General features: G+C 67.3%; 52 protein-coding genes. 21 read left to right on the forward strand and 31 right to left on the reverse strand.

The window, feature by feature from the left end; genetic code table 11:
- Nucleotides 1–138: 138 nt before the first annotated feature.
- Genes ACE3RX_RS19105 through nifJ form a run of 3 tightly spaced genes read right to left on the reverse strand, consistent with a single transcriptional unit; the run spans nucleotide 139 to nucleotide 5,241 of the window.
- Nucleotides 139–603, reverse strand: a complete 465-nt coding sequence (locus ACE3RX_RS19105) for a GDP-mannose mannosyl hydrolase (RefSeq protein ID WP_374486555.1) — start codon at nucleotides 601–603, stop codon at nucleotides 139–141.
- Between the two features lie 36 nt (nucleotides 604–639).
- Nucleotides 640–1,653 carry a dihydroorotate dehydrogenase-like protein gene (locus tag ACE3RX_RS19110; RefSeq protein ID WP_374486556.1) on the reverse strand — a complete coding sequence of 338 codons (1,014 nt, stop codon included), beginning with the start codon at nucleotides 1,651–1,653 and terminating at the stop codon, nucleotides 640–642.
- Between the two features lie 15 nt (nucleotides 1,654–1,668).
- Entirely contained in the window at nucleotides 1,669–5,241 is a 3,573-nt protein-coding gene (gene nifJ, locus ACE3RX_RS19115) for a pyruvate:ferredoxin (flavodoxin) oxidoreductase (RefSeq protein ID WP_374486557.1), read from the reverse strand.
- Between the two features lie 471 nt (nucleotides 5,242–5,712).
- Here nifJ and ACE3RX_RS19120 point away from each other — a divergent pair, with 471 nt between their 5' ends.
- Nucleotides 5,713–6,612 carry a DMT family transporter gene (locus tag ACE3RX_RS19120; RefSeq protein WP_374486558.1) on the forward strand — a complete coding sequence of 300 codons (900 nt, stop codon included), beginning with the start codon at nucleotides 5,713–5,715 and terminating at the stop codon, nucleotides 6,610–6,612.
- A gap of 15 nt (nucleotides 6,613–6,627) precedes the next feature.
- Here ACE3RX_RS19120 and ACE3RX_RS19125 read toward each other — a convergent pair whose 3' ends face one another.
- The 8 genes from ACE3RX_RS19125 to ACE3RX_RS19160 form a co-directional block, all read right to left on the reverse strand.
- Nucleotides 6,628–7,131 carry a GNAT family N-acetyltransferase gene (locus ACE3RX_RS19125; protein ID WP_374486559.1) on the reverse strand — a complete coding sequence of 168 codons (504 nt, stop codon included), beginning with the start codon at nucleotides 7,129–7,131 and terminating at the stop codon, nucleotides 6,628–6,630.
- Nucleotides 7,132–7,279: 148 nt separating this feature from the next.
- A complete protein-coding gene (locus ACE3RX_RS19130) occupies nucleotides 7,280–8,257 on the reverse strand; it encodes a TerC family protein (RefSeq protein ID WP_374486560.1) in 978 nt (325 codons plus the stop codon).
- Between the two features lie 317 nt (nucleotides 8,258–8,574).
- Nucleotides 8,575–9,099: a hypothetical protein gene (locus tag ACE3RX_RS19135; protein WP_374486561.1), complete on the reverse strand. Its 525-nt coding sequence runs from the start codon at nucleotides 9,097–9,099 to the stop codon at nucleotides 8,575–8,577.
- Between the two features lie 72 nt (nucleotides 9,100–9,171).
- Nucleotides 9,172–9,555: a hypothetical protein gene (locus ACE3RX_RS19140; RefSeq protein ID WP_374486562.1), complete on the reverse strand. Its 384-nt coding sequence runs from the start codon at nucleotides 9,553–9,555 to the stop codon at nucleotides 9,172–9,174.
- Nucleotides 9,556–9,564: 9 nt separating this feature from the next.
- Nucleotides 9,565–10,338 carry a competence/damage-inducible protein A gene (locus tag ACE3RX_RS19145; RefSeq protein ID WP_374486563.1) on the reverse strand — a complete coding sequence of 258 codons (774 nt, stop codon included), beginning with the start codon at nucleotides 10,336–10,338 and terminating at the stop codon, nucleotides 9,565–9,567.
- Nucleotides 10,339–11,082 carry an EI24 domain-containing protein gene (locus tag ACE3RX_RS19150; protein WP_374486564.1) on the reverse strand — a complete coding sequence of 248 codons (744 nt, stop codon included), beginning with the start codon at nucleotides 11,080–11,082 and terminating at the stop codon, nucleotides 10,339–10,341. It abuts the gene before it with no gap.
- A gap of 52 nt (nucleotides 11,083–11,134) precedes the next feature.
- Nucleotides 11,135–11,851, reverse strand: a complete 717-nt coding sequence (locus ACE3RX_RS19155; RefSeq protein WP_374486565.1) for an N-acetylmuramoyl-L-alanine amidase — start codon at nucleotides 11,849–11,851, stop codon at nucleotides 11,135–11,137.
- Between the two features lie 11 nt (nucleotides 11,852–11,862).
- Nucleotides 11,863–12,753 (reverse strand): TraB/GumN family protein, encoded by an 891-nt coding sequence (locus ACE3RX_RS19160; RefSeq protein ID WP_374486566.1) that lies wholly within the window; start codon nucleotides 12,751–12,753, stop codon nucleotides 11,863–11,865.
- 59 nt (nucleotides 12,754–12,812) lie between these two features.
- Here ACE3RX_RS19160 and miaA point away from each other — a divergent pair, with 59 nt between their 5' ends.
- Genes miaA through ACE3RX_RS19175 form a run of 3 tightly spaced genes read left to right on the forward strand, consistent with a single transcriptional unit; the run spans nucleotide 12,813 to nucleotide 14,777 of the window.
- Complete coding sequence (gene miaA / locus ACE3RX_RS19165) at nucleotides 12,813–13,766, forward strand: tRNA (adenosine(37)-N6)-dimethylallyltransferase MiaA (protein WP_374486567.1); 954 nt, start codon at nucleotides 12,813–12,815, stop codon at nucleotides 13,764–13,766.
- 53 nt (nucleotides 13,767–13,819) lie between these two features.
- Nucleotides 13,820–14,209: a hypothetical protein gene (locus ACE3RX_RS19170; RefSeq protein WP_374486568.1), complete on the forward strand. Its 390-nt coding sequence runs from the start codon at nucleotides 13,820–13,822 to the stop codon at nucleotides 14,207–14,209.
- Nucleotides 14,210–14,240: 31 nt separating this feature from the next.
- On the forward strand, nucleotides 14,241–14,777 hold the full coding sequence (locus tag ACE3RX_RS19175) for a cupin domain-containing protein (RefSeq protein ID WP_374486569.1): 537 nt from the start codon (nucleotides 14,241–14,243) through the stop codon (nucleotides 14,775–14,777).
- A gap of 142 nt (nucleotides 14,778–14,919) precedes the next feature.
- Here ACE3RX_RS19175 and ACE3RX_RS19180 read toward each other — a convergent pair whose 3' ends face one another.
- Together ACE3RX_RS19180 and ACE3RX_RS19185 are read right to left on the reverse strand one after the other, a co-directional pair.
- The gene (locus tag ACE3RX_RS19180; RefSeq protein WP_374486570.1) at nucleotides 14,920–15,696 is read right to left on the reverse strand and encodes an EF-hand domain-containing protein; all 777 of its coding nucleotides are present in this window, start codon (nucleotides 15,694–15,696) and stop codon (nucleotides 14,920–14,922) included.
- Between the two features lie 369 nt (nucleotides 15,697–16,065).
- A complete protein-coding gene (locus ACE3RX_RS19185) occupies nucleotides 16,066–17,568 on the reverse strand; it encodes an FMN-binding glutamate synthase family protein (RefSeq protein ID WP_374486571.1) in 1,503 nt (500 codons plus the stop codon).
- A 55-nt stretch (nucleotides 17,569–17,623) separates the two neighbouring features.
- Here ACE3RX_RS19185 and nadC point away from each other — a divergent pair, with 55 nt between their 5' ends.
- Both nadC and ACE3RX_RS19195 read left to right on the forward strand, forming a co-directional pair.
- A complete protein-coding gene (gene nadC, locus ACE3RX_RS19190) occupies nucleotides 17,624–18,472 on the forward strand; it encodes a carboxylating nicotinate-nucleotide diphosphorylase (RefSeq protein WP_374486572.1) in 849 nt (282 codons plus the stop codon).
- Nucleotides 18,473–18,631: 159 nt separating this feature from the next.
- The gene (locus tag ACE3RX_RS19195; protein ID WP_374486573.1) at nucleotides 18,632–19,528 is read left to right on the forward strand and encodes a hypothetical protein; all 897 of its coding nucleotides are present in this window, start codon (nucleotides 18,632–18,634) and stop codon (nucleotides 19,526–19,528) included.
- Nucleotides 19,529–19,707: 179 nt separating this feature from the next.
- Here the strand turns inward: ACE3RX_RS19195 and ACE3RX_RS19200 are convergent, their stop codons facing one another.
- The 6 genes from ACE3RX_RS19200 to ACE3RX_RS19225 all read right to left on the reverse strand — a co-directional run bounded on the left by ACE3RX_RS19200 (nucleotide 19,708) and on the right by ACE3RX_RS19225 (nucleotide 29,431).
- Complete coding sequence (locus tag ACE3RX_RS19200; RefSeq protein WP_374486574.1) at nucleotides 19,708–21,432, reverse strand: diguanylate cyclase domain-containing protein; 1,725 nt, start codon at nucleotides 21,430–21,432, stop codon at nucleotides 19,708–19,710.
- Nucleotides 21,429–22,508: an extracellular solute-binding protein gene (locus tag ACE3RX_RS19205; RefSeq protein ID WP_374486575.1), complete on the reverse strand. Its 1,080-nt coding sequence runs from the start codon at nucleotides 22,506–22,508 to the stop codon at nucleotides 21,429–21,431. The genes ACE3RX_RS19200 and ACE3RX_RS19205 overlap by 4 nt, the downstream gene beginning before the upstream one ends.
- A 95-nt stretch (nucleotides 22,509–22,603) precedes the next feature.
- Nucleotides 22,604–25,618 carry a response regulator gene (locus ACE3RX_RS19210; RefSeq protein ID WP_374486576.1) on the reverse strand — a complete coding sequence of 1,005 codons (3,015 nt, stop codon included), beginning with the start codon at nucleotides 25,616–25,618 and terminating at the stop codon, nucleotides 22,604–22,606.
- A complete protein-coding gene (locus ACE3RX_RS19215) occupies nucleotides 25,615–27,807 on the reverse strand; it encodes a DctP family TRAP transporter solute-binding subunit (protein ID WP_374486577.1) in 2,193 nt (730 codons plus the stop codon). The genes ACE3RX_RS19210 and ACE3RX_RS19215 overlap by 4 nt, the downstream gene beginning before the upstream one ends.
- A 159-nt stretch (nucleotides 27,808–27,966) precedes the next feature.
- Nucleotides 27,967–28,170: a SlyX family protein gene (locus tag ACE3RX_RS19220; RefSeq protein ID WP_374486578.1), complete on the reverse strand. Its 204-nt coding sequence runs from the start codon at nucleotides 28,168–28,170 to the stop codon at nucleotides 27,967–27,969.
- Between the two features lie 85 nt (nucleotides 28,171–28,255).
- Nucleotides 28,256–29,431 (reverse strand): methyltransferase, encoded by a 1,176-nt coding sequence (locus ACE3RX_RS19225; RefSeq protein ID WP_374486579.1) that lies wholly within the window; start codon nucleotides 29,429–29,431, stop codon nucleotides 28,256–28,258.
- A 48-nt stretch (nucleotides 29,432–29,479) separates the two neighbouring features.
- Between ACE3RX_RS19225 and ACE3RX_RS19230 the strand changes: the two genes are divergently transcribed.
- The 4 genes from ACE3RX_RS19230 to ACE3RX_RS19245 all read left to right on the forward strand — a co-directional run bounded on the left by ACE3RX_RS19230 (nucleotide 29,480) and on the right by ACE3RX_RS19245 (nucleotide 33,418).
- A complete protein-coding gene (locus ACE3RX_RS19230; RefSeq protein ID WP_374486580.1) occupies nucleotides 29,480–30,034 on the forward strand; it encodes a DUF924 family protein in 555 nt (184 codons plus the stop codon).
- Between the two features lie 51 nt (nucleotides 30,035–30,085).
- Entirely contained in the window at nucleotides 30,086–30,523 is a 438-nt protein-coding gene (locus ACE3RX_RS19235) for a hypothetical protein (RefSeq protein WP_374486581.1), read from the forward strand.
- 124 nt (nucleotides 30,524–30,647) lie between these two features.
- Nucleotides 30,648–32,585 carry a U32 family peptidase gene (locus ACE3RX_RS19240; protein ID WP_374486582.1) on the forward strand — a complete coding sequence of 646 codons (1,938 nt, stop codon included), beginning with the start codon at nucleotides 30,648–30,650 and terminating at the stop codon, nucleotides 32,583–32,585.
- A gap of 149 nt (nucleotides 32,586–32,734) precedes the next feature.
- A complete protein-coding gene (locus tag ACE3RX_RS19245) occupies nucleotides 32,735–33,418 on the forward strand; it encodes a hypothetical protein (protein ID WP_374486583.1) in 684 nt (227 codons plus the stop codon).
- A gap of 34 nt (nucleotides 33,419–33,452) precedes the next feature.
- Here the strand turns inward: ACE3RX_RS19245 and ACE3RX_RS19250 are convergent, their stop codons facing one another.
- The 9 genes from ACE3RX_RS19250 to madL are packed head-to-tail and all read right to left on the reverse strand — an operon-like array spanning nucleotide 33,453 to nucleotide 40,731.
- Nucleotides 33,453–34,364 carry a malonate decarboxylase subunit epsilon gene (locus tag ACE3RX_RS19250; RefSeq protein WP_374486584.1) on the reverse strand — a complete coding sequence of 304 codons (912 nt, stop codon included), beginning with the start codon at nucleotides 34,362–34,364 and terminating at the stop codon, nucleotides 33,453–33,455.
- Nucleotides 34,365–34,372: 8 nt separating this feature from the next.
- Entirely contained in the window at nucleotides 34,373–35,251 is an 879-nt protein-coding gene (gene mdcB / locus ACE3RX_RS19255) for a triphosphoribosyl-dephospho-CoA synthase MdcB (protein ID WP_374486585.1), read from the reverse strand.
- On the reverse strand, nucleotides 35,244–35,912 hold the full coding sequence (mdcG, locus tag ACE3RX_RS19260) for a malonate decarboxylase holo-[acyl-carrier-protein] synthase (RefSeq protein ID WP_374486586.1): 669 nt from the start codon (nucleotides 35,910–35,912) through the stop codon (nucleotides 35,244–35,246). Before mdcG ends, mdcB begins: the two co-directional genes overlap by 8 nt.
- Nucleotides 35,913–35,923: 11 nt before the next feature.
- A complete protein-coding gene (gene mdcE, locus ACE3RX_RS19265) occupies nucleotides 35,924–36,634 on the reverse strand; it encodes a biotin-independent malonate decarboxylase subunit gamma (protein ID WP_374486587.1) in 711 nt (236 codons plus the stop codon).
- The gene (locus ACE3RX_RS19270) at nucleotides 36,631–37,545 is read right to left on the reverse strand and encodes a biotin-independent malonate decarboxylase subunit beta (protein WP_374486588.1); all 915 of its coding nucleotides are present in this window, start codon (nucleotides 37,543–37,545) and stop codon (nucleotides 36,631–36,633) included. The genes mdcE and ACE3RX_RS19270 overlap by 4 nt, the downstream gene beginning before the upstream one ends.
- Nucleotides 37,542–37,856, reverse strand: a complete 315-nt coding sequence (gene mdcC / locus ACE3RX_RS19275; protein WP_374486589.1) for a malonate decarboxylase acyl carrier protein — start codon at nucleotides 37,854–37,856, stop codon at nucleotides 37,542–37,544. The genes ACE3RX_RS19270 and mdcC overlap by 4 nt, the downstream gene beginning before the upstream one ends.
- A 5-nt stretch (nucleotides 37,857–37,861) precedes the next feature.
- Nucleotides 37,862–39,517 (reverse strand): malonate decarboxylase subunit alpha, encoded by a 1,656-nt coding sequence (gene mdcA, locus ACE3RX_RS19280; RefSeq protein WP_374486590.1) that lies wholly within the window; start codon nucleotides 39,515–39,517, stop codon nucleotides 37,862–37,864.
- A gap of 34 nt (nucleotides 39,518–39,551) precedes the next feature.
- A complete protein-coding gene (madM, locus tag ACE3RX_RS19285; protein ID WP_374486591.1) occupies nucleotides 39,552–40,313 on the reverse strand; it encodes a malonate transporter subunit MadM in 762 nt (253 codons plus the stop codon).
- Between the two features lie 16 nt (nucleotides 40,314–40,329).
- Nucleotides 40,330–40,731, reverse strand: coding sequence for a malonate transporter subunit MadL (madL, locus tag ACE3RX_RS19290; RefSeq protein WP_374486592.1), 402 nt, complete (start codon nucleotides 40,729–40,731; stop codon nucleotides 40,330–40,332).
- Nucleotides 40,732–40,919: 188 nt separating this feature from the next.
- Between madL and ACE3RX_RS19295 the strand changes: the two genes are divergently transcribed.
- Entirely contained in the window at nucleotides 40,920–41,624 is a 705-nt protein-coding gene (locus ACE3RX_RS19295) for a GntR family transcriptional regulator (RefSeq protein WP_374486593.1), read from the forward strand.
- Nucleotides 41,625–41,679: 55 nt separating this feature from the next.
- Here the strand turns inward: ACE3RX_RS19295 and ACE3RX_RS19300 are convergent, their stop codons facing one another.
- A complete protein-coding gene (locus tag ACE3RX_RS19300) occupies nucleotides 41,680–42,465 on the reverse strand; it encodes a helix-turn-helix transcriptional regulator (protein ID WP_374486594.1) in 786 nt (261 codons plus the stop codon).
- A gap of 106 nt (nucleotides 42,466–42,571) precedes the next feature.
- Between ACE3RX_RS19300 and ACE3RX_RS19305 the strand changes: the two genes are divergently transcribed.
- The 7 genes from ACE3RX_RS19305 to ACE3RX_RS19335 all read left to right on the forward strand — a co-directional run bounded on the left by ACE3RX_RS19305 (nucleotide 42,572) and on the right by ACE3RX_RS19335 (nucleotide 47,881).
- Nucleotides 42,572–43,597, forward strand: coding sequence for a bile acid:sodium symporter family protein (locus ACE3RX_RS19305; protein ID WP_374486595.1), 1,026 nt, complete (start codon nucleotides 42,572–42,574; stop codon nucleotides 43,595–43,597).
- Between the two features lie 53 nt (nucleotides 43,598–43,650).
- Nucleotides 43,651–43,974 (forward strand): DUF6156 family protein, encoded by a 324-nt coding sequence (locus ACE3RX_RS19310; protein WP_374486596.1) that lies wholly within the window; start codon nucleotides 43,651–43,653, stop codon nucleotides 43,972–43,974.
- 18 nt (nucleotides 43,975–43,992) lie between these two features.
- Nucleotides 43,993–44,247, forward strand: a complete 255-nt coding sequence (locus tag ACE3RX_RS19315) for a hypothetical protein (RefSeq protein WP_374486597.1) — start codon at nucleotides 43,993–43,995, stop codon at nucleotides 44,245–44,247.
- Nucleotides 44,244–44,636, forward strand: coding sequence for a thioredoxin family protein (locus tag ACE3RX_RS19320; protein ID WP_374486598.1), 393 nt, complete (start codon nucleotides 44,244–44,246; stop codon nucleotides 44,634–44,636). The genes ACE3RX_RS19315 and ACE3RX_RS19320 overlap by 4 nt, the downstream gene beginning before the upstream one ends.
- Nucleotides 44,637–44,785: 149 nt before the next feature.
- Nucleotides 44,786–45,196 (forward strand): HIT family protein, encoded by a 411-nt coding sequence (locus tag ACE3RX_RS19325; protein WP_374486599.1) that lies wholly within the window; start codon nucleotides 44,786–44,788, stop codon nucleotides 45,194–45,196.
- A gap of 104 nt (nucleotides 45,197–45,300) precedes the next feature.
- On the forward strand, nucleotides 45,301–46,821 hold the full coding sequence (locus tag ACE3RX_RS19330; RefSeq protein WP_374486600.1) for a cyclic nucleotide-binding domain-containing protein: 1,521 nt from the start codon (nucleotides 45,301–45,303) through the stop codon (nucleotides 46,819–46,821).
- Between the two features lie 34 nt (nucleotides 46,822–46,855).
- Nucleotides 46,856–47,881, forward strand: a complete 1,026-nt coding sequence (locus ACE3RX_RS19335; RefSeq protein WP_374486601.1) for a class I SAM-dependent rRNA methyltransferase — start codon at nucleotides 46,856–46,858, stop codon at nucleotides 47,879–47,881.
- A 50-nt stretch (nucleotides 47,882–47,931) separates the two neighbouring features.
- Here the strand turns inward: ACE3RX_RS19335 and ylqF are convergent, their stop codons facing one another.
- A complete protein-coding gene (ylqF, locus tag ACE3RX_RS19340; RefSeq protein ID WP_374486602.1) occupies nucleotides 47,932–48,855 on the reverse strand; it encodes a ribosome biogenesis GTPase YlqF in 924 nt (307 codons plus the stop codon).
- 83 nt (nucleotides 48,856–48,938) lie between these two features.
- Between ylqF and ACE3RX_RS19345 the strand changes: the two genes are divergently transcribed.
- Genes ACE3RX_RS19345 through ACE3RX_RS19355 form a run of 3 tightly spaced genes read left to right on the forward strand, consistent with a single transcriptional unit; the run spans nucleotide 48,939 to nucleotide 51,029 of the window.
- Complete coding sequence (locus ACE3RX_RS19345; protein ID WP_374486603.1) at nucleotides 48,939–49,502, forward strand: DUF1415 domain-containing protein; 564 nt, start codon at nucleotides 48,939–48,941, stop codon at nucleotides 49,500–49,502.
- A complete protein-coding gene (locus ACE3RX_RS19350; RefSeq protein WP_374486604.1) occupies nucleotides 49,489–50,364 on the forward strand; it encodes an SAM-dependent methyltransferase in 876 nt (291 codons plus the stop codon). The genes ACE3RX_RS19345 and ACE3RX_RS19350 overlap by 14 nt, the downstream gene beginning before the upstream one ends.
- Nucleotides 50,358–51,029 (forward strand): hypothetical protein, encoded by a 672-nt coding sequence (locus ACE3RX_RS19355; protein WP_374486605.1) that lies wholly within the window; start codon nucleotides 50,358–50,360, stop codon nucleotides 51,027–51,029. Before ACE3RX_RS19350 ends, ACE3RX_RS19355 begins: the two co-directional genes overlap by 7 nt.
- Here ACE3RX_RS19355 and ACE3RX_RS19360 read toward each other — a convergent pair.
- Nucleotides 51,014–51,490, reverse strand: a complete 477-nt coding sequence (locus ACE3RX_RS19360; protein ID WP_374486606.1) for a DUF4124 domain-containing protein — start codon at nucleotides 51,488–51,490, stop codon at nucleotides 51,014–51,016. The two genes, ACE3RX_RS19355 and ACE3RX_RS19360, sit on opposite strands and share 16 nt — an antisense overlap.
- Nucleotides 51,491–52,061: the final 571 nt, after the last annotated feature.

The raw sequence follows: 52,061 nt of genomic DNA on the forward strand, positions 1-52,061 counted from the left end.
CCACATTACGGCCTATAAACCTGGGGGGGGCCAATTCTTACCCCCACCCCGCGTTGTACAACCCCCGGGGGGACATTAATTCGCCCCCACAGGAAAAATTTCCCTGAATTAACGCCGCCAGTTCGGCGGAGGAAACGTTTAGCTCAGCAAAGGCAGGTAATCCCGCGTGAAGCGATGCACGTCCGGACTGGCCAGTGCCGTGTCGATCGGCCACCAGCGCAACTCGGCGTGCTGCTCGTCCTTGCCCGAGATCTCGAAGCCGGCGGGTACGTCGATGCGATGGGCGAGCACCACGTAATGGGTGCTCACACCAATGTCGCCGGCAAAACAGTCCGGGTAGAAGTGCTCGAAGGGTCCGAGGAAAGCGGGCTGCAACGCGTGGATGTCGACGATGCCCAGTTCCCGCGCCGCTACCCGGGCCAGCGCGTCGGCGCGCCGCTCGTCCTTGAGGATGCGCCCGCCCGGCACGAACCAGGTGTGCTGCGCCGGCCGGTTGGTGCGCCAACCCAGCAGCACTTCACCGCCGTCACGGACCAGCACCAGGTCGACGGAAACCAGCGGCAAGTCCCGCACCAATTCGACGAAACGCTCTCGATCAGACATACGACCTCGGCATGAAAGCCGCGATCGTAGCGCCCCTCAGCGCCACACGCCACTGCGCGGCGTGAAGCTGTCGAGCACCTTGATGTAGCTGCGCCGGGCGACCGCGTCCGGGTCGCGCAGGTTGGACTGGCACATGCTGCCTTTCAGCTGCGCGATCGAGTGGTATTCCCGCTCAACCATCCAGGCCTCGATATCCTGCAGGATCAGGCGCAAGCGCTCGGGGCCGTGGTTCAGCAGGCAGGAGGCCAGATGCACCACGTCGGCGCCAGCCAGCAGCAGCTTGAGGGCTTCGTCTGCGCTGTGCACGCCGCCGGTGGCCGCCAGCGTCATTTGCGTCTGGGCCCGCAGAATGGCGATCCAGCGGATGCGCAGCAGCGCCTCCTCACGGTTGGACAGGTGCAGTTGATCCACCATGCGCAGGCTGTCCAGATCGATGTCCGGCTGGAAGAAGCGGTTGAACAGCGCCACCCCGCTCGCCCCAACCAACTCCAGCCGCCGCACGAAATGGGGCAGCGACGAGAAGAAGGGCGACAGCTTCATCACCACCGGAATCCTCACCACGCTGCGCAGTTCCGCCAGCAGGGCCACGTAGCGGGCCTCGACGGAATCGCCACTCTCGGCAGGATCGGCCGCCACGTGATAGACGTTGAGTTCCAGTGCATCGGCGCCGGCCTCCTGCAAGGCCAAGCCCAGATCCACCCAGCCGGATGGCGTCACCCCATTGAGACTGGCGACCACCGGAATGGACAGACGCTGCTTGACCAGCCGCAGATGCTCCAGGTAACGCTCCAGAGCGCCCTGGAATTGGCCATGGTCGGGCAGGAAGCCTGACGACTCGCCGTCGTGGAAATCCGCGTGCAGCAGAAAGCGGTCAGTCATCGCGTCCTCGGCGAGGATTTCTTCCTCGTAGAGGGAATGCAGCACCACTGCCGCTGCCCCCGCGTCTTCCAGTCGCAGCAGGGAATCGAGCTGCTTGGACAGCGGCGACGCGGACGGCACCAATGGATTCTTCAGCTTGAGGCCGAGGTATTCGGTAGTCAGATCGATCATCGCAAATCTCCGTCCTCAGGCCCCCGCCTTGGGGGGCTCCGCATGGCCCTGGGCCAGTTCCTGGTAGGCCTTGAAGCGCCGGTCGGCTTCCCTCTGGGCTTCGGCGAGCAGGCGCTCGGCCGCTTCCGGATGGCTGCGGGCCAGCATCGCGAAGCGGGTTTCACTGTCCATGAAGGTCTTGATCGGCTGGCTCGGCGGCGCCGAGTCGAGCTTGAAGGGGTTGGCACCGGCCTCCTCCAGCCGCGGGTCGTAGCGGAACAGCGGCCAGTGGCCGGACTTCACCGCCATGTCCTGCTGGTGCTGGTTGTAGAGCATGTCCACGCCGTGGGCGATGCACGGGCTGTAGGCGACGATCAGCGACGGGCCGGCATAGGACTCGGCCTCGTGGAAGGCCCGCAGGGTATGCACGTCCTTCGCGCCGTAGGCCACCGTCGCCACGTACACGTGCCCGTAGTCCGAGGCCAGCCGGGCCAGGTCCTTCTTGGCGGTCGGCTTGCCACCAGCCGAGAACTTGGCCACCGCACCGACCGGCGTCGCCTTGGAGGTCTGGCCGCCGGTATTGGAATAAACCTCGGTGTCGAGGACCAGCACATTCACGTCGTAACTCAGCGCCAGCACGTGGTCCAAGCCACCGTAGCCGATGTCGTAGGCCCAGCCGTCACCGCCGATGATCCACACCGAGCGGCGGATCAGCCATTCAGCGAGGGAATCCAACTCCTTCGCACGGGGATGGGCGCAGCCTGCCAGCACGCGGCGCAGCTCGGCAACCCGCTCCCGTTGGGCGCGCAGGCCGAGCTCCTGGCGCTGGTCGGCACAAACGAGGGCCTCCGCCAGATCGCCGCCGATGACGGACGCCAGTTCTTTCACCAGGCTCTGCGCGTAGCCCATCAGCTGGTCCGACGCCAGCCGCATGCCGAGGCCGAACTCGGCGTTGTCCTCGAACAGAGAATTGGACCAGGCCGGCCCGCGCCCGGCGCCATTCACCGTGTAGGGCGTGGTTGGCAGGTTGGCGCCGTAGATCGACGAGCAGCCGGTGGCATTGGCCACCAGCATGCGGTCCCCGAACAGCTGGGTGGCGAGGCGGATATAGGGCGTTTCGCCGCAACCCGCACAGGCCCCGGAGAACTCGAACAGCGGATCGAGCAACATCGCGCCGGGGATGGTGGCCTGCTTGAGCTGGCTGCGGTCGAACTCCGGCAGCTTCAGGAAGAAGTCGAAGTTGGCCCGCTCCTGCTCGCGTAGCGGCGCCTGCGGTGCCATGTTCACCGCCAGCCGGCTGACGTTGGACTTGTCGTGGATCGGGCAGGCTTCGACGCAGTCGCCGCAGCCCGTGCAGTCCTCCGGCGCCACCTGGTAGCTGATGTGGGTGCCGGCCGGAAAGTCCTTGCTCTTGGCCGGCACGTGCTTGAACGCCGACGGCGCATCCACGGCGGCCTCGGCCGGAAAGGCCCGAGCACGGATCGCGGCGTGGGGACAGACGAACACGCACTTGCCGCACTGGGTACACAGATCCGGCTCCCATACCGGGATTTCCAGCGCGATGTTGCGCTTCTCGAACTGCGCCGTGCCGCTCGGGAAGGTGCCGTCCGCCGGCATCGCCGACACCGGCAGGCCGTTGCCCTCGCCACGGTAGATCGGCAGCGTGATGTCACGCACGAAGTCGGGCAACGCGTCGGCAGCCACCGGCTGGCTCGTGTCGCCATCGCCCGTCAAACCTGCGAAGGGCACCTCGTGCAGGTTGGCGAGGGTCACGTCGATGGCCTTGTGGTTGAGATCGGCCAGGCGCCGGCTCTTGCGGCCATAAGTCTTGTCCACCGCCTTCTTGATCGCCGCGATGGCGTCCTCCCGCGGCAGGATGCCGGCAATGGCGAAGAAGCAGGTCTGCATGATGGTGTTGATGCGCCGCCCCATGCCGGCCTCCTGGGCCACCCGGTAGGCGTCGATGACCCACAGGCGCAGGCCGCGGGCGAGGATGCCGGCGCGCATCGCCGCCGGCAGACTGGCCCACACCGTATCCGCCGGCTGCGGCGTGTTGAGCAGGAAGACGCCGCCCGGCGCCGCATGGGCGAGCAGGTCGTAGCGCTCCACGAAAACCGTCTGGTGACAGGCTACGAAGCCTGCCATGCCCGCCTCCACCAGGTAGCTGGAGCGGATCGCGGCCGGCCCGAAGCGCAGGTGGGACACGGTCACTGCGCCGGACTTCTTCGAGTCGTAGACGAAATAGCCCTGGGCCTGCAGCCCGGTGGCCTCGCCGACGATCTTGATCGAATTCTTGTTGGCCGACACCGTGCCATCCGCCCCCAGGCCCCAGAACACCGCATGCTGCAGGCGGCGGGACGCATCGGTGCGGAAGTCCCCATCCCACGGCAGCGACAGCTGCGTGACGTCATCCACAATACCGACGGTGAAGCGACGCTTCGGCGCGGTCGCGGCCAGCTCGTCGAACACCGCCTTGGCCATGCCCGGCGTGAACTCCTTGCTGGCCAGACCGTAGCGGCCGCCGATCACCCGCGGCATCGGGCGCAGGCCGTCGGCCGCGGCCTCCGCGCAAGCAGTCATCACATCCTTGAACAAGGGTTCGCCATCGGCGCCGGGTTCCTTGCAACGATCCAGCACCGCGATCGCCCGCACGCTGGCCGGCAGGGCCGCCAGCAACGCCGCAGCAGGAAACGGCCGGTACAGGCGCAGCTTGAGCAAACCGACCTTCTCGCCGCGGGCCAGCAGGTGTTCGACGGTCTCCTCGGCGGTCTCCGCTGCCGAGCCCATCACCACCACCACCCGCTCCGCGTCGGGTGCGCCGACGTAGTCGCACAGGCTGTAGCGCCGGCCAGTCAGCCCGGCAAAACGGTCCATCGCGTCCTGCACGAGGCCGGGGAAGGCGTCGTAGTAGAGATTGGCCCGCTCGCGGGACTGGAAGAACACGTCCGGGTTCTGGGCCGTCCCGCGAATCACCGGATGCTCCGGCGACAGCGCACGGGCCCGGTGGGCGGCCACCAAGCCGTCGTCGATCATCGCCCGCACCGTGTCCGGCTCGACGGCGACGATCTTGGCGACCTCATGGGAGGTACGGAAGCCGTCGAAAAAGTGGATCACCGGGATGCGCCCTGCGAGGGTCGCCGCCTGGGCGATCAGCGCCATGTCCTGGGCCTCCTGCACCGAGTTGCTGGCCAGCAGCGCGCAACCGGTGGCGCGGCAGGCCATCACGTCGGAGTGATCGCCGAAGATCGACAGCGCGTGGGTCGCCACCGCCCGCGCCGCCACGTGCAGCACGAAGGGCGTCAGCTCGCCAGCCATCTTGTAGAGGTTGGGGATGAACAACAGCAGGCCCTGGCTGGCCGTAAAGCTGGTGGCCAGCGCACCGGACGTGAGCGCCCCGTGCAGGGCGCCAGCCGCACCGCCTTCCGACTGCATCTCGATGATCTTTGGCACTACGCCCCACAGGTTGGGCTTGCCCTGGGCCGCCCATTCGTCGGCCCATTCGCCCATGCTGGAGGACGGGGTGATCGGGTAGATGGCGATCACCTCGCTGCCGAGATAGGCCATCCGTGCGGCGGCTTCGTTGCCGTCGAGGTTGAGACAGGTGCTCATGACGACTCCCTGCGGGAAGCGGCGTCCCTGGTCGCCCACAACGGGCACGCTGAAGACGCGACGCAGCAATGGTGGAATGTTAAGACCGCCCGCCCGGGGGGGCCTTTGACGTGGCGCAAAGGAGGGCTCGACAAGGGCTGCGCCGGAGCAACACCCCGCCAGTGCCGCCACTCGAGGCCAGACAGCCGATGCCGCCGTACACGCCGGGGCGGGAATGCCGTGCGGATTTTTGCTTGACTCGGCCGGCAAACGGCCACCATCATAGGCCCATGAACTTCCCGAAGATTTCCCCGGCCTTGTCCATCCGCCGTCGCGCCCTGCGCGCATGGCGCGTTGCCGCTTGTCCGGGGCCGGGATCGGGGTAGTTCGCAGTAGCACTCACCGACATCACCAGGGGCCGCGGATCATCAGACCGCGGCCCTTTTCTTTGCCCCTCCGGGATTCGTCCCACACCGCCACGAAAGGTGCGTCATGCCGGTTTCCCTCGCCTACCTCACCATCATCCTGATCTGGTCCACCACCCCGCTCGCCATTCGCTGGAGCACCGAAGGCGCTGGTTTCGCCTTCTCCGCGCTGGCCCGCATGCTGATCGGGGCGCTGGTGGCCGCAGCGATCCTGGGCGTCGGGCGAATCGGGCTACCGCTGCATGCCCGCGCGCGCCGAGCCTATCTGGTCGGAGGCCTGGGCCTGTTCGGCATCATGGCGCTGACCTACTGGGGCGCACGCTACGTGAGTTCGGGGCTGATCTCCGTGATGTTCGGTCTTTCTCCGCTGATGGCTGGCCTGCTGGCCGCCTGTTGGCTCGGGGAGCGCTCCCTGACACCGACGAGACTGGGCGGTACGCTGCTCGGCGCAGGCGGGCTGGCGCTGATCTTCATGCCTGACGGTACTGCCAACGGTGCGAATGCCACCGCGGGCCTTGTCGCCCTGCTGGTGGCCGTCTTCATCTCGTCGGCGAGTCTGGTTGCGCTGAAGCGGATTGGCGACGACAGCCCCCCGCTGGCCACCACGTTCGGCTCCCTGGTGGTGTCGCTGCCGCTGTTCGGGCTTTTATGGCTGGCCGACGGCGCGGCGCTACCCGCCACGCTGCCCTCGCGCACGGCCGCGGCCATCAGCTATCTGGGCATTTTCGGCTCGGTGATCGGTTTCGCACTGTACTACTACGTGATCAAGCACCTCGAAGCCTCGAAGGTCGCGCTGATCACGCTGATCACGCCGGTGATGGCGTTGGTGCTGGGGCATCTGCTCAATCGCGAGGAGATCGGCGCTCAGGTGATGGCCGGTACGGGGCTGATCCTGCTGGGCCTCATCGTCCATGAGAGCACCACGTGGCGGCCCGTGCTCGGGCGGCTGCGCGGCGCCCGTGGTTGAACGGACCCGCGCGCCTCAGACCGCGTCGAAGGCGGCGTGGTACTGGATAGTGCCGGCCAGCCCGTCCAGGTGGCCGGGCTGCAGTTCGACGATCAGATAAGCCTCGTCCGGCAATTCATACGCAGAGCGGATACCGTGCCGGGACGCCGGCACGAAGCCGAAGCGGGGGTAATAGGCCGGATGGCCCAGCACCACAACAGCGCCGGCCCCTGCCTCACGGGCCTGGCGCAGCCCCTCGACGACCAGCGCCGAACCGACGCCGCTGCGCTGGTATTCGGGCCGCACCGCCATCGGCGCCAGCGCCATCAGGCGCGCGCGCGGATGGCCAGGCAGATGAACCGGCGTAAACAGAATGTGGCCGGCAACGATGCCCTTGTCGTCGGCCACCAGCGACACATAGGGGAAGGTATGCCCGCGCAGGGCATCCACCAGGTCCGCTTCGGCCGGGCTCTCGAAAGCGGCGAGGTTCACCTCGCGGACGGCGGCCACGTCGGCCGGGGTTTCGTTGCGGATCCGCACGCGTCAGGTTCTCCAGGCAGTCGGGAAAGCCCGGCAGGATGCCCGTCCTGCCGGGCGGCGTCCACCCTCTCAAGGAAACGTCGGGCCGCCCCAAGTTTCCTTCTCCCCCACGGGGGGCGGGCCGGGCACAGTCCGGCCCTGGGGGCACTCACCTCTCAGCCTGCAGCGCCTCCCGGCGCTCCTTGCGCAGGGACAGCCACACGGAGGTGCCGATCAGCGTGGCCACCACCCCGAGGGACATGCCCACCGGCACATGCACCACGTCCACCAGCAGCATCTTGCCGCCGATGAAGACCAGTACCGCCGCCAGGCCAAACTTGAGCAGCGAGAAGCGTTGGGCGAAGTCGGCGAGCAGGAAGTACATCGCGCGCAGGCCGAGGATCGCGAAGATGTTGGACGTCAGCACAATGAAGGGGTCAGTGGTGATCGCAAAGATCGCCGGGATCGAATCCACCGCGAAGATCACGTCGGACGCCTCCACCAGTACCAGCGCCAGAAACAGCGGCGTCGCATAGCGGACCAGGCGGCCGCCCTCCTCCCGCAGCACGAAGAAGCGCTGGCCGTGGAACTCGGTGCTGATCTTCATGTGGCCGCGCAGCCAGCGCACCAAGGGGTTCTGGTTGAGGTCAGTCTCATGCTCGGCACTGACGAACATCTTCACGCCGGTCAGCAGCAGGAAGGCACCGAACACGTATAGCAGCCAGCTGAACTGCGCGATCAGCCAGGCACCGGCAAAGATCATCACGGTGCGCAGCACGATCGCGCCGATCACGCCGAACAGCAACACCCGTTTCTGCAGCGCCGGCGGCACCGCGAAAAAGGAGAACAGCATCAGCCACACGAACACATTATCGACGGCCAGCGCCTTCTCGATCAGGTAGCCGGTGACGAACTCCAGCGTCCGCGCGTTGGCCACCTCGCGCCCGGCAGTGCCGTCCAGATACCACCACAGGGCGCCGGCAAACAGCAACGCGACGCTAACCCACACCACCGACCACAGGCCGGCCTCCTTCAGGGACACCTTGTGTTCCTTGCCGCCGCCGACCACCAGCAGGTCGATGGCCAGCATCACCAGCACGACGGCCGCGAAGCCCGCCCACATCCACCAGGTACCAATGCTTTCCATGTGAAATCTCCCAAAACGGAACCAAACAAAAAGGCCTTTCGTCCGGCGATGACGAAAGGCCAATGAGCTTGGTCCGGCCGGGGAGCCGGTTTTGCCGAAAGACACTTTGCCATCGCGGCAAAGGTCTTGCTCACAGTCGCCCTTGATTCTCGAACGACTGCCCGGTAGCCGGGAGATCAGCCGCGGCGCCGTGCATGGCACGGCGGGTTCGCACGGCATTCTCCGTATTGACGGCCCACCGACGTGGAGCTACTCCCCTTTGGGACACTCGAAATATAGAGGCCGCCCCGACAGAACGCAAGGGCCGGCGATCGGGCTCAGCCCTCGTCCGGCAGCATGCCGAGGAACTGGGCCTCGATGGTGTCGATGTGGGCGACACCGACTTCGGCTGCAATCTCGCGGCACAGCTCGAAGGCGTCGAGCAGGTCGGCCCGCGTCGTGCAATTGCGCAGGCGCTCGCGCACCGGCAGGTCGGCCTGGCGCAGGCTCTGCTCCATTGCATTAAGCAGATACAAACGCGCCAACGCCAGGGAGCGGCGGCGTCCGGCTTGGGGGTCGGGCCGGGTAAGAGGCCCCTGCAGGCGTGCAGCTGGCGGCACAGAAGCCCTGCTGGCCGGCGGCAATCCCCCATCCTGCGGCGCGACCAGCCCCAGCTCGCGCAGCTCAGCCAGCGCCTCGCGGATGTTTCCCAGGGCTGCCGCCGAAGCGCACAGCTGGCCGACGCTGTTGCGGCCATCCACCAGGATCAGCACGGTCCTCAGACGATTCGGCACCCGACGGCTGCGGTTGGCGATTTCCACAAGTCCCGCCGCCGTCTTCTCCAGAACCCACTCTTCATTCATCTCGCATTCCCCTGCCTGCAACCACATCGGCACCGAGCATACGGTATGAAGACTTCAGCTACGTGACATAAGTCACAGCGACTCCGGGTGTCGCCGGCTCCGCCCCCGATGCCGGAAGCTCGCCGGCGCGTGGGCGAAGACGACCGAGAAGACCAGGATGATCCAGAACAGGAGCGAGCGCCGCGCCTCGTCGGCCAGGAACCAGCCCAGCAGCGCAAACTTGACGAGCAGGGACAACCCGGCCGGCTCCGCCAGCCAGCGCGGATTGGACCACGCATCGAGGGCCGCCATACCCAGGCCGGACAGCACCAGCAGCACGGAAAAATGCGGATCCGCCGCGCCCCCGCCCAGCAGCCCGCCCCCGACACCGACCACGCCGGCCAGATGCGCCGCGCGCAGCGCCACGCCGAGCCAGCGCCGACCCGGAAAATCCCGGTAGAGGGACGGGGCGCTCACCAGCTCGCCTCAGCCCTCTGCGGGCAGCTCCCAGCTGTAGCCGCGCCGCTCAATTTCGGCAGTGATCAGCGCCATCGCCTCGTCCACGCGGGCAGTCGGCCCCTTCATGCCAAGCTCGATATGACGGCGCCCGCTCTCGCCGCCAACGCTGGGCAGGCTGAACAGGGTCGCATCGGGAAATTCGAGGGTGATGCGCTCCATCAGGTCGATCAGCTTGCCTTCCATCGCGTCCCACACGATCACCGAGCGCTCCACATAGTCGGCCTGGTGTTGAAGGTGCTTGAAGTGCGTGTCGAGCACCCACTCGACCATCGGCCAGGCCATGATCGGAAAGCCCGGCACGAAGAAGTGGTTGCGGATCGAGAAGCCAGGAATGCGGTTGTAGGGATTCGGGATGATCTCGCTGCCTTCCGGATAAACCCCCATCTGCAGACGCTGCGGCGTGGTCTCATCACCAAAACGGGCGCGGATCTCCGCCTCGGCTTCCGGGTGCAGCGCCAGTGGCAGCCCAAGGGCTTCGGCGGCCGCCTGGCGGGTATGGTCGTCCGGCGTGGCGCCGATGCCGCCGAAGCTGAACACGATGTCGCCGCTGGCGAAACTCTCTTTCAGGGTCTGGACCAGGCGCGGACGTTCGTCGCCGACGTAGCGCACCGACGCTAGACGCAGGCCACGGGCCTTGAGGAGTTCCAGCACCTTGGCCAAGTGCTTGTCTTCCCGGCGGCCGGACAGGAGTTCATCGCCGATGATGATGGCGCCGAAGGCCGGCTGGGCTGCTTGAGTCATTCACTGCACCTCGATGATGTTCTCGTTCTGCCGCGACACCCGCAGGGCCGACAGCAGGTAATGGACAAAAGCCAGCCCTGCCAGGGCCGGCGCAAACAGGTTGAGGACTGGCACATGGGCCATGACCGCCCCGACCAGGCCAACACCGAACAGGCTGCTGGCCTCGCGGCGCGGCAGGTCCTGCATCTCGAATTTGTCGGCGTGGGCCATCAGCGCATCGTAGCGAAAGGCCCGCTGGTTGAGCCACGCGGTCAGCAACAGGGAGATCAGCAGACCGACGCCGGGGATCAACCACAGGGGCAAGCTGAAGACCAGCAACACGAGGAACTGCAGCACCGAGGTCAGCGCGTTCCACACGCTGCCGATCTGGCTGCCGCCGGCGCGCCGGGCCAGATCGGCGTAGTCCGTCGCGGCCACCTTCTCGGTCATCAGCGGCAGCGCCACTGCGGCGACCAGCGTTGCGGCGGTCACGTAGATGATGGGCAGCGCGAGTAGCAGCAAGCTCAGCTTGAACATGAACAAGGCCACGAACAGCGCCATTTCCGAACCGGCCAGCCATGAACCGACCAGCGGCAGACCGGTGATCATCTCGGTACCAAGGGCCACCATGCTGCCCCAGCTGAGGATTAGGGTGGTCGTCCACAAAGCGGCGGCAGCGAGGGTCGGCCATAGCAGATGCCACAGCACGCCCGGCCGACCTAAGCTGCGCAGCGCGGAAAAATAAGACAACAGGACGGATTTCATGCTTTCGGGACTATCCTTTCAGTCGTGAGGTCTGGCATCAAAGGGGCAACTTTCATTGATCACCCCGACTGCCGATGGGTTCCGTAACGCCGCAGTCCCGCAGGCCGCGCGTAACGGCAGTCGCCGTCAAGCTCCGCCGCTCGGCGGTGGCCAGCTGACGCTCCTCGTCGCGATTGACGATGACGCCGGCCTCCAGCAACACCGCCGGCACGCTTGCCGTCTTCAGCACCACCAGGTTGTCGTAGTAATACACGCCACGCGCCTCATCCGCCCACGCGAGCCCTGGGCCGGCTGGCGACGCAGCATGGTGGGTCGCGATAGGCAAGCCGGCATCACGCAGGGCCGCGCCGATGGCGCGAGCACAGGCCAGGCTTTCCTCCAGACGGGGATTGAGGCGCGACACGTACAATGAGAAGCCGGCGAAGCCGTCCGCATGGCGCATCACCCGGCCCTTCCATACCCACGGCGCGAGTTGGCTCTCCTGCACAGAATCGTGATGGATCGACAGGAAAAAGCCCGCCCCGGCTGCCTCAGCCTGGCGCGGCCGCTCGCGCAGGTCAGCCATCTCGCCACGCCAGCCGATCATGCGCACGGGCACACCATCCGCCGCCAGCCTGGCTGCCAGTACCGCGGCGAGGGACTGGTTGTACTCGAACTCGGCAATGCCGTAGGCACTGGTCGCACCAGGGCGCTCCAGATAATGACCAACGTCCACGGCGACGGGTACTGCTTGTGCGACGCCCGCCAGCGCGCTTAGCAACAAGGGCATCAGCAGGCGTATCACTCCTCGCTCACCTGGCGAACACGGAAGCCCTTTTCGACGAGCATCGCCAGCAGCCCCTTGGGACCGCCGAAATGCCCCGCGCCCACGGCGATGAAGGGCCGCCGGCCGCTTCGCAGGCGCGCCACGATGGCTTCGACCATTTCCCGGTTACGGCTGTCGAGCAGGTCGGCGAGCATCGGCGTCATGGCCTCGACGCTGGCCTCCTCTCGCAGCATGCGGTCCACCGCCAGGCTGTCGCCGCGCCGCCAGGCCATCAGCAATCTGCGGAAATAGGGCTCCGCTTCGTCCCGTTCGATCAGGCCGACGACTTCGGCCAGGCTCGCCACCTGAGCGGAGTCTCCGCCCGCCCCCATCGCGGAAACCTGCCGATCGACGGTCTCCAGCGCCCACACCGTCTGGCCACGGGCCCGTGCCGTACGCGCCAGCCACAGGTCAACGCCCTGGCTGGTTCCCAGGCCGGCCCGCTGGGCGGCCTGCAGCGTCAGCAGCGTGCCGACCATCCACGGCTGCATGCGCTGTACTGCGTCCGGTGACAAACCGACGCGAGTCACCGCACGGGCGAGCCGGAAGCGCAGGTCGGGCGACAGCATGTCGTCGAGGCGCCGCCCGGCCGGCAGCAGGCTGGCCTGCAACAGGCGCGGGGACAGTGCCGGGTCCTCCGGATCCAGCTCCAGCCCGAGGCTGTCCGCCTCGGCCAGCGCCGTCCTGACCCGTCCCGGCAGCGGGAAGCAGCCCGCGTCGCAAACGTGGATCGTGCCGTACAGCCAGGCCCGCGGCCGGCCTTGTTCGTCGCTGAGTTCCCACAGGTACAACGGCCCCTTCGCCACCGCGCTGCCGGCAAGCACCAGCAAGCCCAGCAACAGCCAGGCCTGCCGCCACCATCTCATCCCCATCCTCACGCCCACATCCCACCCGCTACAATGCGCGTCCATTGAAAAGGCGCATCATGCCCCAAACACAGCCCCTCCCGCCCGCCATCCTGCTGATGGGTCCCACCGCCAGCGGCAAGACCGCCTGCGCGCTGTCCCTCGCCCAACGGCTTCCGGTGGAAATCATCAGCGTCGATTCGGCGCTGGTGTACCGCGACATGGACATCGGCACCGCCAAGCCCAGTCGGGAAGAGCGGGCCGTCTGCCCGCACCACCTGATCGATATCGTCAGCCCGGAAGAAGCCTATTCCGCCGCCCGTTTCTGCGAGGACGCGCGCCGCCTGATGGTCGAGATCACCGCCCGCGGCCGCATCCCGCTGCTGGTCGGCGGCACCATGCTGTACTACAAGGCGCTGCGCGAAGGCCTGTCGGATCTGCCCGAGGCCGATGCGGACCTGCGCCGGGAAATCGAGGATGCCGCCGCCCGCGACGGCTGGCCGGCGCTGCACGCCGAGCTGGCCCGGCTGGATCCGGACGCCGCCGCCCGCCTCGAGCCCAACGACGCCCAGCGCATCCAGCGGGCGCTGGAGATCGTCCGCCTCACCGGCCACCCCCTGGCCGCCAGCTACGCCCGCAGGGAGCAGCAGACCGACAGCCACCGCTACATCCCGCTCGCGCTGACACCCGGAGACCGGAGCGTGCTGCACGCACGCATCGCCCGCCGTTTCGACGCGATGCTGCTGGCCGGCTTCGTCGATGAAGTCGTCGCGCTGCGCAAGCACTACCAGCTCGACCCGAATCTGCCGTCGATGCGCTGCGTCGGCTACCGCCAGGCCCTCGAATATCTCGAAGGCCACATCGACCTGCCAACCATGCGCGACAAGGGCGTCTTCGCCACCCGCCAGCTCGCCAAGCGGCAACTCACCTGGCAGCGCAATTTTCGGGACAACTGGGGCGACCTGGTGGAGATCGACTGCCTCGCCGACGACCTGGAAAAACAGGTATGCACACGGGTCGAACAGGCCTTGTGACCGCCACCCGAATGCACGGATACTAGTGCCATCGAAGCTCCGGGAGTCCTGCCATGCCCTTTTTGCATATCCGTTCCCGAGCCTTCCAGGATGGGCGGGACACCGGGCCGCTGCTCGACGCGATCCGCGTCGAACTGGCCCAAGCCGCCGGCCTGGCCCCGGAACGGGTTTCAGTGAGCTGGACCTTCCTGGCCGAGCAGCACCCGGCCGTTGCCGGCCTGGCAATGGCGCTGATGTCCGGTAACGCCAGGCCCGTGCTGGCCGAACTACGAGTCACCGAAGACTACGTTGGCACGGTCCTTCCGGAAGACCTGTTGAAGGCAGCCGTCGCAGGCATCGCACGCCACGCTGAAATCCCCGAGGAACAGATCTTCGTCGCCTATCGCCCGGCGACCGCGGACAACGACACCGAATTCGATACCCGATCGATAGACCGCTGGTAAGCTGCGCCGTCCTTTCGAGTGGATTCCGCCGATGCGTAGAACCCTGCAGCCCGCCTATGCCCTGATGGCCCTTGCTACAGCCCTGGCCTGCGCGACCGCCCGCGCGGAACGCGGGCCCGACACACCCGATGACAGCCCATCCGACACCTCCCCCAGCGAAGAAATCCTGATGCCGGCAGCCCCGGAACTCGCTGGCCCGACGGCCCAGGCCATCATCCCGGCGCAGGCAACGTGGGTCGAGCCGCCGAATCTGCCGGGCCTGCGCGCCGCCTGGCTGATCGGCACCGAGACGGCCCCCGGCCCCTACGCGCTGCGCCTGCGCCTGGCCCAAGGCGGGCGCATCGGCGTGCATGTGCATCCGGACGACCGGATCACGACGGTGCTGTCCGGCACGCTGTATGTGGGCTTCGGCACCATCTTCGACGAAACGCGGGTCCAGCCCGTCCCGGCCGGCGCCGTCTACCTGGCTCCCGCCGACCAGCCCCACTACGTATGGGCGCGGGACGGCGACGTGGAATATCAGGAAAGCGGCTTCGCCCCGACCGCGACGAACTTCGACGTACGCTGATCATCCGGGCCTCGCGGCTCAGGCCCCCATAGGGGCGAATTCATTCGCCCGCGGACTCTGTTGAGCCGACTGAGGGCGAATGAATTCGCCCCTACGGCCCCCCACTGGAAGCCTCCTCAGGAAGCCGCGACCAAGACTTGCCTCAGGCCGACACGGTGATGCTGCTGGCACTGCCCGTGCCGTCCGAGGTGGCGCTGTTGGCGCCATAAGTTCGCATCAGTTCCATCAGTCGATGCATCAAGACCGCGTCACTGTTATTGGCGGCGGACGTGCCCGAGGTCGTCGACGTGGTGGAATCGGAGGTGCTGGAGGACACGGCGGAGGCCGAACTCTGCGACTGCTCATATGCCATTGCCTCCTGCCGCGTCACCTTGCCGTCGCCGTCGGCATCGGCCTTATCGAAGTTCTTGACCACATCGGAGATCAAGCTGGCGCGCTTGCTGTCCGTCGAGCCGATTTCCTGCAACTGGCTGCTGAGCTGATCCTTGGTGAAGCCGGTATCGTTCTGGCCCTCACCATCACCGTTGCCATGCCCATGCGGCGGCGGAGGCGGCATGCCTCCGGCACCCTGCATGCGGCTACTGAAGGCCTGGCTGTCGAGGGCATCGGCGAGCTGCTGCAGTCCGCTCGAAAACTCGCTTTCCGTCACCTGTCCGTTGCCGTCGCTGTCCAGCGCCGAGAAGAGCTGGCTGGCATCCGAAGAGGCCTCGCTGGCCGAGGACGCATTCGTCGCCGTCGCGGACGATGAGGATGAATAGACCTGGCTGAAGGCCGATTCCAGATCGCTCTTCTGGATATAGCCCTGTCCCTTGGTGTCGAGTTTGGAGAACAGCTTGCTCGCCAGTTCGGCCGGGTCGGGACGCGCCCGCGTGGTGTATGCCGAAACGGTGCTGTAGTTACTGCCTATGCTGCTGACCATGGTGCATTCCTTTCCGTAAGTGAGCAGGAGTCGCGTGCGCCTCCCCGGCCACTGCCCGCGCGAACCGCGGGCCTGGCCCTTATGCTTAGCAACTTAACGGCCGGAAAGCCCTGGGCTTGGCGGCGCAAGGGGTTAAGGCGGGTAAAGTTGGGTTAAGCCAAGGGCCCGAAAATGATCTCGTCAGGCAGCTCGAACGGCAGATTGCCAGCGGTCCCCGGGCCGGCTGCCGGATGGCGGAAAAAAATGCCGGCCGAATCCACCAGCCGACATGCAAAGGGCCGCAGATCCCGCTACCCTTTTTGCCCGTTTTGGGGAAAGCGGCCCTTGGCGGCAAAAGCCTGCCGTCAGGCCGGCAAATTGGTGGGCCGCTTAGTAGTGGCCCCGTCCCTCATCACCCCGTTCTGGGTAGGGGTAGAGCATGTTGAAGGCCTCGCTGCGGCCGTCCGGCTGCACCAGGCGCACGTGCTCGCGGCGGAACTCCCGGGCCTGCCGGAGGCCGCAGGCGTGGGCGATCATGTCGATCTCCCGGTTCATGTTGCGGGCGTAGTTGGCGACGCGCAGGTATTTCTCCTCCACCACCAGCCCGCGCTGCAGCTTGGCATTGTGGGTGGTGATGCCGGTCGGGCAGGTGTTCTGGTGGCAGCGCATGGCCTGCACGCAGCCCAGTGAGAACATGAAGCCCCGCGCGGTGTTCACGAAATCCGCCCCGCAGGCCAGCGCCCAGGCGGCCCGCGCCGAAGTCACCAATTTGCCGGAGGCGATCACGCGGATGCGTTCGCGCAGGTCGAATTCGATCAGCGTGTCCACCACCCGCGGCAGCGCCTCGTCGATGGACAGGGCCATGTGGTCGGCCAGCGCCTGGGGCGCCGCCCCCGAACCGCCCTCGCCGCCATCCACGGTGATGAAGTCCGGCGCGTCCTGCAGCCCGCGCCGCATGATGGCCTCGCACAACTCGTGCATGAAGCGCCGCCCGCCGATGGCCGTTTTGATGCCAGTCGGCTTGCCGGTCACCCGGCGCACACGCACGACCATGTCCAGCAACTCATTGACGTTGGCGACGTCCCGGTGGCGGTTCGGGCTGATCGAGTCCACGCCTACCGGGATGCCGCGGATCGCCGCAATCTCCGGCGTCACCTTGGCGGCGGGCAGCACGCCGCCCTTGCCCGGCTTGGCGCCCTGGGACAGCTTGATCTCGAAGGCCCTCACCGTCTCGTGGGCGGCCAGCTCGCGCAGGCGCGCATCCGACAGGTGGCCATCCGCGTCACGTACTCCGTACTTGGCGGTACCGATCTGCATGATGATGTCCGCGCCACCTTCAAGATGGGCCGGCGCCAGGCCGCCCTCACCGGTGTCGATCCAGCAGCCCGCCTCCGCGGCGCCCCGCGACAGGGCCTGCACCGCCGGTTTTGACAGCGCACCGTAGCTCATGCCGCTGATGTTGACGATGGAGCGTGCAATAAAGGGCTTGGCCGCGTAGCCCTCGCCGATGCTTAGCGGCGCGGTCGGCTCCTGCTCGTCCTCCAGCACCGGGAAGCCGGCGTTCACGAAGATCAGCGCTCCCGGATGGCGCATGTCGTAGGTGGAGCCGAAACCGATGACCCCACCCTCGTCCTTGGCGAGGCGGTACACCCAGCCGCGGGTAGCCCGGTTGAAGGGCATCTCCTCCCGGTCGCCGAGGAAGAAGTACTGGCGGAAATACTCGCCGAGCTGCTCGAAGAAGTAACGCAGATGCCCGATCAGCGGGTAGTTGCGCAGGATTGCGTGTTTCTTCTGAGTGATGTCCTGCACATACCAGTAGGTCGTCCCCCCCACCAGCACCAAGGCGATCAGCACTCCCAGGCTGACTTCCAGTACCCCCATCATCGTGCCCATGACGCGCTCCCCCCAAGTGTTAGAATTCGGGCCGACACATCTTAGGTGAACCCCGATGGAATTTGCAGAACAGCTTCGCGTTGAAGTCCAGCGCTCCGTGGCAGCCTCGCTGGCCGAAGACATCGGCACCGGCGACCTCACCGCCCGCCTCATCCCGACCAACCGCACCGCCCGCGGCCGCGTGATCACCCGCGAAGACGCCGTGCTGTGCGGCACCGCGTGGTTCGACGCCGCCTTCACCGCGCTGGAGCCCGACGCCTCGGTGATCTGGCACGCCCGCGACGGCGAGCGCATCAAGCCCGGCCAGCTGCTATGCGAGGTGGACGCCAGCGCCCGTGCGCTGCTCACCGCCGAACGCACCGCGCTGAACTTCGTTCAGCTGCTGTCCGGCACCGCGACCCTCACGTCCACTTTCGTGCAGGCCGTGGCCGGCACCCAGGCCAAGATCGTCGACACCCGCAAGACCCTGCCCGGCCTGCGCCTGGCGCAGAAATACGCGGTCAAGGTCGGCGGCGGCACCAATCATCGCGTGGGCCTGTACGACGGCATCCTGATCAAGGAAAACCACATCATCGCCGCCGGCAGCATCAAGGCCGTGATCGAGCAGGCCCGTGCCATCGCCCCGTCCAACGTGTTCATCGAGGTCGAAGTCGAGAACCTGGTCCAACTGGAGGAAGCCCTCACCGCCGGCGCCAAGATGATCCTCCTCGACAACATGAGCCTCGACGAGATGCGCGACGCGGTCGGCATCAACAAGGGCCGCGCCGAGCTGGAAGCCTCCGGCGGCGTCAACCTCGAGCGCGTGCGCGCCATCGCCGAAACCGGCGTGGACCGCATCTCCATCGGCAGCCTGACCAAGGACGTGCGCGCCATCGACCTGTCCCTGCGCCACGTCGAAGAGTAAGCGAGTCCCCCCACGGACAATACCTGTGGGGGCGCATTCATTCGCCCGCTGAAGCCGAGCAATGGAACTCGCCGCTCACCGACCGAGGGCGACTGAATTCGCCCCCGCATCATTGGCCCCCTACTTCACGTCGTTCACGCCAGGACCCATCCGCCGACCATGAACATCGAATTCGACGGCCCGATCTCCACCGCCAACGCCAAGACCCTGGGCCAGGTCATCGAAGCGCTGCTGGAGCGCATCCAGGACCGGGACGAGGACCTCGACCTGTCCAGCCTGTCGCGCATCCGTGTGGTCGACGACCTGCCCGCCGCCGAGCAGCACTTCGGCGCAACGCCGGTCTCCGACGAGCACCTGTCGCGCATCGTCGCTGACGAAGGCAAGCTGGCCCTGCTCTTCGATGGCGGCAAGCTGTGGCAGATCCTCTCTGGCGACGGCGCCGAAATTGCGCGACTGATCCACCACCTGCACAAGGAATGCTGGCGCGTACACGACGCCCTGACGACGCTGGCTGCCCCGTCCGAAGCCCCGCTCGCCAAGGCGCTGGCCCCCATCGTCGCGGCAATGTGGCAGGAGTACCGCATCAACCGGCGTAGCGCCTGGTCGGTGCCGGCCGACTCCGACCTGCTGCTGAACCACCTGGCCGCGCTGCTGCAGGCCCTGCCGGACGGCATGCAGGAAGAGATCACCCTGTACTTCGCTGATCAGGATCTGGACGGCCTGTTCGCCAAAAGCCTCGGCCGCATCGCCCATCTGATGCAGGCGGTGGCCCATGTGCAGGGCTACCTGGACGGCCTCGGCCAGCCCCTGTCGGCCATCAGCGCCGACATGCACGAGCTGGTGTCCAAATCCTTCCTGTCGCCGATCTGGACCGCAGCCGCACAGCATCTGGCCGCCGGTCACGCCATCGGCCCAGGCGAACTGGCCGACATCCCGCTGCGCCGCGACGTGCAGGCCGCCTTTGCCAGCTTCGGCCTGCAAATCCGCGAGAGCGACGACGGCAGCGACGTGTGGGTGGACGTGCAACCGCTGACCAAGCCGGAAACCCTGCACTGAACGCCGGGGCGCCGTCGTCCCGGCCCTTGGCTTTTTTTCTCCAGTTGGGGGTGAATTCATTCGCCCGCGGAGGTGAGGCCATGCGTGTCGGGCGAATGAATTCGCCCCTACAGAGTCTCGGCCCGCAGAGCCTGTTCTCACGAGGCTCGCCCGCATTCTCCCCGAACGGCGCCCCCCACTCAGGCCAGGTCAGCGAAGCAAGCCCGCTGGCGGCCGCCGCTCTTGGCCCGGTACATCGCTTTGTCGGCAATGGCGATGAGTTCGGTGGCGCCGGTCGCATCGTGGGGATAGCGGGATACGCCGATACTGCCGCCGGAAAGCAGGGCCTCGCCCATGTGCATGATGGGCTGGGCCAGGGCGTCCAGTGCCTTCCTGGCGATCTGGGCGATGGCATCGTGATCGTCGGCGCCATCCAGCAGGATGATGAACTCGTCGCCCCCCAGGCGCGCGACGGTATCGCTGGCCCGCACCAGTTGCTGCAGGCGCACCGCGGCAGCGCACAGCACCGCATCGCCAGCCGCGTGCCCAAGGCTGTCGTTGATGGTCTTGAAGTTGTCCAGGTCGATGAACAGCAAGGCCAGTTGCCCGCTGTTGCGGCGCGCATGGGCCAGTGCCTGGTCGAGCCGGTCAAGGAACAGCCGCCGGTTCGGCAGCCCGGTCAGGCTGTCATGGCTGGCCAGGCGGTCAAGGGCACGCTGCTTGTCCTCCAGGCTGTCGAACTGGGCGCGGATCTGCTGCTGCATGTCTTCGATAGTGCGCGCCAGCAAGCCAATCTCATCCCGTCGCCGGCTCGGCAGACGCTGCCCGGCCGCCCCTGGCACAAAACCCCGCACCGCCTCCACGATCTGGTTTAGCGGCCGGGTTAGTGCCCGCGCCAGCAGGAAAGCCAGCAGCACAGCCAGCGCGCTGAAACCCAGCACGATACGCAGGGTCGCCGCCCCGAGGCGCTCGCTCTGTTCCACCACCGCGGCGAGGGGCTGGGACAGGCCGAGGATGAAATCATCCTCGCTGTGCAGCGTCGTGAAGTGCTGGCGCATGAAGGCCGCCACAACCGCCTCCTGCCCCGCCGGTCGTGATGTCGTCACCAGCTGTTCGGCTGCTGCTGCCTCGCCCAGTAGCGGCTCGGCAGCAGGGAACTGGTCCTGCACGCGGGCACGCTGCCCGCGGTCAAAGGCGAAGGCCTGGTGCGGATCGGGATGGATCAGGAAATCGCCGTCGCCATTGGCCAGATAGAGTTGCAAGCCGGCGGGCAGATCAGCGGCCAGCTGGGCGAACAGGCCGTTCAAATCCACATTGATCACCACCAGCCCGAGTGCCGGGCCGTCCGGCGTCTCGCGCACGGGGGCAGCCACCTGCAAGGACGGTTTGTCCTGCCCGGCGTGGGCGCCGACCTCATGGTTGATGCCGGCCCGGGAGATGAACACCGCGCCGGGCGGCAGGCGCAGCGTCTCGAAGACATAGGGGTAGTGGCCCTTTTCCTGCAGCTCCCCCTCCTCGATGCGCACGACCTCATCGGCATCCCGATCCACGCGGATACGCTCGATGCCGTGCTCAGCCGCATCGATCAGGCGCATCTGGAAGTACTCCGGATGGGTTTGAAGCATGCGCTGGAAGAGCAGCGCGGTATTTTTCTCGCTGCGCACCTGCATCGCCGGGTCTTCACGCCGCAACAGGCGTACAGCCTGGGGGTGGCCGGCAATCAGGCGCACATCCCGGGCGGTATTCTCGAGCCCAACCGCCAGCTGGCGCACCAACACCCGCGTGGAGGTGAGCAGGCGCTCCTCCGCCGCAGCCACCAGCATGGCGCGGCTTTCGGCATAGCCGTAATAGCCGGTCAGCCCGGCCGCCAGCACGCCGACGATGGCCAGCGCAAGGCCCAGGCGGACGGCGATGCCCATCTTCATGGCGCCAGCACCCGCTGAGCCCGGTCTCCCGAGTGGATGCGCGCCCACAGGCGCTCCCGCCGAGCTGCGTCCTCGACCTCGGCCAGCCAGACGATACGGTCCGCCGGACCGCCCGCATCCGACTCGACCAGGGTATTGGCCAGCCCCTGGCGGCGGACCAGCAGCCCGCTGGCCGTATCGCCGAGCAGGTGGTCTATCCACGCATGCGCCAGCGCGACATCCCGCGCGCCACGGGTGATCGCCCAGCAATCCAGCCAAGCCAGTGCCCCTTCGCGGGGAATCACGTAACCCACGTCGGCGCCGGCGGCCCGCAGCATATGCAGCTGCTGCAATCCGTAGTTGGCAAACATCAACGCGGTGCGGTGGCGCAGGAACAGGCGTACCGACTCCTCCGGACGGGTGTAGAAGCCCAGCACGTTACGGCGCAGCTCGATCAACCGGTCCACTGCCTGCGCCCACTGCCCGCCCTGCAGGCGGAATGGCGAGGCCACACCCAGGCTCTGGGCGGCCAGCGAGAAACTGTGGGTGCCGCCGCCATAGGCCAGCACCCGGCCCTGGTAGCGGGGGTCCCACAAGGCGGAAATGGAGGTCGGCGCCGCAGCGAACTGCCGGCGATCGTAGATCAGCCCCATGGTCGAATAGGTGTAGGGAATCGCATAGGCCTCGGCCCGGCCCTTGCGGACATGGACAAGACCGGGAATCTCGCTCAGCTGGCGGAAACGCGGCAGCTGGCGGCGGGTGCCGGCGATCCGCGCCGGATCGACCGGCTGGACCAAGCCCGCGGCGATGTAGCGCTGCAACTCGGCAGTATTGACGGCCATGACGTCGAAGTCACGCCCGCCGTTGGCGCTGACTTTCTGCCACAGGCTTTCGTCGGAATCCACGATGCTCAGTTCGACCCGCGCGCCGCTCACGCGCTCGAAGCTCCGGACCACCTCCTCATCCGCATAGCCGGGCCAGGCGAGCACCCGCAGCACGCCGGACGCGTGGGCGCTCCCCGCCAAAAGGCCGAACAGGATACCGGCCGCCAGCACGAGCACTGGCACCAGGCGAAAGGAGAAACCACCCAAGCTCATGCCAGGATGATACGCGTGGTGCCCCCCGGCCCCGTGGCACTCCGTCACTTCAATCCAGTGCGAGAACGCCCAGTTGCGGCATCTGCAGGCTCAGCTCACAACAACGGCCGCAACTTTTCCAGCACCCGTGACAGTTCCTGCTCCAGGCCTGCCAGCGCCTCCTGCGCCACCGCCACCGCATCCTCGCCACGCGCCTTCAGCGGCGCCTCGACCGCGAAGGCCGCCTGCTGGATGCGCCCGAGACCGAGACTGGCCGCGCTGCCCTTGAGGGAATGGGCGGCCCGCTGGGCTCCGTCGAGGTCGCCCGCATCCAGGGCTGCGCGGATCCGTGCCGACTCGTCCTGATGGGTGTTTACGAACATCACCAGCAGGCGCCGGTAGGTGGCGAACTTGCCACGCACCAGGCTCAGGCCAAAGGCCAGGTCCACACCGTCGATGCCTGCCAGTTGCTCGCGCAGCGCCTGCTCCTGGCCCGCCACCAGCGCTGCATCCTCGCGTTCGCCCTCGCTTCCGGCGGGCACCTGCGGTCGCGGCGGCATCCAGTGGATCAGCGTGGCGAACAGGTTGTCCGGATCCACCGGCTTGGCGACATGGTCGTTCATGCCCGCCTCCAGACAGGCGCGCCGGTCCTCGTCAAAGGCATTGGCGGTCATCGCAAGGATCGGCAGGGACTGGCACTGGGGCAGCTGGCGCAACGCCCGGGTGGCCTCCAGCCCATCCATGTGAGGCATCTGGACGTCCATCAGGACCAGGTCGTAGGCCGTGCTGGACGCCTTTTGCAGCGCCTCCCGCCCGTCGCTGGCCAGATCCACGCGAAGGCCGGTCTCCTCGAGCAGGGCGAGGGCCACCTCCTGGTTAACTGGGTTGTCCTCGGCCAGCAGGATGTAACGGCCACGCAGCGGCGACAGATCGATGGCCGCCGGCCCGATGGGCTTCGCCGGAGCCACGCCGGAGAACACCTCGACGATGGCGTCGTGCAGCATCGACGGCGTGACCGGCTTGCTGAGCTGGGCCTGAATCCCCATGGTGTGCAACTGTTCGGCGGTCCACTCGCTGCTGTAGGCGGTGGCGAGAATGATCCGGGCGTCGCAGCCGAGGGCCTGTATGCGGCGGCTGGTCTCGATGCCGTCCATGCCGGGCATCGCCCAATCCATCAGGATAAGGTTGAAAGGACTGCCGCCGAGCAGCGCCTCACGGGCCAGCGACACGGCGTGCTCACCGCAATCCGCCGTCGCTACCCGCGCAGAGAAGGCATTGAGCATGTCCTCCAGCGCGGTGCGGGCGTCGGCGTTGTCGTCCACCACCAGCACGTGCAGATTCCCGTCCAGCCTCATGTGGCCGCGCGGAACGGGCGCGCTGGTCGCGCGCTGCAGCGGAAGCTCGAACCAGAAGGTGCTGCCCTTGCCGAGCTCGCTGTCCACGCCAACCCGCCCCCCCATCAACTCGACCAGGCGCTTGCTGATCGCCAGCCCGAGGCCGGTGCCGCCAAACTTGCGGGTGGTTGACGCATCGGCCTGGACGAAGGCCTGGAACAGGCGGTTGCGCTGCTCCTCGTTGAGGCCGATGCCGGTGTCGCTGACCTCGAAGCGCACCGTTACCGTCCCGGCGCCTTCCTCAAGCAGACGCGCCCGGAAGATCACGCAGCCCGCATCGGTGAACTTGACCGCATTGCTGGCGAAATTGACCAGGATCTGCCCGAGGTGCATCTGATCGCCATGCAGCATCACCGGAATGGCCGGGTCGATACGGTTGATGACTTCCAGCCCCTTCTCGGCGGCCCGGTCGCAGATCAGATCGTTGAGGTTGCGGAAGACCCGATCCAGCTCGAAATCGGCGCTCTCGATGGTCAGCTTGCCAGCCTCGATCTTCGAGAAGTCGAGGATGTCGTTGATGATCCCCAGCAGGTGGCGTGCAGCCTGGGAGATCTTGTCGAGCTGCTCGATCTGGCGGGAATCCACCGCCGAGCGGCGGATCAGGTGGGTCAGCCCGACGATGGCGTTCATCGGCGTGCGGATCTCGTGGCTCATGTTGGCGAGGAAGCTGCTCTTGAAGCGGCTGGCCTCCTCGGCCGTCTCCTTGGCCACCGCCAGTTCGCGGGTACGCAGGTCCACCAGGTCTTCAAGGTGGAGCTGGATGTCGCGCAGCTCATGGGTACGCTGGTCGAACATCTCGGCCAGCTCCTCCAGCTCGTCGTGGGTACCCAGCGGCGCGCAATGGCGCTCCGGGCTGCCGTCGGCGGCGGCCACCCGCTCTCGCAGCAGCACAATGGGACGCGATATCGAGAAACCGATCCAGTAAGCAATCGCGATCGCCACCAGGGTCAGGACCAGGCCGAGCAGTGCCACGTCGCTGATCGCGCGGACCGCCGGCTCCAGATAATGCTGGCGCGGCGCCGACACTTCGAGCTGCAGCCCCAGACCGTCGAGGAAGCTCCTGCTGTTGTCACTGACCGCCTGGCGGGCGATCAACAGGTCGGAGGCGTCGGCGGCGGGGCGCGCAAACAGCGTCCGGTCGCCCACCAGCAGGTGGTGGCCGAGCAGCGGATCGGCGGGCAACACCCGCCGCGCCACCGCTCCCAGGTCGTACACCACCACCAGCACGCCCTGGGTGGTGCTGTAGTAGGTCACCGGCACGAAGACGACCCAGTGGCCGCGGCTGCGGTCGATCAGGTAGCTGACCACGCCGTTGGCCAAGGTGCTGCGCAACTCGCTCGAATCGCCGTAGGTGGGCAGGGTTTCAAGGGTCGAATAGACCGGCTTGCCGTCGTAGCCGAGCAGCGCGACGGCAAACACGTCCCGCCCCTCGCGGAAGTTCTTGATCAGGTCCGGCAGGTAGGTCTCGCGCCCTTGTGCATCGTTGAGACCATTGACCACCAGCGGATTGCGCACCAGCACGTTGGCGCTCTCGAGCAGGTACTCGAAGCGTTGCTGCAGCAACCGGGAATCCTGGCGGGCCCGCTCCTCCAGTTCGTGGGTCAGGTTGGTGGTGATCGCCGAATGCAGACGAAAGCCCACCGTGCTCGCCACGGTGACCATCGACAGGGCGACGAACAGCCCGAAGACCCAGGTGATCCGCCGCCGGACGCTGCGGGTGATGAAAGCCAGTTTCATTCTGCGACCACGATCCGGCCCCGCGCGTCGAAACGCGCCAGGCGCAGTTGCCCGCGCTCGAGCGCATCGTGACGATCCGAGGTGAAAGGCGGGTTGTAATCACGCAGCACGCCCGGATAGGCCCCCAGCGCTTCCAGCGCGCCGCGCACCGCCACGTGATCGTCAGGCCTCACCTGGCGGGCTGCCCGGGCCAGCATGTGGGTCAGCTCATAGGCATGCACGGTGGCGATCAGCGACGGCACCATCTCGTCCCGGCCGAGGCCGAAACGTTCCCGGTAACGCTGGAGGAACTTCCGGAACCGTGGGTGCGTCGCCGCATCATCCATCAGGATGGACTGTACGAAACGCAGGTCCACGCGCTGCAGGGCCCCCTGGGTGGTCTGCCAGAAGTTGCCGCTGGTCAGCCCCGCGTGGGCAAACACCGGCAAAGGCTTGTCCTGGCGCGCCAGCATCTGCACGATCTTCTGGCTCTCGACGGCATTGGCTACGAGCACGATTGCCGCGGCGTTGCCGTCGCAGATTGCCCGCAACTTGGCTTCGGTGCCGGCATCGCCGACGTTGAACCACTCGATCTCGACCCGGCCGGCCGGCAAGCGCTCGATGACCGGCTTGAGCACCTCGTCATTGCTGCGCCCCCAGGCGGAGCGCTCGAGCAGCACGACGACCCGCCCGCCGCCGCGCAGCGCACGCTCCAGCAGGAACGGCGCCGCCAGGGTGTCACTGATCGACACCCGGAAGGTGTAGTTCGGCCGATAGCCATGCTCAACCAAGCCACGCCCGGTTCCCCAGGGAATCATGAAGGGAATCTTCAAGCGATGGATGTCTTCCAGCTCGTCGGCAATCACTGCCGTCTGGACGCCCCCGACCACCCCCAGCAGGGACGGCATCGCGGCAAAGCGCTCGAGGTTCTTGCGCCCGACCAGGGAACTGGTGGCGTGGTCGAGCCCAATCACCCGCAGCGGCACGCCCCGGACACCCCCGTCGGCGTTGATCTCCTCAGCGGCCAGCTGAACGCCCCGGTAAATGGCGCCGCCGCCCTGGGCACTGCGCATCGAGAAATCCGCGTCGACGCCCAGCACCAGCGCTGCCGGCCGGCGGCCAGGGTTGGCGGCCTGGGCCACCTCCTCCCGCTGGTAGCGCAGCTCCTCGGTCTTCACCAGCAGGTCGTAGCCGACCTCGAAGCCGAACTTGTCGGCGATCGGCGCCAGGGCCTTGCGGAAAGCTTCGCGCTCGTCCGACGTCAGGGTATGGATCTCCACCCCGGCAGCGCGGACGGTGTCGATGAACTGCGCCTCACGGCGGAAGGTCTCCTGGCGTTCCCACACCGTGAGCTCCTGGGCGCTACGCCGGATGACTTCGCGCAGCTCGGGAGACAAGGACTCGAAAACCGCCTTGCTGATCGAGAACACGTAGGCCAGGTAGGCATGGTTGCTGACGGTCAGGTGCTTCTGCACCTCGTGGAAACGCATCCCGACGATGGCCACCAGCGGGTTTTCCTCGCCATCCACCGCGCCATCGGCCAGCGCCTTGTAGGTAGCATGGAAGTCGATCGGAATGGCCTGGGCACCAAGCACCTCGAACTGATCGGCGATGATCCGGCTCTTCATCGTGCGGATGCGCATCTTCGCGAAATCCTGCGGCCGGCGGATCGGCGTATTGGCAGTGAACTGCTTGAAGCCGTTCTCCCAGAAGGCCAGTCCAACCAGGTCGATCGCGTTGAGCTTGGACAGCAACATGCGGCCCGGCTCACCGTCGAGCATCGTGTACAGCTCTTCCCGACCGGTGAAGTAGAACGGCAGATCGGCGTACTGCATCGCCGGGATCGCCGAGCTGAGCTTGGCGGTGGGCGTCAGCACCAGGTCGAGCTTGCCGCTGCGCGCCATCTCAAGCATCTGATCATCGCTGCCCAACTGCTGATCAGGGAATACCGTGACCTTCAGCCGGCCCTTGCTCTGCTCAGCAACCTGCTCGGCGAAACGCACGGCCGCCGCGTGCAGCGCACTACCGGCGGCAATGTTCAATCCGAGGCGCAACTCGCGCACGTCGCTGGCCGCGGTCCTGGCGGCGCCCCCCGCCACACCGCTGGAGGCCTCAGGCCGCTCCCCGCGCTGGCTGGACCACAGCACCAGCAACACACCGACCACCACGAAAACCACCAGCGAAAGCGCGCGAATCGCTTGTTTGCTCATTTGCTTTTCTATTCAGGCTGGATGGCTAATCATATACCGATAGAAACCCCTTGTAGCGGCGTGGTCTTGACTCGGGCGAACGAATCCCACGCGGACCGTCAATCGCATCGCGCGGACAGTCGCGGACCAAGGAGATGACGGGACGGAAGCCCCGTGTGCTTAGTAATGTGGCGGAATCTCTTCGCGCAGATCGCGGGCCTCCGCCGTTGGCGTGGCGGACTGCATCTGCTGGTAGAGCAGGCGGATCTGGCGCTGCAGCGCGTCGATCTGCTCCTGCTGGCGATGGACGGTCATGTTGAGCGTGTCCACCAGGTCTTCGGTGAGGGCGAGCTTGATCTCGATCTCGGTCAGTCGGGATTCCATGGCGTCCCCTTCGGCGGGCTGTTGTCGGACGGGGATTGTCCCTGAAGATCATGGCGAGCGTCGAGATACCTCAGCCCCCGACACGTCAGTCAGCCACCGCCAGCACCATCAGATTCCTCGGCGTCAAACTGCGCTCACAGAAGGTACCGACCTCCACCCGGAAACCGGCCTCCTCGAAACCACGCGCCAGGTCCATCACCAGCCACATCTCAAGCGGACGGCGGAAGGCATGGCGAACCAGCTCCAGGCGGCGGACTTCGCCGCGGCGCCGTTCGCCGACCGCCAGCCAGTGGGCCCAGTCCAGCTCCGCTGGCAGGCGGACGCCCTGGCGGCGCGCGACCGCCTCCCCGTAGGTCGGAAAATCGCCGGACAGCAGCTGCGACGGCATCGGCGGAAACGGCCGGATGGCCTCCCCTTCGAGTTCATTGCGCAGCGCGATGAAGCCCAGCTTCCAGGCCTGATCGCGGGCCAGGCGCTGGCGTTGGCGCTGGGGTGCCGTCACGGTCTCGGTCACGGCCAGGCGCAGCGCGCGCCCGTCGAGCGGCAGCGAGGCTTCGCGGCTGACCGGCCGGTAGCCGTCCTGGGCGCCGCGGTAATAGCAGCACGGCGCGATCCGGTAGGCATGGGCGCCATCGCCCCCCGCGTTGCGCACAAGGGAGCGGTGGAGTTCCCCGCAGGCATGCAGGGCCAGCACCTCGCGGCCACGCACGTGGGCCCGCGACGACGCTTCGAGCGCATCGGCGCACAGCACCTGCTGCGCCACACCGACGCGGGCTGCCAGCCGTCCGGCGTCCTCGCACAGGTCCAGGTCGATCTCCAGCGAACTCACCGGCTGGCCGTCACTGAGCGCGAGCCGCCGGCCGAGGTGGCCCTTGCCGGCGCACCACTCCAGCAGCGGTGCCGCCACCGCTGGCCCATGGCTGGCGAAGGCCTCGATCTGGGCCCGCTTGCGGCCGGGAATGAACCAGTCGAAGCGCGCCCCGCTCGGCGCCAGGCTACGGGCCGGCAGTGGCGCCACATCGCTGAGTTGCCCCAGTTCGCCGGCAAACGGCAGATAGGTGGCCAGCCAGTCGCGGCAAGCCTCGGGGGACGCGACCAGGGCCTCGAGCTCGGCATCCTCCAACCCAAGCACCGCCTCCGCGAGCGCCGGCCACTCTTCGCACCAGGCCGGGCGATGCACATAGAATGGGGGCGGCAGCCAGAACGCCTGGTTGTCCTGCAGCAGCGACTGAAGCGCCAGGAAGCGCACACGATGATTCATGATTCCGTTTTACAACCCTGCCCCGCAAAACCAGGAGGACAACGCAGCATGGCCGCATCCCTGCCCGACTCCGAAGCCGTACTCGATTTCTGGTTCAAAGAAAGCACGCCCAGGCAATGGTTTGCCCGCTCGGACGAATTCGACCGCCTCATCGCCACCCGCTTCAGGGCGGTGCACTCAGCAGCGGCCAGCGGCGAACTGCACGCCTGGCGCTCCACCGCCGATGGCCGACTGGCCGAGATCATCGTGCTCGACCAGTTTTCCCGCAACCTCTTCCGCGACAACCCGCGTGCCTTCGCCTGCGACGGCATGGCCCTGGTGCTGGCGCAAACCGCAGTCGAATGCGGCGCCGACCGAGAACTGCCGGTTGCCCGCCGGGCCTTCCTGTACATGCCTTACATGCACAGCGAGTCGGCGCTGATCCATACCCACGCCGTCCGCCTGTTCAGCCAGCCGGGCCTGGAGAGCAACCTGGACTTCGAGCTGCGCCACAAGGCCATCATCGACCGCTTCGGGCGCTACCCACACCGCAATGCGGTGCTCGGGCGGGCGTCGAGCGAAGACGAGATCGCCTTCCTGGAAACCCCGGGGTCGTCGTTCTAACGCGGCGCAACATGGTTCAATGACGCTCTCGATCCATTCCGGAACCCCAACATGACGCGCCTTTCCACGACCTCCACGCTGCCCGCCCTCCTCCTGTGCCTCGCCTGCAGCTCGGCCTACGCCCATGCTCCCTTCAGCGGAGAGGACTTCAGCGGCACCTACGACTGCACCGGCGACGACAGCCACGAAGGCAAATACACCGGCACCGTGACCCTCGAACGCGTGCCCAGCCAGAGCACTGGCAAGCTCGGCGCCTACAGCTTCAAGCTGGAAGTCCCCGGCTACGGCGCCTATCCGGGCCACGCCGCTGCCAACGGCCGGCAGATGGCCATCCACTTCGCGCTGACCGACACCAGCACCAAGGACTACGGCACCGGCATCGCCGCCTTCAGCAAGACCAAGGGCGGCAAGTGGCGCTTCAGCAAGTACTACTACGAGCCCGAATTCAAGGGCGGTAACTTCGGCACCGAGACCTGCGTGCGCCGCTGAGCAAACGCAAATCCAGGCCCGGCGCGGGTCTTGGGGCCATGGTCGACGCCCCCCGCGGGACCGGGGATAATGGCGGGTTGCGAGCTGCCGGACGAGCAGCGTACTCACCCCCGAGAGCACCACCATGACCCATTCCCGCAAGCAGCTCGAACTCCTCGCCCCCGCCAAGAACGCGGACATCGGCATCGAGGCCATCAACCACGGTGCCGACGCCGTATATATCGGCGGCCCGGCCTTCGGCGCCCGTGCCAACGCCGAGAACACCATCGCGGACATCGAGCGCCTGACCCGCCACGCCCACCGCTTCGGCGCGCGCATCTTCGTCGCCTGCAACACCATCCTCCACGACGAGGAAGTGGCCAGCGCCGAACGCCTGATCCGCCAGCTCTACGAAGCCGGCGCCGACGCGCTGATCGTGCAGGATATGGGTCTGCTGGAACTCGACCTGCCGCCGATCCAACTGCACGCCAGCACCCAGACCGACATCCGCCACGCCGACAAGGCGCGCTTCCTGCAGGACGTGGGCTTCTCGCAGATCGTGCTGGCGCGGGAAATGACCCTCACCGAGATCCGCAAGGTCGCCGCCGCCACCGACTGCGCGCTGGAATTCTTCGTGCACGGCGCGCTGTGCGTGGCCTTCTCCGGCCAGTGCTACATCAGCCACGCCCACACCGGCCGCAGCGCCAACCGCGGCGAGTGCTCCCAGGCCTGCCGCCTGCCCTACGACCTCGCCGACAAGGACGGCAACCTCGTCGCCAGCAACCAGCACCTGCTGTCCATGAAGGACAACAACCAGAGCGCCAACCTGCGCGCGCTGGCCGAGGCGGGAATTTCCAGCTTCAAGATCGAAGGCCGCTACAAGGACATGGCCTACGTGAAGAACATCACCGCCCACTACCGTCTGCTGCTCGACGAGATCATGGAGGACACGCCGGAATATTCCCGCACGTCCGCCGGGCGTAGCACCTTCCTGTTCCAGCCGCTGGCCGACAAGACCTTCAACCGCGGCGCCACCGACTACTTCGTGAACGGCCGCCAGGCCGACATCGGCGCCTTCGACTCGCCCAAGTTCGTCGGCGAGCCGGTGGGCAGCGTGATCCGCCTGGACGGCAAGCAACGCCGCTGGTTTGACACCACCAGCGCCGTCGAGCTGCACAACGGCGACGGCCTCAGCTTCTACGACCGCAAGGGCGAGCTGGTCGGCCTGCGGGTGAACCGCGCCGAGCGCGTCGGCGACGATTTCCGCGTGCACACCGCCGACGCCGTGCCGGCCGAACTCTTCCCCGGTAGCGGCGTGTTCCGCAACCGCGACCACGAGTTCGAGAAGATGCTCGAGAAGAAGTCCGCCGAGCGCCGTATCGCAGTGGATCTGCAGCTCACCGAAACGCCGGACGGCTTCGCGCTGACCCTCACCGACGAGACCGGCGTGTCCGCCAGCGCCGAACTGCCCCACGCCAAGGAGCCCGCCAAGGACGCCGAACGCGCCCTCGCCGGCCTGCGCGACAACCTCGGCAAGCTCGGCGCGACGATCTTCAGCGCCCGCGCCATCGAGCTGCAGCTCGACCAGGCCTGGTTCCTGCCCGCCGGCGCCATCAACGCCCTGCGCCGCGAGGCGGTCGAAAAGCTGGAAGCCGCGCGCCTCGCAGCGCTGGCGCCGCTGCCGCGCCGGGCGGCGGTCGAACCGCCGGTGCCGTATCCGCAGACCGAACTCAGCTACCTGGCCAACGTGCTCAACCAGAAGGCGCGGGACTTCTACCAGCGCCACGGCGTGCAACTGATCGAGGCCGCCTACGAGGCCAACGAGCACGTGGACGACGCCTCGCTGATGATCACCAAACACTGCCTGCGCTACAGCTTCAACCTGTGCCCGAAGGAAGTGAAGGGCATCCGCCCCGACCCGATGACGCTGATCAACGGCAAGGAAAAGCTGACCCTCAGGTTCGACTGCAAGCGCTGCGAGATGCACGTGGTCGGCAAGATCCGCCAGTCCGTGCTCGACATGCCCGCCGTGCCGGTGGTCTTCCACGCCAAGGTGCCGGAAGGCTTTCACGCACCCCACTGAGTCCTGTCACACTTGCCTTCGTAAGATCAGGGGGTTTGTGAAAATCCATGGGCACCATGGGAAATCGTAGGGGCGAATTCATTCGCCCTGTATCCCCAGATCAAGCGCCGCGGGCGAATGAATTCGCCCCCACTAAATAACTCCATCCCATGAAGATCGCCCTTGCCGTCGTCCTGTTGCTCCTCGCCCTGATCGTCGGCCCCGCCGCGTGGCAATACGCCCACTTCGACCCGAAGGCGGTGCCCACCTCCGGCCTACCGTGGCAGATCGACGTGTTGCGGGGGGGCGAAGCGCGGGTCTTCGGGCTGACCCTCGGGCGCAGCACGCTGGCTGACGCCCGCGCCCGCTTCGGCGACGAGCTGCAGCTGGCGGTGATCGCCGAGCCCAACGAGACGGGCAACGTGGAAGGCTATTACGAGAGCGTCACCACCGGCTTCGTGGCCGGCAAGCTGATCGTCACCGCCGACTTCGACAAGGCCACCATCGAAGGCATGCGCGAGCGCTCGCCGAAGACCGAGTACATGCAGAGCACCACCCGCAAGGCCACGCTGGCCGACGCCGACCGGGCCGCCGCCCTCGCTGCGCCGATCCGCGGCCTGGCCTTCATTCCCAGCGTCAATCTGGACGACGCGGTGATCCAGGAACGCTTCGGAGCGCCTGCCGAGCGCATCCGCGTCAACGACCACCTGGAGCACCTGCTCTACCCGGAAAAGGGCCTGGACCTGGTGCTCGACAGCAAGGGCAAGGAACTCCTGCAATACGTCGCGCCGGCCCGTTTCGAGGCCCTGCGCGCCCCGCTCAAGGCCCAGGCCGCCGCACCGGCGAAACCCTGAACCCGGCTCGCTGAGCCCAGTTCACCGCGCGGGCTCAGCCCCGCGCGCGCACCCAGTCGACGATGCCGGCGGCACTGCGGAAATCGTCCGACGCGCGCACCGGCACACCGTTGTCCCGCTCGCCCCACATGCGCGCCAGCGCGTTGCCGGGGCCGATCTCCAGCACCACGTCCGGCTGCATCTCCAGCACCGCGCCGAGGCAGGCGTCCCAATCCAACGGCGTGCTGATCTGGCGCGCCAGCGCATCCATGCCGTCGGCCGCCGTACGGGCAGCCCGTCCGTCGATGGCGCTGAAGACCGGGAAGGCCAGCCGGCCGCTGCGGGACGGCGCCAGCAAGGTCGCGAAACCACTACTGGCCGCGGCGAGCAGCGGCGTGTGGGACGGCGTGCCGACGCCGAGGCGCACCACCCGGCTGGCCCCCCCCGCCTGCGCCAGTTGTTCGGCTTCGACGAGGCCAGCGGCATGCCCACCGAGCACGAAGTGGTCCGGCCCGTTGCAGATCGCCACCAGCAGACCGCAGCGCGCCGCCAGTTCCGCCACAACGTCGGCAGACAGGCCGAGCACCGCCAGCAAACCAGCCGGGCCGTCCACGCAGGCATCCATCAGCGCCGCCCGCTGCGCGCACAACGCAACACCGGCTTCCAGCGGAAAAGCACCGGCGGCGCAGCAGGCCGCCATTTCGCCAAGGGAATAGCCCGCCACGGCCACCGGCCGCGGCAGCGCAGGCTGCAACTGGCGCCACAGGTGCATCTGGTAGGCGAAGATCAGCGGCTGGGCGACCCGGTTGGCCTGCAACTCGGCGACAGACGGCGCCGCTGCACGCCATGTTTCCGGGATCGCCTCAGCCAGCGCCGCACCCAGTTCGGGCGATGCGCCTTGTCGCAAGGCGTCGAAATGAGCGGGCTGCTGGTTGCCCTGCCCGCTGAACAGAATCGCCAGGCGCATGGGAGGCCTCAGAGTGCGTCGAGAAACAGCGTGACCCCGAGCAGGTCAGCGCTGCCGCCGGGGCTCAGGTTTCGGGCGACGAATTCCCGGTGGATCTGTTGCGCCCTCGCCTCCCAACCGTCCGCGGCCACGCCGCCGGCAGCGAGGAAATCCAGCGCGCGCCACTGGGCGAAGGCCAACCCTTCGGGCCCGCCGCGCCACAGCAGATTAGTGTCTTCCAGGCGGGCGATCAGCGCGAACAAGCACTGCAGCGCGGCGCGCTGCGGATCGCCGGTCAGCCGCAGGGCCTCCCGGTAAGCCGGCAAGCCCACCTCCAGCGCAGCAGGAAATCCGTCCGCCGCCTCCCGCCGGGCACCGCCGCTGCCGTAGCGCCGCGCCACCTCGGCACCGTGGCTGTGGGACGCGGGGCTGGCCGAGCCGAGGATCGCAGCACCCCAGCGCCGTGTCACCTCGACGCATACATCGGTCGCGGCAAAATCACGCCCCTCCGCATGCAGCGCGCCGGCGGCGGCACACAGCAGCCCGATGTTGAAGATCGCCCCGCGGTGCGTGTTGATGCCGCCGGTCGCCTGCAGCATCTTCGCCTCCGCGGCCACACCGAGCTGACGCAGCGGCTCGAAGGACGGGCTGGCGGCGCCGACACGGGCGATCTCGGGAAAGTAATCGCGCAGGGACTGCAGGCTGCGCACGAAAGTGCGGAAATCCATGTCCGTGTGGCTGCCGGAATCGGCCGGGCTGACCAGACCGGGCTTCGGCGACAGCGCCACCTCCCGGTACAGGGCGCGGATGGCCAGGCTGCCGATGCGGGCCGCGAAGCCCTCCACGGAGGCGGTGGGCAAGACGGCCGGGCGGAAATCATCCCGGCGCAGGGCTAGGGCGTCAGACATGCAGCGCATCCTCCTCGAACTGTTCCAGCACCACCGACAGCGGCAGCAAGCCGACATCCACGCCGCCCTTCACGAGCACCTTCGCGTCGGCCCTGCCCCAGGCCGCCGCCAGCTCCCGCCAGGCCACCGCGCAGCCGTCCGGGAAGCGGATCTCCCCGTCGAGCCCGCAGGGCAGCGCCGCGGCACCATCGGCGAGCAGACGCAGGCATGCTTCGGCCTGGGCGGCTGAGGCAACGTCGCAGATCAGGTCCACGTCGGACTCCGAATGGCGGTAGCCCTCGCCGCTCAAGGCCTCCCAGGCCAGCGAACCGTAGACGCCGACGCTCACGCCGGCCGCCGCCAGCCGCTCCGACAGCGTGGCCAGCGGCGCGGCCACGTCGTCGGCCAGGCGATGCAGGCACTCGGCGATGCTCAGCGGACGGCGGATCTGCAGCAGATCCGCCTTCTCCACCAGGCAGCCGACGCGCCGGCGCCCTTCTGCGGCCGGCAGGGTCAGCCCCAGCAAGGCTTCGCTGCCGCCGGCCAGTTGGCGCGCCACCACCAGCGGGCGGCCGGCAGCAATCCACGCGGCAACCCGCGCCGACAGGGCGTCGTCGAGCGCACCGCACAGGAAGCGCACTGGCGCCCCTGCACGCACCGTGGCCAGATCGTGGCGACGCATGGCCGCGTGCCTCAGGCCGACACCACGGCCGCCGCCGTGGCGACGGCGAGATGGCGCCCGCCCCGCTCCGCACCACGGGCCATCCGCTCGTCGGCGGCTGGCCCGGCGGCCTGCTGGCCGGCCAGCGCGGCCTCCAGCAGCGCGGCACTGGGCGCGTCCCAGATCGCCTCGATGGCGCCCATGCGCAGGTAGTTCTCGGCGCCGGGCGCGAAGGTCGGCGACTCGGCGGCGAGTTCCTGCAGACGCTCGTGCGGGATCTTGGTGACCCGCGCCATCGCCTTCAGGTCCATCACGCGCACCTGGGCGTCGGCCAGCGCGTAGGTCTTATCCGCCATCAGCCCGAAGGACAGGAAGCCGCCGCTGACCGCCTCGCCGGTCACCAGCGCGAGGCTCGTGTGCCCTTGGCGACGGGCCAGATCCACGCAGCGGGCCAGGTGGGCCAGGCTGCCGTTGAGGCACAGCAGCTCCTCGGCGCGGGACAGGGCCTGGCCCTTGGTATCGACGAGGAAGACGATAGGCCGGCCGGGATGCTGATCGACCACGTCGAGCACCTGCCCGGCCAGGCCGAGAGCGATGTCGTGGCCGATGGCGGCGGCGTCGGTGGTGCCGAGCACGGCTACCGTGCCGAGGGCAGTCTCGGCGCAGCCGGCGACGAGCTGGCCGTGGACGCTCACGTCGTGCCCGGCCGGAAAGAGGCCGTCGAGAATGTACTGGAGGCTCATGCCGGCAATCCTTTCTTCAGGGCGACCAGGCTGTCCCGGTCCATCAGCGGAATCTGTCTGGGTTCGGCGACGCCGAGGGCCTGCCACACGTCGAGGCCATCGCGCAGGCCGGCGAAGCGCTGGCGGCGTTCCGTCAGGCGCGTCTGCTCAGCGCGCAGCGTGCTGCTCGCCGGTACGGGCTCCTGCCAGCCGGCGAGCAGCGCGATGGCGCCGTCACGGAAGCTGGCTGCGTCGTCCTCCACCAGTTCGACGCAGTCGCCGGTCAGATAGCGGTGCTTGCCGCCGGTGACGCGCCACACCAGCGCGCGGTCCTTGGAGTCAAACTCCTCGACGCCGGCGACGGTCTCGATGACCTCCGGACCGGACAGGGCCAGCCGCCCCTCCTCGGACATCACGATCGCCGAGCACAGGCGCGACACGATGCCCATGCCGCCGAAGGCGCCACAGCTGCCGCCGACCAGCGCGATCACCGGCACGCCGGCTGCCCGCGTATCGAGCACCGCCCGCATGATCTCGGAGATGGCGATCAGCCCGGCGTTGGCTTCGTGCAGGCGAACGCCGCCGGAGTCCGCCATGAAGATCACCGCCGCCGGCTTCTCCTGCACCGCGCGGCGCAGCAGGCCGACGATCTTGGCGCCGTGGATCTCGCCCACCGCGCCACCCATGAACTGCCCTTCCTGGGCGATCACCAGCACCGGCCGGCCGCCAAGGGTCGCGGAGCCGACGATCACGCCGTCGTCGAAGGCGCCGGGGATGTCCAGCACCGCCAGGTGCGGGCTCGGCTCGGAGGCCTCCGGCGGCAGGAATTCGCGGAAGCTGCCGGCGTCCAGCACCGCCGCCACACGGGCGCGGGCGCTGGCCTCGAAGTAACTGCGGCGCAGCACCAGCTTGTTGGCCACGGGCGCGTTCATTGGACACCTCCGGTGTATTCGCCGAGGGCCTGGCCCAGGCGCAGGCTGACGACCGCCGGGGTCGCGCCCATGTCGTTGATGGCGATGCGGGTGCCGCCGGCCGCGTGGCGAGCAGCGAATTCGGCGATGACGGCCTCCCAGATGCGGCCGAAGCCGCGGGCCGAGGTCTTCACCGACACGACGCAGGTGTCGGCCTCGTCGCCCGAGCGGATCAGGATCTCCAGGTTGCCGGAGCCGACCACGCCGCACAGGGCCGCGCCGGCGGCCGGCGTGGCGGGCTGGGCGGGGAAACGGAATTCGAGTTTTTCCATGGCACTCACCAGTTGCGGAAACGGGCCGGCGGGGCGTAGAGGCCGCCCGACCAGCGCACGAGGTCTTTGATGGAACGGGCCGCGAGCAGGTCGCGGTTGGCCCGGCGAGTATCGATGCCCAGGTCTTCGGCGCGGCGGATCACCCCGCGTTGGCGCAGCTGCTCGACCATCTGGCGGTCGCGGGCCATGCCCACCGGCGTGAAGCCAGCGACGCCGCGGATGGCCTGTTCGCGCTCTTCCGGCGTGCGGCACAGCAGCAGGTTGGCGATGCCTTCCTCGGTCACGATGTGGGTCACGTCGTCGCCGTAGATCATGATCGGCGGCAGCTCCATGCCCATGCTCTCCTGCAGCTTCCAGGCATCCAGTTCCTCGACGAAAACCGGCGCCATGTGCTCGCGGAAGGTCTCGACCATCTGCACCACCAGCTTGCGGCCGCGGATCGCGTTCGGCCCGCCGGCTTCGCGGCCGGCCTTCAGCCAGGCCGGCGAGGCGTGGCGGCGGCCGTGGGGATCGGAGCCCATGTTGGGCGCACCGCCGAAGCCGGTGATGCGCCCCAGCGTGGCGGTCGAGCTGTTGCCGGCCAGATCCATCTGCAGCGTCGAGCCGATGAACATGTCGCAGGCGTACAGGCCGGCGGTCTGGCTGAAGGCCCGGTTGGAACGCATGCTGCCGTCGGCGCCGGTGAAGAACACGTCGGAGCGGGCCGCGATGTAGTTCTCCATGCCCACTTCGGAGCCAAAGCTGTGGATGGACTCGACGCAACCCGATTCGATCGCCGGGATCAGCGTCGGGTGCGGGTTGAGCGCCCAGTGGGTGCAGATCTTGCCCTTCAGGCCCAGCTCGGTGGCGTACGTCGGCAGCAGCAGCTCGATGGCCGCGGTGTCGAAGCCGATGCCGTGGTTGAGGCGCTTGACGCCGTACTCGGCGTAGATGCCCTTCAGGGCCATCATCGCCATCAGCACCTGCACGTCGGTAATCTGCGCCGGGTCACGGGTGAACAGCGGCTCGATGTAGTTGGGGCGCGGCGCGACGACGTAGAAATCCACCCAGTCGGCGGGGATGTCCACCCGCGGCAGCGTGTCGACCAGCTCATTCACCTGGGCGATCACGATGCCGCCCTTGAAGGCCGTCGCCTCGACGATGGCCGGCGTGTCCTCGGTGTTGGGGCCGGTGTACAGGTTGCCGGCGGCGTCCGCGGCGTGGGCGGCGATCAGGCACACGTTCGGGGTCAGGTCCACGAAGTAGCGACCGAACAGTTCCAGGTAGGTGTGGATCGCGCCGATCTCGATCTGGCGGTCCTGCACCAAGCGGGCCAGGCGCCCGCCCTGGGGGCCGGAGAAGGAGAAGTCGAGCTTGCTGGCGATGCCGCGCTCGAACAAATCCACATGGCTGGGCAGGGCCAGCACCGACTGCACCATGTGCAGGTCGTGCAGGCGTTCGGGGCTGCAGTCGGCCAGGGTTTCGGAAAGAAAGTCGGCCTGCTTCTGGTTGTTGCCTTCGAGGCAGACCCGGTCGCCCGGTTCGATCACCGCTTCAAGCAGCTCGCCGACGCGGGGCGTCTCGACGCGGCGCGCCAGACCGAGGGCAGCGGCCCGTTCCAGGCGCTGCTGGCGGCCACGGCGACGGGTGTCCCAGGCTCCGGCAGGATGGGGAGCGTTCATGGAATCTCCTGTTGTGTCAGGTTGGGGAGTCGGCTCAGCCGACGATGGCCTTGGTGGCCAGGAACAGGACCGACGGGCCCATCAGGCAGCCCAGGCCGGTGTGGAAGGTGGCGACGAGCGCGCCGTAGGGAACCAGGCGCCGGTCGGTGGCGGCAAGGCCGGCCGACACGCCGCTGACGGTGCCGGCGAGGCCGCCGAAGACCATCGCCGAGCGCGGGTTGTCGAGGCCCATGAAGCGGGCGGCGACCGGCGTGAACACCATCACCATGATGGCCTTGATGAGGCCGGTGGCAATCGCCAGCGCCATCAGGTCGGAGCTGGCGCCGATGGCGGCTCCGGTCACCGGCCCAACGATGTAGGTCACCGCGCCGGCGCCGATGGTGGTCATCGCCACAGCGTCGGTGTAGCCCATCGACCAGGCGACGGAGGCGCCGACGATGAACGGGATGATGGTGCCCAGCAGCAGGGCCATCACGCCGACCAGGCCGGCTTTCTTCGCTTCGTCCACCTGCACCTCGAAGGCGGTGGCGACGATGGCGAAGTCGCGCATCATCGCGCCGCCCATCAGGCCGATGCCGGCGAACAGTTTGAGGTCGGCGAGGCCCTTGCTGCCGCCGGTCTGGATACCGCCCCAGTAGGCCAGCGCGAGGCCGATCACGATGGCGATGGCCGAGCCATGCACGCGGCCGAAGGTGAGCTTGCGGGACAGGTGGACCGAGATCCACATGATCAGGCCGACGAAGGCGAAGGCGCCGACGAGGCTGTTTTCGCGGATGGCGTGTTCAATCATTTCCATGCTGGTCTCCTCCGGCTCAGGACTCTTCGGCCACGGTGCCGGTCTGCCAGGCGGTGTCCTGGCGCTTCGGTCCGGTGCGGTTGATCAGGGCAATCGTGCAGGCGCACAACAGCACCGCGCCGACCGCGGAGATCAGCGCCACCGGGCCGCCCTTGAGGGCCGCTACCACGTTCTGCTGGGCGGCCATGGCGACCACCACCGGGATGTACATGGCGGCCCAGAAACCGACACCCGCTTCCGTGGTGTCGGGCATCAGGCCGCGCTTGTGCAGATAAACCCGCGCCGAGATCAGCAGCATCATCGCGATGCCCACGCCACCGACGTTGGCCTTCACGCCGATGAAGGCGCCCAGCAGGTCGCCTATATAGACGCCGAGCAGATGGCAGGCGGCCAGAATGGCCGTTCCGTAAATGATCATTTTGTTTCCTCCTAGTGTGGCCGGGCCACGGTGATGGTTTGTCCTGAGCTTCTTGATGAGCTTTCAACTCGACTCATGAATTCACTAGCGGCGCTTATGTATTCATAAGTTTTGTTTGTGTATACAAGATTAATCTCCGTGGACACAAAGTCAAGGGCTTTGTATAGTCAATCGAAAGGAGCCAAAACATGGACGCACTCAACCCCACGCCGGTCCGGCGCTCGGAGCAACTGGGCGAGGAAATCGAGGAACGCATCGTCACCGGCGTGTACCCGCCGGGCATGCGCCTGGACGAACAGGAACTGGCCGCCGCCTTCGGCGTGTCGCGCACGCCGATCCGCGAGGCGCTGATCCAGCTGGCGTCGATCGGCCTGGTGGAAATCCGCCCGCGCCGCGGCGCGACGGTGCCTGAGATGAGCGCCGACAGGCTGTGCGAGATGTTCGAGGTGATGGCGGAGCTGGAGTCGATGTGCGGCCGCCTGGCTGCGCGGCGCATCCTGCCGGCCGAGCTGGCCCGCCTGCGGGACGCCCACCAGGCCTGCGAGGAGGCGCGGGACGCCGGCAAGCCGGATCTGTATTACCAGCTCAACGAGGTCTTCCATCGCCGCATCTACGAAGCCAGCCACAACGGCTTCCTCGCCGAGCAGGCCACCGCGCTGCACCGCCGCCTGCGCCCCTACCGACGCCTGCAGCTGCGGGTGCGCAACCGCATGCAGTCCTCGTTCTCGGAGCACGCCGGCATCGTCGAGGCGATCGTCGCTGGCGACGGCGAGCAGGCCGCCAGCCTGCTGCGCGCCCACGTGGTGGTCCAGGGCGAGCGCTTCACCGACCTGGTCGCCACGCTGCGCCAGATGAACGCCCCGGCCGAACCGGAAGCCGCTACCGCGCAATAGAGCGCACGCCGCGCTCAAGGAAACGTCGGGCGCAGCGCTGCCCTGGGGGCGCTTCTTATAACGCGGCGCGTCCGCGCAGTTCGCCGGGCGTTACGCCAAACATGCCGCGGAAGGCGGCGATGAAAGCCGAAGTGGATTCGTAGCCATGGGCCAGCGCCACGTCCGTCACACTGTCGCCGGCCTCCAGCGCATCGAGGGACAGCAGCAGACGCAGGCGCTGTCGCCACTCGCCGAAGCCTAGCCCGGTCTCCTTGACGAACAGGCGCGCCAGGGTGCGCTCCGAAGCGCCGGCCTCGACGGCCCACTGGGCCAGGCTGCGCGTGTCGTCCGGCTGCTCCTGCAGCGCCGCGCAGATCACGCCGAGGCGCCGGTCTTTCGGCAGCGGCAGGCCGAAGCCGGCCCGCGGCAGCCCGGCCAGCTCGTCCAGCAGCACCGCCACCAGTCGCCCCGCCGGGCCGGCCTCGTCGTACTCCACCGGCAACTCGCCGATGCGCCGGATCAGCTCCCGCACCAGCGGGCTCATCTCCAGCACGCAGCACTCGGCCGGCAAAGCCGCCGCCGCGGCCGGCGTGACGTACAGGCTGCGCATCTCAGTGCGGCGACGATTGACCACCTGGTGCGGCAGGTCCGGCGGAATCCACACCGCGAAGCGCGGCGGCGCCACGTAGTCGCCAGCCGCCGTGCGCACCCCGAGCACGCCGCTGCTGGCGTAGGACAGCTGGCACCAGGGATGGCTGTGCTCCTCGGTCCATGAGCCGGGCGCCAGACTTTCGTGGCGGTTGAACAGCGGGCGCGGCAGGCTCGCCATGCTCGGCACGTTGCGCTTGTTGGGGGCGTTCATGGATGTCTTGTCAGTTAATCACTATTCGTTGTCGATCTGTCGTTAGAAAGACAGCCTGCCACGCCTTAGAGTGCACCACCATACCCATAACGACATGGAGCCCAACGTGCCCTCCAACCCCAACACTGCAGGCAGCCTCCAGCAACTGCGCACCTGGCTGCACAAGGAATGGTTCCTCGTCGGCATGCTCGGCGCGGTCGTCCTCGCTACCCTGCTGCCCGACCTGGGCCGCAGCGGCGGCGTGCTGCATGGCGACGTGCTCACCGACATCGGCATCGCGATCGTGTTCTTCCTGCACGGCCTGGGCCTGTCCTTCGCCAGTCTGCGCCAGGGCATCATGAACTGGCGCATTCACGCGGTGGTGCAGAGCATGACCTTCGCAGTCTTCCCGCTGGTGTGGTTCATTGCCGACGCGCTGGTCGGCCAGTGGCTGCCCCGCGACCTTGCACTGGGCTTCTGCTACCTGTGTGCGCTGCCGTCCACCATCTCGTCGTCGGTGGCGATGACCGGCCTGGCCCGCGGCAACGTGCCGGCGGCGATCTTCAACGCCACCCTGTCGAGCGTGCTGGGCATCGTGCTGACACCGCTGCTGGTGACCCTGTTCACCCACGTGGACGGCCAGGGCCTGCCCTTCCTGGCAACCGTGCTGAGCATCGCCAAGCTGCTGCTGCTGCCCCTCGTCCTCGGCCAACTGATGCGTCCGCTGCTGCACGCCTGGCACCAGCGCCACAAGAAACTGACCACCCTGCTCGACCGCTGGGTGATCCTGATGCTGGTCTACTCGGCCTTCTGCGACTCGGTCGCCTCGGGCCTGTGGCGCAACAACGGCATCGGCACGCTGCTCACCGCGATGCTCGGCGCCGCCTTGGTCCTGGCCCTGGTGCTGGTGCTGACCACCTGGCTGTCGCGGCGTTTCGGCTTCCAGGTAGAGGACGAGATCACCACGGTGTTCTGCGGCTCGAAGAAGACCCTCGCCTCCGGCGTGCCGATGGCAAAGCTGCTGTTCGGCGCCAACCCGGCGATCGGCCTGATCGTGCTGCCGATCATGTTCTACCATCAGATCCAGCTTTTCGTGTGCTCGCTGCTGGCCAACCGCTACGCCCTGCGCAAGGACGCCGCGGCCCCCCATTGATGCGGCAGCGCGTCATAATGGCGGGACACCATCCAAACCCGCCTTATGACGCCATGAGCACCGAGACTGCCAGCACCGTCCGCCACTTCGTCACCTACAGCGGCGTCAGCCTGCCGCTGAACCTCACCTCACCGCTGGAAGAGGCGGACCTGCGCAACCGCATCACCTTCTACCGCGCCTACTACGATGTGGCCGACCGCATGACGGCTTGCGAGAAGGTCGTCTACGGCGAGATCGAATCCGCCCACCACTACAGCTACTACCCGAGCGGCGCCCTGCAGCAGGCCAAGGTCGTGCAGGTGATCGACGAGGAAACCACGCTGATGGCCTACGCCGAGGACGGCACCCTGCTGTCCTCGACGACGCTGGACGACTGAGCAGGACGGAACTTCGCCTTGGCCATCCAGTCTGCAGAACGTCGCCGCTGCCTCAGCTGCAACCGCTGGGGTGGAGAGCGGCGGCCCGGTGCCGACCCCGACACCGTCGAATACGATGAGGACAACGACCGCGGCCTCTGCCAGGAAGGCCCCTGGCATGGCACCAGCCGCCGCGGCCCGCGCAACGCCTGCGGCCAGTGGCTGAAGTGGATCGCCCTGGAAAGCGCCCCGGCGGCGCCCGCCCCTGCCCATCCGGACAAGACCGCCCCATGACGACCCCGACCGATACGCCCGAATTCCTCGTCGCCTGCCTGTGTGCCGCCTGGTGCGGCACCTGCCGCGACTACCGCGCCGGCTTCGAAGCCATGGCCGAACAGTTCCCGAACGCCCGCTTCCTGTGGCTCGACGTGGAAGACGAAGCCGACCTGCTCGACGACTATGATGTCGAGAACTTCCCCACCGTGCTGATCCAGCGCGCCGACGACGTGCTGTTCTTCGGTACGATGCTGCCGCACCACCACCTGCTGCAGCGCACCGTCGAGACCTTCCACGCCCAGAGCCCGGAAGAGAGCCGCCACTACGCCCACGCCGACCCGCTGCGCAAGAGCTGGCAGAACGAATACAACCTGCGCAAGGCCCTGGCCGAGCGGGCCGAAGACTGAGTGCAGTTGTGGGGGCGAATTCATTCGCCCGCGGACTTCATTCAACCGACTGAGGGCGAATGAATTCACCCCCACGGGAAGGTTAGCCCCAGCATCAGGACATCGCCCGCACACGGCACGACAAGAACACATCACAAGGAGAGAGACCTATGGACGACTGCGTTTTCTGCCGCATCGTGCGCGGCGAGCTGCCGGCATCGAAGGTTTACGAGGATGAGCACACCCTCGCCTTCATGAACATCATGGCCGGCAACCCCGGCCACACGCTGGTCATCGCCAAGCCCCACCGGGAGAACATCTACACCCTGGAAGACGAACTCGCCGAAGCGGTGTTCCGCACCACCACGCGGGTCGCCAAGGCGGTGCGACAAGCCGCCGGCTGCGAAGGCGTGTCCCTGTTCCAGGCCAACGAGGTGGCCGGCGGGCAAACCGTCTTCCACTTCCACCTCCATGTGCTGCCGCGCGTAACCGGCGACAAGCTGCCCGGCGTATGGCCCGCCACAGCGCCGAGCCGCGTCGAACTCGACGAGATGGCGGCCCGCCTGCGCGCAGCGCTCTAACCCCCCGTACGATACCGCCGGCCCCGCCCCTCGATAGAGGCGCGGGGCCAGCCCCCTTTGCCCAAACGATCACGATGCCGCACCGGCGTGGCATCCCGTAGACCATGCATATTCCCCTGCTGAGCCCGGAGGCTCCGTTCGCCATCCTGCTGATGATCGTCGGCGGCGCACTCATCTTCGGCCCGCTGCGCAGCTGGCGGCGCTCCCTCGTCAATACCGGCGTGTTCTTCACCGCCTGCCTGCTCGGTGACCTGCTGGCAGGCAGCCTGGAAGGACACATGGAACCCGCGGCACTGCACTGGTTACGCCAGATGGCAGTGTTCGGCGAAGGGCTGGCGGTGATCCGCTACCTCGGGCTGGCCCTGTTCGACGTAGTGCTGCCGCGGATCGGCATCCGCATCTCCGGCATCCTCGGCGACATCCTGGTCATCATCGGTTACGTGGCCTGGGCCTTCCTGCGCCTCAACCTGGCCGGCATGCAGCTGTCCCACCTGCTGACCACATCGGCAGTGCTCACCGCAGTGGTCGCCATCTCGATGCAGGAAACCCTCGGCAACCTGCTCGGCGGGCTGGCCCTGCAGATGGACAACTCCCTGGAGATCGGCGACTGGATTCAGATCGACGACCTCGCCGGCCGCGTCAGCGACATCCAGTGGCGCTACACCGCCATCATCTGCCGCAGCGGCGAGCGGGTCGTGATTCCAAACAGCCACCTGATGAAGAACCGCTACGCGCTGATCTGCAACAAGCGCCAGACCCTGCCGCTGCAACGACGCAGCATCAGCTTCGACGTGGATCTGTCGGTGCCGCCGGGCCGCGTGACAAGCACCGTGCTGCAGGACATCTCCACCGCCCGCATCCCCAACGTCAGCGCCACCCCGGCGCCCCAGTGCCTGCTACTCAACTTCGGCCCGGGCTATGCCCATTACGCAGTGCGCTACTGGCTGCTCGATCCGGGGCCCGACGAGGTGACCGACTCGGAAGTCCGCCACCACATCCTCGCCGCGCTGCAGCGGGAAGGGCTGCGCCTGGCGGTCAGCGACCAGACCATCCACCTGGTGGCAGAAGGCGAAGCCCATCGGGAGGAGGTCCGCGCCCGCGAGCTGAACCGCCGCCAACAGGCCATCGCCCAGATCGACCTGTTCTCGCGCCTGTCAGAGGCGGAGCAGCTGGAACTGGCCGGCCGCCTCGTCAACGCGCCCTTCGCCCGCGGCGACATCATGACCCGCCAGGGTGCCATCGCCCACTGGCTGTACATCATCGTCAGCGGCGAGGCCGAAGCCTGGTGGCACCCCGCCGACGGCAGCCCGCCGCGCCTGCTCGAAAAGCGCGGCCCGGGCAGCGTCTTCGGCGAACTCGGCCTGATGACCGGCGCGCCCCGCCGCGCCACCGTGATCGCAGCCACCGACGTCGAGGCCTACCGTCTCGACAAGGCTGGCTTCGAGCACATCATCCGCGGCCGCCCGGAGCTCGCCGAGGGCATGTCGTCCATCCTCGAACAACGCCTCAGTCATTTCCAGGCCCTGGAAAGGGGGTATGCTGAGGACAAAACCGGCCAGAATGCCAACCGGGGCTCCGAAGTCGCCGCCCTGGGCAAGAAGATCCGAGAATTCTTCGGCCTCTGAGCCATACAACAACGCCACTCGCTGAATCGCCACCATGCCAGAACGCTCCGCCACCCTCATCCCTGCCCTGGCGCAGGCTCTCACTGCCCGCCATGAACTGATCGCCCGCCTGGAAGCCGAACAGACCAACGCCTACCGGCTCTTCCACGGCACCGTGGAAGGCCGCCCCGGCCTCACCGTGGACCGCTACGGCGACCTACTCCTCGTGCAGACCTTCCACAGCCCGCTGAGCCTGGCCGAAGAAGAAGCCGTCACCGCTTTCTACGCCGAAGCCTGTCCGGGCCTCGACCTGATCTACAACGACCGTAGCCACTCCAATTCCCGCATCAGCAACCCGTTGCCGCCTGAGCTTCTGGCCAAGGCCGAAGCCCTGCGCGAGTTTTCCGAACTGGGGGTCAAGTACAACGTACAGGCCCGCCATGCCGGGCAGGATCCGTGGTTGTTCCTCGACCTGCGCGCGGCACGCCGCAAGGTGATGGCCGAAGCTGTCGGGAAATCGGTGCTCAACGTATTCGCCTATACCTGTGGCGTCGGGGTTGCCGCGGCCAAGGCCGGCGCCCGCCACGTGGTGAACGTAGACTTCGCCGAATCCAGCCTGTCCGTCGGCAAGGCCAATGCACGCCTCAACGAACTGCCGATCCGCCTGCGTTTCGTGAAGAGCGATGCCTTCGCTGCGATGCGCCAGCTATCCGGCATCGGCCAGCCGAAAGTGGTACGCGGCAAGCGCATGCCGCCCTTCCCGGAGCTGGAGAAACACAGCTTCGACCTGGTTTTCCTCGACCCCCCCCGCTACGCCAAGAGCGCCTTCGGCGTGGTGGACCTGGTGAATGACTATCCAGCGCTGCTCAAGCCGGCGCTGCTTTGCACGGCCGAAGGCGGCACGCTGGTGTGCTGCAACAATGTCGCCCAGGTAGACCGCGAGGCCTGGGCCGACCAGCTGCTGCGCAGCGCCCGTAAGGCCGGACGCGAGGTGCGAGAAATGGAGTGGATCACGCCGGAGGAGGATTTCCCGAGCACGGACGGTAATCCGCCGCTGAAGACGGTGCTGCTGCGGGTTTGAGTCCGCGCGGATTCGGCTCGCAAACTGCGAGCCGAATCCTCCCCTGCTGCCTATTCGTCTGCGTCCGGATCCCGTTCGTCTTCCTTCGCCGCCGCAGCAGCGGCCCGCATGGCGGCGTGGGCTTCCATCATCGCCGCGCGGGTCGTCGGCGTTTCCAGGCTGACGCGGCCGAGGGCACCGTCGCGGTAGTCCTGCAGCAGAATCAGCGAGGCCTTCTCGATGTCCAGCCCGCCGCCCTTCAGGCGGCAACCGCGGCGCAGGGCGATCGCCTCCACCAGCGCCGGGCCGTCCAGGCCATCGACGGCCACCCCATAACGCTTGGTGACAAGAGCCGGATAGCGGGCCAGCAGCAGGTCGCCGAGGAAGTTCGCAACCTCCTCATCGATCACCGCGTTGCGGCCGATCGCGTGGCTGGCGGCCAGCATGAAGCCGTCGGAATCGTGCTCGATCTTCGGCCACATCATGCCCGGCGTGTCGATGAGGGTCGCCGTCGGCGACAGATCGAGGATCTGCTGGCTCTTGGTCACAGCCGGCTCATCGCCAACCTTGGCCACGCGCTTCTTCAGCAGCGCATTCATCAGCGTCGACTTTCCGACGTTGGGGATGCCCATGATCATCATGCGCAGTGGCTTCAGGCGATCGTTGCGGTGCGGCGCCAGCGGCCGGCACAAGCCGACCACCTTGGCCACGTCGCTGGGCTTCTTGCACGACAGCGCCACCGCGTTGACGCCCTTCTGGGCGTTGTAGTGGGCGATCCACTGGGCTGTCACCGCCGGATCGGCGAGGTCGGCCTTGTTGAGGATCTTCAGGCACGGCCGCTGGCGATGCAGGCGCAGTTCGCGGATCATCGGGTTGCTGCTCGCTTCGGGCAGGCGGGCGTCGAGCACCTCGATGACCACATCGATGCGCTCCATGCTCTCCGCCGCCTTCTTGCGGGCGGACGTCATGTGACCGGGAAACCACTGGATGGACATGGGCGTGCGTTGAATCAATGAAAGCCCGCCATTATCAGGGCAAAATGGCGTCCCTCGAAGGAATTCCCCGGAAACACCGCACCATGAACCACGAAGAAATCATCGCCGCGACCCGCGAATGGATCGAAAAGGCCGTCATCGGCCTCAACCTGTGCCCGTTTGCCAAGTCGGTGTACGTCAAGAACCAGGTCCGCATCGTGGTCAGCGATGCCCGCCATATCGATGGTTTCCTGGAAGACCTGGACCGGGAGCTGGATCACCTCGCTGAGGTCGATCCCGAAGTCACCGACACCACGCTGCTGGTTCATCCGACCCTGTTCCCCGACTTTCTCGACTTCAACGACCTCGTGCAGATCGCCGACGAGGCAGTCAGCGAGCACGAGTTGGAAGGCGTTCTGCAGATCGCCAGCTTCCACCCGGACTTCCAGTTCGAGGGCACCGAGCCGGACGACATCACCAACTACACCAACCGCTCGCCCTACCCAACCCTTCACCTGATCCGCGAAGCGAGCATCGACCGCGCCGTGGAAGCCTTCCCGGAAGCGGAAATGATCTACGAGCGCAACATGGAAACCCTGCAGAAGCTCGGCATCGCCGGCTGGAAAGCCCTTGGCCTGTCCGAGTCCAAGAAGCATGGCCAGGAATAAGCGCGCCGCGGGCACTGCCCGCCCAGCCGCCGAGGCCAAGCCGGCAGTCCATCCGGAGATCCGCCCCGGCCAGTCGATCGAACTGCTGAAGGAACTGCACATCCTGACCCGCGACGGCCAGCTCAACCAGGACAGCCGCCGCAAGCTCAAGCAGGTCTATCACCTATACCAGTTCATCGAGCCGCTGCTCGCCGAGGTGCTGGAGCAGCACGGCGACCTGAGCCTGGCCGACCACGGTGCCGGCAAGTCCTACTTGGGCTTCATCCTCTACGACCTGTTCCTCAAGGCCAGGGAGGCCGGCACGGTCTACGGCATCGAGACCCGCGCCGAGCTGGTCGCCCGCTCCCGCGAACTGGCCGAGCGGCTGAGCTTCCCGCGCATGCGCTTCCTCGACGTGAGCGTGGAGGAATCCACCCGCTCCACCGAGCTGCCCGAGCGCATCGACGTGGTCACCGCGCTGCACGCCTGCAACACCGCCACCGACGACGCGATCCAGTTCGCCTTCGCCAAGAATGCCCGCTTCGTGGTGCTGGTGCCCTGCTGCCAGGCCGAGGTGGCCAGCGTGCTGCGCCAGAACAAGAACGCCAGCTTCGGCATGACGCCCCTGTCGGAGATCTGGCGCCACCCGATCCACACGCGGGAATTCGGCAGCCAGCTCACCAACGTGCTGCGCTGCCTGCAGCTAGAAGCCCACGGCTACCAGGTCACGGTGACCGAACTGGTTGGCTGGGAGCACTCGATGAAGAACGAGCTGATCATCGCCCGCCACACCGGCCGGCCGCGCAAGAACGCGATGGAGCGCATCGAGGCGATCCTGGCGGAACTCAACCTCAACGAGCTGCGGAGCCGATTCGCGTGCTGAGCACTGGGCTGGCTGCAGCCGCGGCGCTGCTTGTCGCCGTGGCCCCGCGGCTGCCGCGCCTGCGTGAGCGCTACGACACCGCCGCGCTACAGCCGATCACCGGCCAGCCCTTGGACGAATCTGGCCCGGCGCCGCTGGATAAGGTGCTGCAGGATTGGGTCATGGACGGTGCCGGATCGGGCGCCACGCTACTGCCCTGGCACTTTCCCGCCGCACCGCGCCCGCTGGCCTGTGCCATCGTCAGCCCGACGCAGCGGCAGCGCGTGCATGCCTTCGGCTACCGCCTGGCCGGCTATCACCAGCTCGACACGCGCAGCCGCCTCGGCGGCATCGCCTACCGGATTGGCGTTCAACTGCGTCCGCTGCTGTGGTTCCTGCCACGGCGGAACGACGAACCCTGGGACGACGCATGGCTGACCAACGTGGATGAACCCCGTCTCGCCGCACTGGCCCGCTGGCAACCGCGGCGCCCGACGCTGATCGTGCTGGACTCACCGGTCGAGGGCGCCGCGGCTCGCGTCATGGACGCGCTGCAAGCGAGCCTGCACCGTAACCTCAGCCAGCATCCGGTCCGTCTGCTGATCCTTCACGACGGCGATCTCGCCGAAATGGCTTCAACCCTCACCACCCAGATTCGCGTCCTGCCGGATCAGCGGAACGGGTAGGCATTCATCCGGGCCGAACGTTCCTTTTGGACTGGCTTCGGCTTGGGCTGAACCGGCCTAGGTGGCGGCCATCGACGCGCATACGATGGGGCCGGGTAGACCACCGTCGAATGCTCCGCGTCCTCCCTGATCTGCTCGCGGGACTGGACCAACTCCGCCTGCTTTTCCGCCTCCCAGCGCCGCTGGCGCTCAGCGGCCTCTGCATTGCGGCGCGCATCGAGCGCGCGTGCATCTTCCAGCAGACGCTCGCCACGCCGATGCGCAGCCGCCTCCTCCCGCGGACTCAGCGGAGGCGCACCATCAAGGGCCTGCCCACGACAGTCAGCAGCGCATGGCACGTCGGTATAGGTCACCCGACCATCGCCCCCGGTGCACTTGAAGACGGCAAGCGCCGGCCCGGCCAGCAGCAGGCCCAGCAGCCCCGCCCAGATCCGCCTGCCCTCCATAAGTGCCTCCTTCACCACGTCCAGTCCGAAGACTAGATCGATTGGGCACGGCTGGCGAGCATGGAACGCACGGACGGTATGGCAAACGGCTCAGATTTCGTGAACGTCCCCCGCATCAGGAACGAAAAGCGGCAAACACCATTCGTCATCGAGAAGAAAGCTCTCGGCCTCCGGACCACAGGTCCATCGCACCCAGCGCCGCACACCCGCCAACAGGAAACGCCGCATCTTCATCTCCCAGCTGTTTCAGCCACACCAAACCGTGGGGCCGGTAATGACGATAGTAGGTAGGGACGGTGACAGGCGTCTTGCAGAAAGGCTGTGGGCGGATGAATCATGGGAGCAAGCGCTGACCGGAGACTTCCCCCCAGCTCCTTCCGTGGGGGCGAATTCATTCGCCCTCCAAACGTTTGATCAGCCTCGACGGGCGAATCAATTCGCCCCTACAGGAACAGCCCGACGAGCTTGTGAACACAGCCGAAGGACAAACGAAAACGGGGAAAACGATCACTCGTTTTCCCCGTTGCGTCTTGGAGCGGCAGAAGAGTCTCGAACTCTCGACCTCAACCTTGGCAAGGTTGCGCTC

The sequence above is a fragment of the Zoogloea sp. genome (genome assembly GCF_041914405.1).
In the GTDB taxonomy this organism is placed as follows: Bacteria; Pseudomonadota; Gammaproteobacteria; order Burkholderiales; family Rhodocyclaceae; genus Zoogloea.

Bases quoted from the DNA above. Each gene is read 5' to 3' on its own strand.
- ACE3RX_RS19230 (WP_374486580.1), top strand. From the start codon at position 29,480: ATGGCCGCATCCCTGCCCGACTCCGAAGCCGTACTCGATTTCTGGTTC.
- ACE3RX_RS19210 (WP_374486576.1), bottom strand. From the start codon at position 25,618: ATGAAACTGGCTTTCATCACCCGCAGCGTCCGGCGGCGGATCACCTGG.
- ACE3RX_RS19170 (WP_374486568.1), top strand. From the start codon at position 13,820: ATGCCCTTTTTGCATATCCGTTCCCGAGCCTTCCAGGATGGGCGGGAC.
- madL (WP_374486592.1), bottom strand. From the start codon at position 40,731: ATGATCATTTACGGAACGGCCATTCTGGCCGCCTGCCATCTGCTCGGC.
- ACE3RX_RS19150 (WP_374486564.1), bottom strand. From the start codon at position 11,082: ATGAAATCCGTCCTGTTGTCTTATTTTTCCGCGCTGCGCAGCTTAGGT.
- ACE3RX_RS19135 (WP_374486561.1), bottom strand. From the start codon at position 9,099: ATGAATGAAGAGTGGGTTCTGGAGAAGACGGCGGCGGGACTTGTGGAA.
- ACE3RX_RS19250 (WP_374486584.1), bottom strand. From the start codon at position 34,364: ATGCGCCTGGCGATTCTGTTCAGCGGGCAGGGCAACCAGCAGCCCGCT.
- nifJ (WP_374486557.1), bottom strand. From the start codon at position 5,241: ATGAGCACCTGTCTCAACCTCGACGGCAACGAAGCCGCCGCACGGATG.
- ACE3RX_RS19205 (WP_374486575.1), bottom strand. From the start codon at position 22,508: ATGAGCTTGGGTGGTTTCTCCTTTCGCCTGGTGCCAGTGCTCGTGCTG.
- ACE3RX_RS19240 (WP_374486582.1), top strand. From the start codon at position 30,648: ATGACCCATTCCCGCAAGCAGCTCGAACTCCTCGCCCCCGCCAAGAAC.
- mdcG (WP_374486586.1), bottom strand. From the start codon at position 35,912: ATGCGTCGCCACGATCTGGCCACGGTGCGTGCAGGGGCGCCAGTGCGC.
- ACE3RX_RS19130 (WP_374486560.1), bottom strand. From the start codon at position 8,257: ATGGAAAGCATTGGTACCTGGTGGATGTGGGCGGGCTTCGCGGCCGTC.
- ACE3RX_RS19235 (WP_374486581.1), top strand. From the start codon at position 30,086: ATGACGCGCCTTTCCACGACCTCCACGCTGCCCGCCCTCCTCCTGTGC.
- ACE3RX_RS19155 (WP_374486565.1), bottom strand. From the start codon at position 11,851: ATGCCCTTGTTGCTAAGCGCGCTGGCGGGCGTCGCACAAGCAGTACCC.
- nadC (WP_374486572.1), top strand. From the start codon at position 17,624: ATGGAATTTGCAGAACAGCTTCGCGTTGAAGTCCAGCGCTCCGTGGCA.
- ACE3RX_RS19220 (WP_374486578.1), bottom strand. From the start codon at position 28,170: ATGGAATCCCGACTGACCGAGATCGAGATCAAGCTCGCCCTCACCGAA.
- ACE3RX_RS19110 (WP_374486556.1), bottom strand. From the start codon at position 1,653: ATGATCGATCTGACTACCGAATACCTCGGCCTCAAGCTGAAGAATCCA.
- miaA (WP_374486567.1), top strand. From the start codon at position 12,813: ATGCCCCAAACACAGCCCCTCCCGCCCGCCATCCTGCTGATGGGTCCC.
- ACE3RX_RS19175 (WP_374486569.1), top strand. From the start codon at position 14,241: ATGCGTAGAACCCTGCAGCCCGCCTATGCCCTGATGGCCCTTGCTACA.
- ACE3RX_RS19105 (WP_374486555.1), bottom strand. From the start codon at position 603: ATGTCTGATCGAGAGCGTTTCGTCGAATTGGTGCGGGACTTGCCGCTG.
- ACE3RX_RS19330 (WP_374486600.1), top strand. From the start codon at position 45,301: ATGCATATTCCCCTGCTGAGCCCGGAGGCTCCGTTCGCCATCCTGCTG.
- madM (WP_374486591.1), bottom strand. From the start codon at position 40,313: ATGGAAATGATTGAACACGCCATCCGCGAAAACAGCCTCGTCGGCGCC.
- ACE3RX_RS19145 (WP_374486563.1), bottom strand. From the start codon at position 10,338: ATGACTCAAGCAGCCCAGCCGGCCTTCGGCGCCATCATCATCGGCGAT.
- ACE3RX_RS19270 (WP_374486588.1), bottom strand. From the start codon at position 37,545: ATGAACGCGCCCGTGGCCAACAAGCTGGTGCTGCGCCGCAGTTACTTC.
- ACE3RX_RS19245 (WP_374486583.1), top strand. From the start codon at position 32,735: ATGAAGATCGCCCTTGCCGTCGTCCTGTTGCTCCTCGCCCTGATCGTC.
- ACE3RX_RS19350 (WP_374486604.1), top strand. From the start codon at position 49,489: ATGGCCAGGAATAAGCGCGCCGCGGGCACTGCCCGCCCAGCCGCCGAG.
- mdcC (WP_374486589.1), bottom strand. From the start codon at position 37,856: ATGGAAAAACTCGAATTCCGTTTCCCCGCCCAGCCCGCCACGCCGGCC.
- ACE3RX_RS19310 (WP_374486596.1), top strand. From the start codon at position 43,651: ATGAGCACCGAGACTGCCAGCACCGTCCGCCACTTCGTCACCTACAGC.
- ACE3RX_RS19320 (WP_374486598.1), top strand. From the start codon at position 44,244: ATGACGACCCCGACCGATACGCCCGAATTCCTCGTCGCCTGCCTGTGT.
- ACE3RX_RS19325 (WP_374486599.1), top strand. From the start codon at position 44,786: ATGGACGACTGCGTTTTCTGCCGCATCGTGCGCGGCGAGCTGCCGGCA.
- ACE3RX_RS19120 (WP_374486558.1), top strand. From the start codon at position 5,713: ATGCCGGTTTCCCTCGCCTACCTCACCATCATCCTGATCTGGTCCACC.
- mdcE (WP_374486587.1), bottom strand. From the start codon at position 36,634: ATGAGCCTCCAGTACATTCTCGACGGCCTCTTTCCGGCCGGGCACGAC.
- ACE3RX_RS19345 (WP_374486603.1), top strand. From the start codon at position 48,939: ATGAACCACGAAGAAATCATCGCCGCGACCCGCGAATGGATCGAAAAG.
- ACE3RX_RS19185 (WP_374486571.1), bottom strand. From the start codon at position 17,568: ATGGGCACGATGATGGGGGTACTGGAAGTCAGCCTGGGAGTGCTGATC.
- ylqF (WP_374486602.1), bottom strand. From the start codon at position 48,855: ATGTCCATCCAGTGGTTTCCCGGTCACATGACGTCCGCCCGCAAGAAG.
- ACE3RX_RS19295 (WP_374486593.1), top strand. From the start codon at position 40,920: ATGGACGCACTCAACCCCACGCCGGTCCGGCGCTCGGAGCAACTGGGC.
- ACE3RX_RS19180 (WP_374486570.1), bottom strand. From the start codon at position 15,696: ATGGTCAGCAGCATAGGCAGTAACTACAGCACCGTTTCGGCATACACC.
- mdcB (WP_374486585.1), bottom strand. From the start codon at position 35,251: ATGTCTGACGCCCTAGCCCTGCGCCGGGATGATTTCCGCCCGGCCGTC.
- ACE3RX_RS19200 (WP_374486574.1), bottom strand. From the start codon at position 21,432: ATGAAGATGGGCATCGCCGTCCGCCTGGGCCTTGCGCTGGCCATCGTC.
- ACE3RX_RS19335 (WP_374486601.1), top strand. From the start codon at position 46,856: ATGCCAGAACGCTCCGCCACCCTCATCCCTGCCCTGGCGCAGGCTCTC.
- ACE3RX_RS19215 (WP_374486577.1), bottom strand. From the start codon at position 27,807: ATGAGCAAACAAGCGATTCGCGCGCTTTCGCTGGTGGTTTTCGTGGTG.
- ACE3RX_RS19160 (WP_374486566.1), bottom strand. From the start codon at position 12,753: ATGAGATGGTGGCGGCAGGCCTGGCTGTTGCTGGGCTTGCTGGTGCTT.
- mdcA (WP_374486590.1), bottom strand. From the start codon at position 39,517: ATGAACGCTCCCCATCCTGCCGGAGCCTGGGACACCCGTCGCCGTGGC.
- ACE3RX_RS19195 (WP_374486573.1), top strand. From the start codon at position 18,632: ATGAACATCGAATTCGACGGCCCGATCTCCACCGCCAACGCCAAGACC.
- ACE3RX_RS19225 (WP_374486579.1), bottom strand. From the start codon at position 29,431: ATGAATCATCGTGTGCGCTTCCTGGCGCTTCAGTCGCTGCTGCAGGAC.
- ACE3RX_RS19300 (WP_374486594.1), bottom strand. From the start codon at position 42,465: ATGAACGCCCCCAACAAGCGCAACGTGCCGAGCATGGCGAGCCTGCCG.